This window comes from Vibrio bivalvicida (assembly GCF_001399455.2).
Taxonomy (GTDB): domain Bacteria; phylum Pseudomonadota; class Gammaproteobacteria; order Enterobacterales; family Vibrionaceae; genus Vibrio; species Vibrio bivalvicida.
This window is the reverse complement of sequence record NZ_LLEI02000010.1, coordinates 57672-115342: the sequence shown is the minus strand read 5'-3', so window position 1 is coordinate 115342 and position 57671 is coordinate 57672. Positions and strand designations below refer to the sequence as shown.

General features: G+C 42.5%; 62 protein-coding genes and 2 pseudogenes (2 of these 64 cut by a window edge). 31 read left to right on the top strand and 33 right to left on the bottom strand.

Features of this window, described 5'->3' with window-relative positions:
• The 10 genes and pseudogenes from APB76_RS01255 to APB76_RS01210 all read right to left on the bottom strand — a co-directional run.
• Positions 1 to 320, bottom strand: the 5' portion of a protein-coding gene (locus tag APB76_RS01255) for an acetyltransferase (protein ID WP_054962635.1). 286 nt of this gene lie to the left of the window's left edge; 320 of the gene's 606 nt are visible here — the first part of the coding sequence; it begins with the start codon at positions 318 to 320; its stop codon lies beyond the left edge, outside the window.
• Positions 310 to 1386, bottom strand: coding sequence for an N-acetylneuraminate synthase (gene neuB / locus APB76_RS01250; protein ID WP_054962636.1), 1077 nt, complete (start codon positions 1384 to 1386; stop codon positions 310 to 312). Before neuB ends, APB76_RS01255 begins: the two co-directional genes overlap by 11 nt.
• A 7-nt stretch (positions 1387 to 1393) precedes the next feature.
• Entirely contained in the window at positions 1394 to 2587 is a 1194-nt protein-coding gene (gene neuC, locus APB76_RS01245) for a UDP-N-acetylglucosamine 2-epimerase (RefSeq protein WP_054962637.1), read from the bottom strand.
• 17 nt (positions 2588 to 2604) lie between these two features.
• On the bottom strand, positions 2605 to 3756 hold the full coding sequence (locus APB76_RS01240; RefSeq protein ID WP_054962638.1) for a LegC family aminotransferase: 1152 nt from the start codon (positions 3754 to 3756) through the stop codon (positions 2605 to 2607).
• A 12-nt stretch (positions 3757 to 3768) separates the two neighbouring features.
• A complete protein-coding gene (locus tag APB76_RS01235; RefSeq protein WP_054962639.1) occupies positions 3769 to 4959 on the bottom strand; it encodes a UDP-N-acetylglucosamine 4,6-dehydratase in 1191 nt (396 codons plus the stop codon).
• Positions 4960 to 4998: 39 nt separating this feature from the next.
• Positions 4999 to 5754, bottom strand: a complete 756-nt coding sequence (locus APB76_RS01230; RefSeq protein WP_054962640.1) for a hypothetical protein — start codon at positions 5752 to 5754, stop codon at positions 4999 to 5001.
• Positions 5755 to 5926: 172 nt separating this feature from the next.
• Positions 5927 to 7002 (bottom strand): IS3 family transposase gene (locus APB76_RS01225; protein ID WP_237767871.1). Its coding sequence is split into 2 segments (ribosomal slippage): positions 5927 to 6753 and positions 6753 to 7002, totalling 1077 coding nucleotides; the frame shifts between segments, so codons are not numbered across the junction.
• An 84-nt stretch (positions 7003 to 7086) separates the two neighbouring features.
• Positions 7087 to 7236 (bottom strand): annotated as a pseudogene (locus tag APB76_RS22875) (transposase); the annotation flags it as partial.
• A gap of 170 nt (positions 7237 to 7406) precedes the next feature.
• On the bottom strand, positions 7407 to 8447 hold the full coding sequence (locus APB76_RS01215) for a hypothetical protein (protein ID WP_054962642.1): 1041 nt from the start codon (positions 8445 to 8447) through the stop codon (positions 7407 to 7409).
• Positions 8416 to 9894 (bottom strand): MBOAT family O-acyltransferase, encoded by a 1479-nt coding sequence (locus APB76_RS01210; protein ID WP_054962643.1) that lies wholly within the window; start codon positions 9892 to 9894, stop codon positions 8416 to 8418. The genes APB76_RS01215 and APB76_RS01210 overlap by 32 nt, the downstream gene beginning before the upstream one ends.
• A 385-nt stretch (positions 9895 to 10279) precedes the next feature.
• On the opposite strand from APB76_RS01210, the gene APB76_RS01205 reads away from it, so the two are divergent.
• The 13 genes and pseudogenes from APB76_RS01205 to APB76_RS23520 form a co-directional block, all read left to right on the top strand.
• Positions 10280 to 10945: a hypothetical protein gene (locus APB76_RS01205; protein ID WP_054962644.1), complete on the top strand. Its 666-nt coding sequence runs from the start codon at positions 10280 to 10282 to the stop codon at positions 10943 to 10945.
• Entirely contained in the window at positions 10942 to 11409 is a 468-nt protein-coding gene (locus APB76_RS01200; RefSeq protein WP_054962645.1) for a YncE family protein, read from the top strand. The genes APB76_RS01205 and APB76_RS01200 overlap by 4 nt, the downstream gene beginning before the upstream one ends.
• A gap of 68 nt (positions 11410 to 11477) precedes the next feature.
• Positions 11478 to 12419 (top strand): ADP-glyceromanno-heptose 6-epimerase, encoded by a 942-nt coding sequence (rfaD, locus tag APB76_RS01195; protein WP_054962646.1) that lies wholly within the window; start codon positions 11478 to 11480, stop codon positions 12417 to 12419.
• Between the two features lie 91 nt (positions 12420 to 12510).
• Positions 12511 to 14277, top strand: coding sequence for a polysaccharide deacetylase family protein (locus tag APB76_RS01190; protein WP_054962647.1), 1767 nt, complete (start codon positions 12511 to 12513; stop codon positions 14275 to 14277).
• Positions 14278 to 14441: 164 nt separating this feature from the next.
• Positions 14442 to 15527 carry an O-antigen ligase family protein gene (locus APB76_RS01185; RefSeq protein ID WP_237767870.1) on the top strand — a complete coding sequence of 362 codons (1086 nt, stop codon included), beginning with the start codon at positions 14442 to 14444 and terminating at the stop codon, positions 15525 to 15527.
• A complete protein-coding gene (gene waaF, locus APB76_RS01180) occupies positions 15520 to 16560 on the top strand; it encodes a lipopolysaccharide heptosyltransferase II (protein WP_269085103.1) in 1041 nt (346 codons plus the stop codon). Before APB76_RS01185 ends, waaF begins: the two co-directional genes overlap by 8 nt.
• Positions 16561 to 16564: 4 nt before the next feature.
• Positions 16565 to 17602 (top strand): glycosyltransferase family 9 protein, encoded by a 1038-nt coding sequence (locus APB76_RS01175; protein WP_054962649.1) that lies wholly within the window; start codon positions 16565 to 16567, stop codon positions 17600 to 17602.
• Between the two features lie 10 nt (positions 17603 to 17612).
• Entirely contained in the window at positions 17613 to 18404 is a 792-nt protein-coding gene (locus tag APB76_RS01170) for a glycosyltransferase family 32 protein (RefSeq protein WP_054962650.1), read from the top strand.
• A gap of 21 nt (positions 18405 to 18425) precedes the next feature.
• A complete protein-coding gene (gene waaA, locus APB76_RS01165) occupies positions 18426 to 19700 on the top strand; it encodes a lipid IV(A) 3-deoxy-D-manno-octulosonic acid transferase (RefSeq protein ID WP_054962651.1) in 1275 nt (424 codons plus the stop codon).
• Between the two features lie 14 nt (positions 19701 to 19714).
• Complete coding sequence (locus APB76_RS01160) at positions 19715 to 20587, top strand: phosphotransferase family protein (RefSeq protein ID WP_054962652.1); 873 nt, start codon at positions 19715 to 19717, stop codon at positions 20585 to 20587.
• Positions 20588 to 20590: 3 nt separating this feature from the next.
• On the top strand, positions 20591 to 21637 hold the full coding sequence (locus APB76_RS01155; protein ID WP_054962653.1) for a glycosyltransferase family protein: 1047 nt from the start codon (positions 20591 to 20593) through the stop codon (positions 21635 to 21637).
• 54 nt (positions 21638 to 21691) lie between these two features.
• On the top strand, positions 21692 to 22615 hold the full coding sequence (locus tag APB76_RS01150) for a WavE lipopolysaccharide synthesis family protein (protein WP_054962654.1): 924 nt from the start codon (positions 21692 to 21694) through the stop codon (positions 22613 to 22615).
• A gap of 374 nt (positions 22616 to 22989) precedes the next feature.
• Positions 22990 to 23193: pseudogene (locus tag APB76_RS23520) on the top strand (CatB-related O-acetyltransferase); the annotation flags it as partial.
• A 179-nt stretch (positions 23194 to 23372) separates the two neighbouring features.
• Here APB76_RS23520 and APB76_RS01140 read toward each other — a convergent pair.
• The gene (locus tag APB76_RS01140; RefSeq protein WP_054962655.1) at positions 23373 to 24101 is read right to left on the bottom strand and encodes a glycosyltransferase family 25 protein; all 729 of its coding nucleotides are present in this window, start codon (positions 24099 to 24101) and stop codon (positions 23373 to 23375) included.
• An 8-nt stretch (positions 24102 to 24109) separates the two neighbouring features.
• Complete coding sequence (locus tag APB76_RS01135; protein ID WP_054962656.1) at positions 24110 to 24799, bottom strand: 3-deoxy-D-manno-octulosonic acid kinase; 690 nt, start codon at positions 24797 to 24799, stop codon at positions 24110 to 24112.
• A 93-nt stretch (positions 24800 to 24892) separates the two neighbouring features.
• On the opposite strand from APB76_RS01135, the gene APB76_RS01130 reads away from it, so the two are divergent.
• A complete protein-coding gene (locus tag APB76_RS01130; RefSeq protein ID WP_054962657.1) occupies positions 24893 to 25972 on the top strand; it encodes a glycosyltransferase family 9 protein in 1080 nt (359 codons plus the stop codon).
• A complete protein-coding gene (locus APB76_RS01125) occupies positions 25969 to 26754 on the top strand; it encodes a glycosyltransferase family 2 protein (RefSeq protein WP_054962658.1) in 786 nt (261 codons plus the stop codon). The genes APB76_RS01130 and APB76_RS01125 overlap by 4 nt, the downstream gene beginning before the upstream one ends.
• A 40-nt stretch (positions 26755 to 26794) precedes the next feature.
• Here APB76_RS01125 and APB76_RS01120 read toward each other — a convergent pair whose 3' ends face one another.
• On the bottom strand, positions 26795 to 27829 hold the full coding sequence (locus tag APB76_RS01120) for a glycosyltransferase family 9 protein (RefSeq protein WP_054962659.1): 1035 nt from the start codon (positions 27827 to 27829) through the stop codon (positions 26795 to 26797).
• A 106-nt stretch (positions 27830 to 27935) separates the two neighbouring features.
• Here APB76_RS01120 and coaD point away from each other — a divergent pair, with 106 nt between their 5' ends.
• The gene (gene coaD / locus APB76_RS01115; RefSeq protein WP_049844167.1) at positions 27936 to 28430 is read left to right on the top strand and encodes a pantetheine-phosphate adenylyltransferase; all 495 of its coding nucleotides are present in this window, start codon (positions 27936 to 27938) and stop codon (positions 28428 to 28430) included.
• 180 nt (positions 28431 to 28610) lie between these two features.
• Here coaD and mutM read toward each other — a convergent pair whose 3' ends face one another.
• From mutM to radC (APB76_RS01090), 5 genes are all read right to left on the bottom strand, one after another.
• Positions 28611 to 29417, bottom strand: a complete 807-nt coding sequence (mutM, locus tag APB76_RS01110; protein WP_049844166.1) for a bifunctional DNA-formamidopyrimidine glycosylase/DNA-(apurinic or apyrimidinic site) lyase — start codon at positions 29415 to 29417, stop codon at positions 28611 to 28613.
• A 37-nt stretch (positions 29418 to 29454) separates the two neighbouring features.
• On the bottom strand, positions 29455 to 29937 hold the full coding sequence (locus tag APB76_RS01105) for a hypothetical protein (protein WP_049844165.1): 483 nt from the start codon (positions 29935 to 29937) through the stop codon (positions 29455 to 29457).
• Positions 29938 to 30259: 322 nt separating this feature from the next.
• Positions 30260 to 30430 (bottom strand): 50S ribosomal protein L33, encoded by a 171-nt coding sequence (gene rpmG / locus APB76_RS01100; protein WP_004410866.1) that lies wholly within the window; start codon positions 30428 to 30430, stop codon positions 30260 to 30262.
• 13 nt (positions 30431 to 30443) lie between these two features.
• A complete protein-coding gene (gene rpmB / locus APB76_RS01095; protein ID WP_004743834.1) occupies positions 30444 to 30680 on the bottom strand; it encodes a 50S ribosomal protein L28 in 237 nt (78 codons plus the stop codon).
• Between the two features lie 276 nt (positions 30681 to 30956).
• Positions 30957 to 31625 carry a RadC family protein gene (radC, locus tag APB76_RS01090; RefSeq protein ID WP_074181681.1) on the bottom strand — a complete coding sequence of 223 codons (669 nt, stop codon included), beginning with the start codon at positions 31623 to 31625 and terminating at the stop codon, positions 30957 to 30959.
• Positions 31626 to 31864: 239 nt separating this feature from the next.
• Between radC (APB76_RS01090) and coaBC the strand changes: the two genes are divergently transcribed.
• From coaBC to lpxM, 4 genes are all read left to right on the top strand, one after another.
• A complete protein-coding gene (gene coaBC, locus APB76_RS01085; protein WP_054962660.1) occupies positions 31865 to 33070 on the top strand; it encodes a bifunctional phosphopantothenoylcysteine decarboxylase/phosphopantothenate--cysteine ligase CoaBC in 1206 nt (401 codons plus the stop codon).
• 121 nt (positions 33071 to 33191) lie between these two features.
• Positions 33192 to 33782: a nucleoid occlusion factor SlmA gene (gene slmA / locus APB76_RS01080; protein ID WP_004743839.1), complete on the top strand. Its 591-nt coding sequence runs from the start codon at positions 33192 to 33194 to the stop codon at positions 33780 to 33782.
• Positions 33783 to 33787: 5 nt separating this feature from the next.
• Positions 33788 to 34738 (top strand): Kdo(2)-lipid IV(A) acyltransferase, encoded by a 951-nt coding sequence (locus tag APB76_RS01075; RefSeq protein WP_054962661.1) that lies wholly within the window; start codon positions 33788 to 33790, stop codon positions 34736 to 34738.
• A 15-nt stretch (positions 34739 to 34753) separates the two neighbouring features.
• Positions 34754 to 35746 (top strand): lauroyl-Kdo(2)-lipid IV(A) myristoyltransferase, encoded by a 993-nt coding sequence (lpxM, locus tag APB76_RS01070; protein WP_054962662.1) that lies wholly within the window; start codon positions 34754 to 34756, stop codon positions 35744 to 35746.
• A 240-nt stretch (positions 35747 to 35986) separates the two neighbouring features.
• Here lpxM and pyrE read toward each other — a convergent pair whose 3' ends face one another.
• Together pyrE and rph are read right to left on the bottom strand one after the other, a co-directional pair.
• Positions 35987 to 36628: an orotate phosphoribosyltransferase gene (gene pyrE / locus APB76_RS01065; RefSeq protein WP_054962663.1), complete on the bottom strand. Its 642-nt coding sequence runs from the start codon at positions 36626 to 36628 to the stop codon at positions 35987 to 35989.
• Between the two features lie 122 nt (positions 36629 to 36750).
• Entirely contained in the window at positions 36751 to 37467 is a 717-nt protein-coding gene (gene rph, locus APB76_RS01060) for a ribonuclease PH (protein WP_004410877.1), read from the bottom strand.
• 142 nt (positions 37468 to 37609) lie between these two features.
• Here rph and APB76_RS01055 point away from each other — a divergent pair, with 142 nt between their 5' ends.
• Together APB76_RS01055 and APB76_RS01050 are read left to right on the top strand one after the other, a co-directional pair.
• Entirely contained in the window at positions 37610 to 38476 is an 867-nt protein-coding gene (locus APB76_RS01055; RefSeq protein ID WP_049844159.1) for a YicC/YloC family endoribonuclease, read from the top strand.
• A gap of 235 nt (positions 38477 to 38711) precedes the next feature.
• On the top strand, positions 38712 to 39932 hold the full coding sequence (locus APB76_RS01050) for a tyrosine-type recombinase/integrase (RefSeq protein ID WP_054962664.1): 1221 nt from the start codon (positions 38712 to 38714) through the stop codon (positions 39930 to 39932).
• 49 nt (positions 39933 to 39981) lie between these two features.
• Here APB76_RS01050 and APB76_RS01045 read toward each other — a convergent pair whose 3' ends face one another.
• The 4 genes from APB76_RS01045 to APB76_RS01030 are packed head-to-tail and all read right to left on the bottom strand — an operon-like array spanning position 39982 to position 44999.
• Positions 39982 to 40947, bottom strand: a complete 966-nt coding sequence (locus APB76_RS01045) for a hypothetical protein (RefSeq protein WP_054962665.1) — start codon at positions 40945 to 40947, stop codon at positions 39982 to 39984.
• Between the two features lie 5 nt (positions 40948 to 40952).
• Positions 40953 to 42086, bottom strand: coding sequence for a DUF3696 domain-containing protein (locus APB76_RS01040; RefSeq protein ID WP_054962666.1), 1134 nt, complete (start codon positions 42084 to 42086; stop codon positions 40953 to 40955).
• The gene (locus APB76_RS01035) at positions 42083 to 43702 is read right to left on the bottom strand and encodes a DUF262 domain-containing protein (protein ID WP_054962667.1); all 1620 of its coding nucleotides are present in this window, start codon (positions 43700 to 43702) and stop codon (positions 42083 to 42085) included. Before APB76_RS01035 ends, APB76_RS01040 begins: the two co-directional genes overlap by 4 nt.
• A gap of 13 nt (positions 43703 to 43715) precedes the next feature.
• Positions 43716 to 44999 (bottom strand): DNA cytosine methyltransferase, encoded by a 1284-nt coding sequence (locus APB76_RS01030; RefSeq protein ID WP_054962668.1) that lies wholly within the window; start codon positions 44997 to 44999, stop codon positions 43716 to 43718.
• 239 nt (positions 45000 to 45238) lie between these two features.
• Here APB76_RS01030 and radC (APB76_RS01025) point away from each other — a divergent pair, with 239 nt between their 5' ends.
• From radC (APB76_RS01025) to APB76_RS01000, 7 genes are all read left to right on the top strand, one after another.
• On the top strand, positions 45239 to 45712 hold the full coding sequence (gene radC, locus APB76_RS01025; protein WP_054962669.1) for a RadC family protein: 474 nt from the start codon (positions 45239 to 45241) through the stop codon (positions 45710 to 45712).
• Complete coding sequence (locus tag APB76_RS01020) at positions 45709 to 46146, top strand: DUF2787 domain-containing protein (protein WP_054962670.1); 438 nt, start codon at positions 45709 to 45711, stop codon at positions 46144 to 46146. The genes radC (APB76_RS01025) and APB76_RS01020 overlap by 4 nt, the downstream gene beginning before the upstream one ends.
• Before the next feature lie 49 nt (positions 46147 to 46195).
• The gene (locus tag APB76_RS01015) at positions 46196 to 46639 is read left to right on the top strand and encodes a DUF2787 domain-containing protein (RefSeq protein WP_054962671.1); all 444 of its coding nucleotides are present in this window, start codon (positions 46196 to 46198) and stop codon (positions 46637 to 46639) included.
• 3 nt (positions 46640 to 46642) lie between these two features.
• The gene (locus tag APB76_RS22870) at positions 46643 to 46819 is read left to right on the top strand and encodes a hypothetical protein (protein WP_157633169.1); all 177 of its coding nucleotides are present in this window, start codon (positions 46643 to 46645) and stop codon (positions 46817 to 46819) included.
• Positions 46820 to 46958: 139 nt separating this feature from the next.
• A complete protein-coding gene (locus APB76_RS01010; protein ID WP_054962672.1) occupies positions 46959 to 47699 on the top strand; it encodes a WYL domain-containing protein in 741 nt (246 codons plus the stop codon).
• Between the two features lie 23 nt (positions 47700 to 47722).
• On the top strand, positions 47723 to 48082 hold the full coding sequence (locus APB76_RS01005) for a hypothetical protein (protein WP_054962673.1): 360 nt from the start codon (positions 47723 to 47725) through the stop codon (positions 48080 to 48082).
• A 38-nt stretch (positions 48083 to 48120) separates the two neighbouring features.
• Entirely contained in the window at positions 48121 to 48357 is a 237-nt protein-coding gene (locus tag APB76_RS01000; RefSeq protein WP_054962674.1) for a hypothetical protein, read from the top strand.
• Positions 48358 to 48601: 244 nt separating this feature from the next.
• Here APB76_RS01000 and APB76_RS00995 read toward each other — a convergent pair whose 3' ends face one another.
• Both APB76_RS00995 and APB76_RS00990 read right to left on the bottom strand, forming a co-directional pair.
• Complete coding sequence (locus tag APB76_RS00995; RefSeq protein ID WP_236612147.1) at positions 48602 to 49021, bottom strand: hypothetical protein; 420 nt, start codon at positions 49019 to 49021, stop codon at positions 48602 to 48604.
• Positions 49022 to 51343, bottom strand: a complete 2322-nt coding sequence (locus APB76_RS00990) for an S-type pyocin domain-containing protein (protein WP_054962704.1) — start codon at positions 51341 to 51343, stop codon at positions 49022 to 49024.
• Positions 51344 to 51623: 280 nt separating this feature from the next.
• On the opposite strand from APB76_RS00990, the gene APB76_RS00985 reads away from it, so the two are divergent.
• On the top strand, positions 51624 to 52403 hold the full coding sequence (locus APB76_RS00985) for an NYN domain-containing protein (RefSeq protein ID WP_054962705.1): 780 nt from the start codon (positions 51624 to 51626) through the stop codon (positions 52401 to 52403).
• Between the two features lie 248 nt (positions 52404 to 52651).
• Here the strand turns inward: APB76_RS00985 and APB76_RS23230 are convergent, their stop codons facing one another.
• The 7 genes from APB76_RS23230 to APB76_RS00955 form a co-directional block, all read right to left on the bottom strand.
• Complete coding sequence (locus APB76_RS23230; RefSeq protein ID WP_237767869.1) at positions 52652 to 52813, bottom strand: hypothetical protein; 162 nt, start codon at positions 52811 to 52813, stop codon at positions 52652 to 52654.
• 5 nt (positions 52814 to 52818) lie between these two features.
• The gene (locus tag APB76_RS00980) at positions 52819 to 53751 is read right to left on the bottom strand and encodes a hypothetical protein (RefSeq protein WP_237767868.1); all 933 of its coding nucleotides are present in this window, start codon (positions 53749 to 53751) and stop codon (positions 52819 to 52821) included.
• 125 nt (positions 53752 to 53876) lie between these two features.
• Positions 53877 to 54314 carry an RNase H family protein gene (locus tag APB76_RS00975; protein WP_054962675.1) on the bottom strand — a complete coding sequence of 146 codons (438 nt, stop codon included), beginning with the start codon at positions 54312 to 54314 and terminating at the stop codon, positions 53877 to 53879.
• A 68-nt stretch (positions 54315 to 54382) separates the two neighbouring features.
• Positions 54383 to 54580 carry an AlpA family transcriptional regulator gene (locus APB76_RS00970; protein ID WP_054962706.1) on the bottom strand — a complete coding sequence of 66 codons (198 nt, stop codon included), beginning with the start codon at positions 54578 to 54580 and terminating at the stop codon, positions 54383 to 54385.
• A 70-nt stretch (positions 54581 to 54650) separates the two neighbouring features.
• On the bottom strand, positions 54651 to 55250 hold the full coding sequence (locus APB76_RS00965) for an inovirus Gp2 family protein (RefSeq protein WP_054962676.1): 600 nt from the start codon (positions 55248 to 55250) through the stop codon (positions 54651 to 54653).
• A gap of 53 nt (positions 55251 to 55303) precedes the next feature.
• Entirely contained in the window at positions 55304 to 55987 is a 684-nt protein-coding gene (locus APB76_RS00960) for an inovirus Gp2 family protein (protein WP_054962677.1), read from the bottom strand.
• A gap of 60 nt (positions 55988 to 56047) precedes the next feature.
• Positions 56048 to 56692 carry an inovirus Gp2 family protein gene (locus APB76_RS00955; protein WP_157633168.1) on the bottom strand — a complete coding sequence of 215 codons (645 nt, stop codon included), beginning with the start codon at positions 56690 to 56692 and terminating at the stop codon, positions 56048 to 56050.
• 397 nt (positions 56693 to 57089) lie between these two features.
• On the opposite strand from APB76_RS00955, the gene APB76_RS00950 reads away from it, so the two are divergent.
• Positions 57090 to 57671 carry the 5' portion of a hypothetical protein gene (locus APB76_RS00950; RefSeq protein ID WP_054962678.1) on the top strand. The gene runs 306 nt beyond the window's last position, so the window shows 582 of its 888 coding nt (coding positions 1–582); it begins with the start codon at positions 57090 to 57092; its stop codon lies off the right edge, out of view.

Sequence of the window (57671 nt, the reverse complement as noted above, 5' to 3'; positions counted from 1 at the left end):
GAAACAATTGCAGTTGACGCAATCACAGTTTCAAAACTGTATCCAAGATCCAAATAAAAACTTGTAAGATTTTGCCTCAACCTGCAGTTTGGCATCATTCCGATACCATTAACTAGCAATACACTTTCACGTGAAAAAGAGAGTATATCATCATCATTTTTTAAATGTGTAATACCGGAGAAAACTTTACGCTCGGCTAGATTCTCTGGGCTAATTATTGCTTGAATTTCTCGCCCTTGGCTGAGCAAAATATCAGCTAAAACAGATGCATGACCCCCCCCACCAATCAGGATTATGGGAAGCTTACGTTTAACCCTCAAGTATCATATCCCCAACTTTATATTGCTTTTTGACCTTAGTCCCAATGAGATCCCAATAAAGATATGGAGACAAACCGCTACCTGGGCGCTTAATTGTAAGGTTGGATTCTGTCAGCTCTTCACCTTCTTCGATGTCCGTTGCTGCCACTAAGCTCTTTCGGGCTACTGATTTGTTCTTCACTTCAGAAACTGTTGGTGCTTTTACGCTAGACCCTAATGCAATCTCAACCTGACGGATGGCTTTAACCATTGCCTCTAGCTCGTGTGGCTCTAAAGAAGCTTTGTGGTCTGGACCTTCCATGTTTTTATCTAACGTGAAATGCTTCTCTATTAAAACAGCACCACGAGCAACAGCCGCAATTGGAATCGTTATTCCTTCACTGTGATCCGAATAGCCTGCCGCCAAATCAAATGCTCGCCCTAGCGTATCCATTGCTCTTAGGTTGATTTCTTCCATTGGAGCAGGATATTCCGTCGTACAATGAAGAATTGTTACTTTTTCTTTTAGCGCTTTTTGACCAACGTCTGATGCGTAAGCTTCTTGGAAACCTAGCATAGAAGGTTCTGCTTTTTCATCTGCTGTATAGCCGAAAGCGATCACTCCAAGAGCCGTCTCAATTTCAGAAAGTGTTGCCATACCTGTTGATACAATAAGATCACAACCAGTACGAGCATGAGCCAATACAAGAGGAGCGTTCGTTAACTCACCGGAAGGCAACTTCAAGCGCGTTAAACCCAGATCATTGACTAAGAAATCTAAACTTTCTAAATCGAAAGCTGTTGATAGAAACTCAATACCAAGGGACTCACAGTATTTGACGAGATCATGGTGAGTCTCGTATGACAGCTCTAAACGGCTTAACATCGCTAACTGAGACTCTTGCTTTTGAGTATTTGCTACTTGATATTCGGCTTGCTTAGCCTCTTCAGTAACTAGGTTTTTTGCTTTAAAAGTTTGAAACTTTACTATATCCGCTCCAGCTTTGTGAGCAGCATCGACCAAAGCAAACGCTAATTCTTCTTGGCCGTTATGGTTTACACCCGCTTCGGCAATAATCAAAGTCATTATTGTCTCACTCTACTTTCTTGTTTAAGTCAGGTTCAATGTTTACATCATAAAACGACTTACAAGGATCAAAATCCAGCCCTTTAATCATCTCTATGACTTGCTTGCTACTATCACCTTGCCCGTAGGGGTTAGCAATACTCGCATCTTCAGCTTTATACTTTCGGCTCACAGCGAAGCCAATCGCTTTACTGATGGATTCTTTCGTAGCAGTGGCATTTAGGACACTTTTTGCAGCCAAACGTCCCTTTTGTCTGGACCCTATATTCACTGTAGGAACATCAAAGGCTGGTACTTCAATAATACCACTAGACGAATTACCAATAACTGCAGCAGCATGTTTCACCGAGCTCAGATAACGAACTTGCCCTAGTGATGGGATTGCCAATACGCGTTTGGGTTGACTTGCCGCATAATCTTCTAGCATTGGGATAATGCGTCGACCACCGTCATCTGCGTTTGGATAAGTCAATATGACTTGATGATCAGGGTATTCATCTAATGAGTTTAAAAGCGATTGAAAGCTTTCCTCTGGAGATTCACATCCCAATGTAACAGGATGATAGGTAACAACAAAATAAGGTTCCGTGAGTTCAAAACTTAGTGATTCGCTCAACTCAGAAACGGTCATAAAAGACTCTCGGTTTAGGTGGTCTAAACCAATTGCACCAATATTTCTTACACGTGCTGGCGATTCACCAAGTTGAATCACTCGGTTTCGATATTCGTCTGTTGATGTCCCATGTAGGTAGCTCAACTTGGTAATCGCATGACGAATCGCATCGTCATAGGCACCTTCCGTGATCTCACCACCATGAAGGTGAACAATCGGAATACGAAGTATCATGGCCGTTTGTGCTGCGGCCAGCGCCTCAAAGCGATCACCAAGGATGACAAGAACATCTGGCGCTAGTCGCGACAATGCGTCGGCAAAACCTAAAACCCCCAACCCCATACTTTTCGCTGTTCCTACTGCGGAATCAGATGACAACAAAATCTCTATTTTCTCATCGATATTGAAGCCATCTTGTTCAATTTGTTTGTAAGTATCGCCAAACTCCGGTGACAGGTGCATACCAGAAACAAGCAATTGAAGTGTGAGGTCAGGATCGTTTTGTATGTCCTTTAAAAGCCAAAAGAGCAGACCATACTCTGCTCTTGTACCAGTAAAGACCGCAACTTTTTTATGTGTCTGCGTCATGTGTGTATTAAACCTAATTAGCCTTTGATTTCCACTGGGGTACTTGGGAGATTGATTAGGTGTGCCTCAACAAACTCTGAATAAGTGAGGTCACCACGTATTGCATTCTCAAACATAGGTAACCTGTGCATTAGCTGCCAAATCGGTCGAGTCATCACACCTGAATTATTTGTGCCTGTGAGTACCTCTTCGCGGCTCTCTTTGTCCGGACAAATGATTGCATTTAGCCAGTAGTTTGACTGCGCATATTCTGGCTCAGTGACAAATTTAAAATCTGTTCCGTTAAAGAAATCCTTGTAGCCTTTTGCAAGTAGCCTTTTCTTTTTCAGGTATTTATCAATGACTTCCATCTGAGCACAGCCAAGAGCTGCATTCAGGTTTGGCATACGATAGTTGAAGCCAGGTTCATCATGGAAGAACTCATAGGGATGAGGTACTTTTGCAGTCGTCGTGACATGCTTAGTACGCGCACCAAATTCTTGAGTCTTACATAGCACCATGCCACCACCACCAGTGGTTATGATCTTATTACCATTGAAGCTAACAGCACCAAAATCACCTATAGTACCGGTGTGCTTGCCCTTGTAGAATGAACCAAGACTCTCTGCTGCATCTTCAACCAAAGTGATGTTCCATTTCAAGCAAACGGTAATCAGTTCATCAAGTTCTACAGGGTGACCGAACGTGTGCATTGGTACAACGGCTTTGATTCTGCTGCCTGTTTTTTTATGGATACACCCCGCGTCTGTAACTTCAGCATTCTCTTCTAAAAATTCATCCACAGCCTTAGGGCACAACCCTAAGCTCACTGGAGAGACATCCAAAAAAATAGGTTCAGCCCCCATATGATAAAGAGCATTGCAGGTGGCAACGAACGTCAATGCTTGCGTAATGACCAGATCGCCTCTTTGAACATCAGCCATGTACAATGCTGCATGCAATGCTGCTGTGCCATTCACTGTCGCTACTGCTTTGGCGGTACCAGTATAAGCTTCGATTTTTCTTTCAAAATCATCAACAAACTTGCCGACGCTAGAAACAAATGTACTTTCAATCGTTTCCATTACGTACGCTTTTTCGTTGCCATCAAACGTTGGTGCATGTAAGGGAATAAATTCGTCTGTTTTGTAAGTATCTCTCACAAATTCAACAATAGATGTCGCTTTCATTGAATACTCCACTTACATCTTGCTATCGAGGTATCTACCCGTTTCTTTGTGTCCAAAATCAGGGATCATGGTAAAGAACAGTTCCACAATCTGCTCTTTAGTCCAAGCTCGCTCACCTTTCATCTCAGAAATACTGTTTTCAAATAAAGTTAGAAGTTCTTGCTCATAAAGAGGATCATTTTTGATGATGCCCAGATTTTCGAATCGAGACATATCCAGCTCTTCTTTATCTGTAAAAAACTCTTCGAAGTCTTTTTCACCAGTTGTGTCACTTGCAGTAAACAAACATGGCCACTTACCCTGCTCTGGAAGTGTATGCGCAAGTTGGCGTGCTTCTTCTTCTGTTTCACATAGGTGGGGCTCAAAACCAAGTTGCTCTAGGTATTTCACCGCAATATCAGCAAACGAAATAAGGTGCAGAGCTTCACTCAGTTTCGGGAAGAAAATGTCACGGTTTTCGCCAAAGATACAAGACATTAAACATAGTTCTCCCGACTCTTGAGGAGTAACAAAGTAACGCTTGATGTCGTTTGGGGCCACTATAGGTTGGCGCTTTTGGATACGTTGGTTAAATCCGTGAAGCAAAGAGCCATCAGAGAATGCCACATTTGCAAATCGAGCAGTTGAGATTGCCATTTGCTCGCTTTTACGCATCAGGAACATTTCCATAATACGTTTGGACGCTCCCATCATATTGACTGGATTTGCAGCTTTATCCGTTGAAACACAAAAGTACTTTTTCGCGCCAGCATCAATAGACTGTTGGATCGTTTTGTCTGTATTAAAGACATTCACATCGATCATGCGCATCAATGTGTAAGGATCTTTTTCGCTTCTAACATGCTTAAGCGCAGATAAGTTCAGTACATAATCGAACTTACCATCGGCTTTAATGAACGCGTCGTACTCTAGAGAACCAATGTCCAAAGCAAATGTTTGGAAGTCACCATCAATGTAACCAAACGAACTACGGATATCCCTAACAAGCTCTACCATGTTGTTTTCACTAATATCAACAACATGCAGCTTCTTGGGATTACGTTTAAAAATCTCTTTGGTCACGGCTTGGCCAATCGAGCCTGCGCCACCAAGAACTAAGAAGCTTGATTTAGATACTATCTCAGTAAGAGAGTCTTCACTTTTTTTGATATCTTCTAAGAAAAGGGGAACTTTGCGACCTATTAAGCCAAGAACATCTGCCATAATATACGTATTCCTTATAAGAGTTTCATTTTCATCGTCTTAGTTACGGCGAAATAATGAATATAGCAATATGATTGCTATAGAAAAAAACATTCCGAAAACACCGCCCGCAATTGACAAAGCCTGCGAGTTATCCTTTGTATTTTGAGACTCAACCACGGATTTAACCTCGAACAAGGCTAGGTGCTCCAAAGTGGCTAGTTTGATTTTCCTCATAACAAGTAACTTATAAGCAGCTTGTCTCTCCATGGGAGTCTCTGCTTTATCGACAACATCTTGTACGACATTAAGTTGCGTACCAACACGCTTTACCTCATAAAGTTTTAGTTGCTCATGTAACGTGTTTAGGTACCTTTTCATTAGCCTATCAGCTTCACCCTGACTTTTTACCGTTCTCAGACTGATGTTGACTTGAGTACTAGAGTCAATGTCAACTCTAAATTTTGAAAAATCTATATCTTGAAATCCAACAGCAGTTTTCATTGCTTGTTGAAAAGCTGGTAAGTTGATAATGTGAGCTAAAGTTGGATTTTCAGAAGTTATCCACACCCCTTTATCAAACCCTGCGTCTTCATAAAAGCCATACGGGTCAGAAGTTGCAACAATAGTTGCTTGACTTTCGTAACTCATCTCTTTTTTATCCAAGCCATACAAGCCGCATGCAAACGCGATGGATGTGGCCGATAGGATTACCCACCATTTCTTCTTCCATATCAAGCTCAAAACTGACTTTACATCTACAAATTCATTATCATCGTTGTGATGTAGCTTATTCGTATGTTTAGAATTACACATTTTTAAAATTGTCCATAGTGCCTAGACTCAAAATAATAAAGGTGGGGCGAAATTGTATATTAGTTGAGTTTCTTTGGCTACAAGATGCTTTTGACATACACTAAGCCTAGAGTAGTGGTCAACTGACCTTTCCCCGAGATTAATACCACCGCCTCGATGACGTTTCCCATGTTTACGCCGCTTGATTGGCATAATCAATTGGCGACATATAATTTAGAGAGCTATGTGGTCGAATATGGTTGTAGTGCTCTCTCCATAGTTTTGTTTCGTACCTTGCTTCATCCAGAATGCGGAACCAATGCTGATTGAGGCACTCATTTCTGAACTTGCCGTTTAAACTTTCCACGAACGCGTTTTGAGTCGGCTTACCTGGTTGTATAAAGTCCAAGATTACCGAGGTTGTCTTAGACCAATAGAACATGGCTTTACTGGTGAATTCCGTTCCGTTGTCGCAAACAATGTGGTTAGGCTTGTCACGCACTTCAATCAGTTGAGTCAAAAAGCGAGCGACTTGCTGTCCACTGATTGATACAGATACAAGTTGCCCGACGACTTCTCGTGAATAGTCATCAATGACATTGAGAATGCGAAAGCGTCTTCCACTGCTCAGTTGGTCGGAGACAAAGTCCATCGACCAACGTTGGTTCAATCTGCTTGGAACATCCATGACCAATCGAGGGCGCTGTAGCTTTTTCCGTTTCTTCGTCCTGACTTGCAGCCCTTCTTCTGTGTAAAGGCGATACGTATGCTTCTTGTTCACAACCAAGCCCTCAGCCTTTAGTAAGCTATGGAGCATCAAGTAACCGTAGCGAGAGTATTGCGCCGCGAGTTCTTTCAAGCGCCCACGTACGTCTATGTCTGACGCGGCTTTAGGATGGTATCGAAACGCCGTTCGACTCAAACATGCAAGCTTACAGGCCGCTCTTTCGCTTAACTGGTGAGTATCAATTAGGTGGCGGACAATGAGCTTTCGAGAAGATGGCGTTAGAACTTTTTTGAGACGACGTCCTTCATCGCTTCAACTTCAAGTAACTTCTCGGCGAGCAGTTTCTTGAGCTTGTTGTTCTCAGACTCAAGCTCACTTAAGCGTTTCGCTTCGTTGACTTCCAAGCCTGCATACTTGCTACGCCAATTGTAAAACGTGCCCGATGATATCCCCATGTCACGACAAATGTCGTCTACCTTAGCACCAGCTTCGTGCTGCTTTATCGCTTTAATGATCTGTTCTTCCGTGTATCGTTTTTTCATTTAGAGATCTCCATTATTTCTAGTGTATTAGAAATCTCATCGAAGTCATGGTGCTAATTCAGGGGGAAAGGGTAGTCTCTCTTATTTAAGCTGCCTTACCCACTTGTCCATAGCAGATTTGCTCACATTTATAGCTCTAGCTGCTTAGACCACGGAGTAACCTTGGTCAACAACTAGCTGGGCTGCTTCAAGTTTGAACTCTGGACTGTAAGTTCTTCTCGTACACTTTGTTATAGTTCTACCTGTTGTGTACGAGGTACATCGTAACACCACTAGTCCGGTGGCCAAATTCACTATGTCACTATACTTGTGAAATTTACTGGCTTTGTTACACTCGGATTAAGAAAGCTAGAGAAAAAACAACTTTCTTATAGCAATAATTGTACACTTGAACTCCAATTTTTCTAATTAGTCATGCCAAATTCTTCAATCCACGTAGATAATTGTTTGGTTAATTTTTCAGATCCCGATTGATTGAGATGTAACTGATCTGAAAAATACTTCTCTTCCCAAAAAAAATCATATTCAGGAAAGTGTACATACTCATTGTTTTTTGCCTGATTCATAATCAAGTTTTTGTAGTAAGCGTGGATATCAGAAAAGCTCGGATCTAACATAAATTCTTGAGGCCAAGGAAAGTCATAAACTATGACATTTATTTTATTTTGTGCGGCAATTTCAAAAAAACGCGACATATACACGAAATATAAACTATATCCTCTCTCTAAGCCTTTAGAATATCCCCCAATTACTACTTCATCTTTAGTGATAGTTTCAGTGCCTCGAGATAAGTAACCAAAATTACTTGCTCTAAATAAACGTTCATTATTTTCACTAATGCTAGATACTTGTCTGGCAAGCTCCTTGGGATTTGATAACTCTGTTACAAGATTAGGAGCTCGATCTCTGTACCTCAAAAAGCTGAGCCTTGTGCCAAAGTACCATTCTAGAGCTTCTCTAAATGTAACCAACTGGCTAGAATATGCATCTATTACTTGCCATAATTTAGGCTTGTAGTAGGTTAGATAGATGGACTTCATCCATTCTTCCCCCCCTAGCAAATAGAAACTGAAGTTAACTACAATTGCACTAGGGCGTTTATCTACATTATCCAGATAATCTCGGACAATAAAGTACGTAAATGGTGCCTGCATCCCAGGCCGACCTAAGTTATATACGTCAGCTACCTTTTCATCGCTCGATAGCAAATTTGACAACATTGCGCTATCAACACCCTGTTGTGTTCTACTATCTCCTATCGCAAGAAAATCGTAATCTCTATAGACTTGTTCATTGTCAGATATAGAGCGGCCAATATTGCTATTACTATCAAAATGAGTCATCAATTTATCTGTAATCATACTCATAGCAATAACTACAATTACAAATATTGCTAAGGTAATTAGAGCTTTTTTAGAACTGAAAATATATGAATTGCTTTCCATCACTCGCTCCAAAGGTTAATAAAGAGAAAAATAAAACCGCATATACAGAGCCTTTAGCCCAAGATTTCCAAGACAATTCAAACAAGTGATCTGATTTAGAATATTGAAAAATTTGAACCATCAAAAGCGGTGTTATGTAAAATAGTAGTTTAATAATATAACCAATGGAGTCCCCAATATATAACTCAAACACTCTATCAATAAGCGTCAACCAATCATGATTATCTAAAACTAGTTCTGTAGTGTAGCGCTCTAAACCAGAAATAAAGGAGTAGAGATAAGTGTAAACTTCACCAACGCTGTTTACTCTAAACAATAACCATCCAAAACATACTATATGGAAAGTCACGATCACCCTTAAAGTCGCAGACCTCTGTCTCCACCAAGAAGTTAGCCAGGAGTCCTTGAGAATATACTCAGATGCCATGATTACACCATTATAAGCCCCCCAAAAAATGAAGTTCCAACCGGCCCCATGCCAAAGACCGCTTAACAACATGGCAATTATCAAGTTTTTGCTTGTGAATAATTTACTACCACGACTTCCTCCAAGTGGAAAGTATATATAGTCTCTAATCCAATTTGACAATGTTATGTGCCACCGAGTCCAAAATTCGCGTAAACTTTTTGAAAAATAAGGAAGATTGAAGTTAATAGATAGCTCAAAGCCCATCATTTTTGCAAGACCTCTAGCCATATCTGAATAGCCAGAAAAGTCACAATAGATTTGAAATGAAAAGGCATATAAAGCAATCAAAAGGCTTAAAGAGTCATATGAAGAAGGGTTTGCAAAAACGGGGTCTGCTATATTAGCTAGATTATCTGCAATGAATAATTTTTTAAACACTCCCCAGCCAAAAAGCCTAATTCCCACGAAAAAACAGGAAGCAGTAACCACTCGAGATTTATGAAACTGAATCAATAGATTGCCAGCTCGCTCAATCGGACCTGCAACAAGTTGTGGAAAGAAAGCAACGTAAGCAGAAAAATTAATGAAGTTTTTTTCTGCAGTTATCTTTCGATTGTACACATCGATTGTATAGCTAAGCGTTTGAAATGTATAAAATGAAATTCCGGCAGGTAAAATAACTTCTAGAGTAAAAGGTGATAAAGACCAACCTATTGATGTGGTCAAATTGACAAATGACTCTGCAAAAAAGTTAAAATACTTAAATGTTGCAAGGATACCTATATTCGTCACTATGCTAACTAATAAGAAAAACTTACTCTTACCTTTCTTATTATTACATTCTTCTATTTTATTAGAAACAAAAAAATCCACCAATGTGGATACTATCAACAAACCTAGAAATCTATAATCCCAAAGGCCATAAAAGAAATAACTAGCAGCTATTATTAGTTTATTCTGACGAACCCTCCCCATCATAAGATACACTAAAAAAAACAATGTAAAAAAAAGCAAAAACTCCAATTCAAAAAATAACATTATTAGCTACCAAAAAATACACGTCAACATTGAAACCAATCAAAAAAACAAGTCACGAGAAAATAACCAAAGCCCCATAATACCAAGCTTTTATGGAAGATCATATGCTCTAACATTTTATTACCTTTACCATGAGTTGTGAAGCTTAATTTACCTAAAGTCGTAATTAAACGACTAACTCCGACTTTATCTCATCGACTTACGTCTATAAGCTTTTTATAGCTGCTCAAAGCTAATCTACACCTTATGGCACCTAGCTTTATAGCTAGCCATAAAGCTAGGTGCCCAGATACTTTCCTGTCGAACAATCAAGTTAAGCAATTATAGCTTGCACCAAGTAATAACTATTGATTATCATCGAGAAAAGCATTTATTAAGGTCAGGCATGTTTATCAACTTATTGCTTTCTAGCCTCGTATTATCAGCAGATCTACATTCACCTCAAACACATTCTGATGTCGAAACTACAGCGGCTATGATTCTTGAAAATATCCAATACACCAACCAAGAAGCAAAGGAAGCTTTGAAACAAAACCTGAACTTCCACGATACCGTAACGCAAATTTATAGTACGCAGCCTCATCTAGTTTCGGAAGCAATTCACAAAATATACAACAATAAGCACTCATTATTTGACAACGTAAGTTCAGATCAGATCATCTACACATACGATGATCATGGTATAGATTTCTATACAAAAGCAGAATATCATGTAGCAGCACCTACGTGTAAGGGCGAAGCACCGGACTTTGAAATCCTTACCGCAGTAAATTTTGGACTCAGAGGATATAAATTTGATCCTATCCAGTGTGTATCAGAAGAGGTCGGACAGTACAATACTGCCTACTACTCTGTTTCATATGATAGATTTTCGGGTCGAATTGCATTTTCTATTCCTGGGCAAAATAAAATTGAGATATATGACCATAAGTTCAATTTAGAGAAAGTAATTAATGGATTTCAAGCAACCACGTGGAGTTTCACGATCAAGACCTATGGTTTGTTGCTACTAAAAATAACGAATGGGATCGTGCTTCGCTTTATCAGTTGACCATAGAAGATAACTCTATTGAACAATTCCTAGATGAAGAAATTGCCGATAGTCGAGGACTAACATTCTCAGATAAGTTTATAGCTGTAAGTGATGGTTTTAACGGAAGGGTTATTTTACTTGATATCAATACCAAGGAAAAAGCTACAGTTTTGAATGGATTACAATACCCCAATGGCATTAGTTTCACCAAGGACCATCATTTATATATTGTTGAAGAGCACAAAAATGTCATACGAAAATTTGACATTGCTGACTGGTCAGAAGTTTGGCGTTCGCCTAAATTTCAACTTCAATCACCTTCTAGTGCCTATGAGATCGAAAGCGGCATGTATCAAGGCAAGCTACTGATAGCAGAAGCGGATGGAAATCGCATTTTTATCGTTGAGCCAAAAAAATGGAAAGTACTATACGAAATAAACAACTTAAGGTCTGTACTGAAGGCGATTCCTGTTTATAACTAGCTCACGCTTTAAAGCGAGATCGTATATGATAATATGCATGTCTCAACATCTACACTTGGTAAATTACTATGATCATCGTAACTGGCGGTGCTGGCATGATTGGCAGCAATATCGTTAAAGCACTTAACGACAAAGGCATTAATGACATTCTTGTCGTTGACAACCTTAAAAATGGTAGAAAGTTTCAAAACTTAGTTGACCTAGATATCGCTGACTACATGGATCGTGATGACTTCCTCACTCAGATCATGGCTGGTGATGACTTCGGGCCAATCGACGCAGTTTTCCATGAAGGCGCATGCTCAGCCACCACAGAATGGGATGGTAAGTATGTCATGCTCAACAACTATGAGTATTCAAAAGAGCTACTTCATTATTGTCTAGAGCGTGACATTCCATTTCTCTATGCTTCTTCCGCAGCCACTTATGGTGAAACTGATACCTTTATCGAAGAAAAAGAGTATGAAGGCGCATTAAATGTGTACGGTTACTCAAAACAGCAGTTTGATAACTATGTACGTCGAATTTGGCAAGATGCTGAAGAGCACGGAGAAACACTTTCTCAAATAACAGGATTCCGTTACTTCAATGTTTATGGTCCTCGTGAGCAACATAAGGGCTCTATGGCATCTGTAGCCTTCCACCTAAACAACCAGATGAACGCAGGTGAGAATCCAAAATTGTTTGAAGGTAGTGAAACCTTCCAGCGTGATTTCGTCTATGTTGGTGATGTGGCAGCTGTTAACCTTTGGTTTATGGATAATGGTAAATCTGGCATCTTCAATCTAGGTACCGGTAACGCAGAGTCATTTGAAGAAGTGGCTAAAGCGGTGATTACGTTCCATGGCAAAGGTGAAGTAGAAACTATTCCATTCCCTGAGCACCTAAAAGGCGCATACCAAGTGTTTACTCAAGCAGACCTAACAAAACTACGTTCTGCGGGTTGTGACCATCAGTTCAAAACCGTTGCTGAAGGTGTTGCTGAATACATGAAAATCATCAATTCTTAGATCTCTTAGGGGTGACATAGATGTCAACTAAGCGATATGCTCACCCGCTCATCGATAACCTGCTTTTCTTTCGAATCAATAGAGTTAAATAATGAATATCTTAATGGCACTCTCGCAGTTAGAGGTCACAGGTGCAGAAGTTTATGCCACAACGGTTGGCAACGAACTAACTGCTAGAGGGCATAACGTTCATTATGTGTCTGACACTTTAACAAAACCTTTCAAAGGCGAATATTTCAAGCTACGTTTCAACAAACGCAGTATCCCTCGCCGTTTTTGGCATGTCGCTTATCTAGTCTATTTGATTAAGAAACATAAGATTCAGCTTGTCCATGCTCATTCTCGTGCTTCCAGTTGGAGTTGCCATGTTGCATGCAAAATCACCGGTACACCAATGGTCACTACCGTACATGGTAGACAACCTGTTCATGCATCACGAAAGAAATTTCATGCTATGGGAGATAAGGCCCTTCCTGTATGTGAGGCGATTAGAGATCAATTAGTTTCCGAATTAGGTGTTTCAGAAAAGCAGCTAGAGGTAAGCAGAAACGGTATAGAAACAGACAAGTTCATCCGGCTAGAAGCTCCGGAGAACGAAAAACCTATTATCTCCATTATTGGCCGTTTAACAGGCCCTAAAGGAGACCTTTGTTATCGGTTGCTCGATGAGTGTCTAGACACCGACTCCTACGATGTGAAAGTTATCTCAGGATCTCAAATAGAATCTCGTTTTGATAAATTTAGACAGCGAGTAGATTTTTGTGGCTACACCAATGATATAGCCTCTGTTTTAGCTACTTCCGATCTCGTGATAGGTGCAGGTCGAGTAGCAATGGAATCTCTACTGTGTGGAAGACCCACTCTTGCGATAGGTGAAGCAGAAGCGATTGGTTTAGTTGATAACAGCAATATTAAAGAAGCAATGGCAAGCAACTTTGGTGATATTGGTCCAAAAGATCTAGATATAGATTTTTCATCAATTGAACAGCAAGTGAAACTCGGTCTACAAAACAAGTATTGTTACAAAGAAGTCGTTGATACGATAAAAGAAAACTATAGCCTAGCGAAGATAGTAGACCAAATAGAAAGCACCTACCAAACAGTTTACGTCGAGAAGCTGCGTAAAGAGATGCCAATCATTATGTACCACCGCTTTATTAAGGATGACAGCGAAAAAGGTGTACATGGCACATATTTACATGTTGATATGCTAGAAAAGCATTTCAAGTTAATCAAAAAGATGGGATTTGAAACTGTTACTTTTGAGGATTTAGCGGACAAAGGCCTAATTAGTCGGCTAGAATATGACAAACGCTATATCGTTATCACTGTTGATGATGGATATAAAGATAACTATGACCTACTTCTCCCTCTGCTACAAAAGTATAACTTCAAAGCCGTTGTGTATGCGGTTACAGGTGAAACCTTTAATCGCTGGGATGTCGAGGTTGCTCATAATCCTGAAAAGTCGGTAACACTAATGAATGCCAATGAGCTTAAAGCCTTATCCGATTCCGGGCATGTCGAGGTTGGAGGGCATACTGTCAGCCACCCCCATTTAAGCATTTTATCCCCAGAAGAACAAAAAGTTGAGATTAAGAAAAATAAGGAAGATCTGGAAGATTTGTTAGGTAAGCACCTAACTTCTTTTGCATACCCATACGGCTCACTAGATGCTGATTCAAAAAAAATCACAGAAAAGCTTGGCTATCAGTTTGCTGTAGCAACCAACAGTGGTCCGTTAGCCACACATCTAGATCCATTCCAGATTCGTAGAATTGCGATTTTTCCAAGAACTAATGTATTCGGTTTATGGAGAAAAATCCGCGGCAAATACTTGTTCAATAAAATCAAGTGAATATATTGATGACTCTAAATTATAATTGTTTATACAGGCACACTATCTGTTGGAGCCTTTTTTTTGTACCCGCGCTCCTATTATCCACTCCCAACTTTAGTGTCATTGCTATTGTTATATCAATCTTCGCGTCAATAGGATACCTGTTGCTAAATAAACGAGCTATGAAGCTCAATAACTTTGACAAAGCAGTTGTACTTACCCTTTCATGTTACTTTTTAGGTGCCATTCCAGTAGCATTAGCAGATGGCACAACTACTCGTTATTTTCAAGGTGGAGCTAGACTACTACTATGCATCCCTATTTACCTGTCTTGTAGATATTATTTATCTAGAGCTACCTTCTCACTAAGGGAGTATTTAGAATACGGTGTCATTATTGGCTCCCTACTAGCACTACTTCTTGCACTATATCAGCATTTTATCCTCAAAATGGCTAGAGTCGATGGTTTTCTATTCAGTATTAACTTTGGTTTTTTGGCATGTAGCTTAGGCTTTTTAGCTCTTACTTTAAGCTTCTCATCTAATAGAAGAATCTGGTTATCACTAGCATTTGGAATGTGCTTAGTTTCGATAGCTTTAACTCTTACCCGCGGAGCAATGTTTGCGGTACCTTTATTGTTAGTTGTTTGCGCCATTGTCTACATAAAGAAAGTCAGTATTAAACTAGTTACATTGGGAGCAATCGCGTTCATTGTTAGCAGCTTCTTAGTTTATAATTACATCGATGTCGTTAAAAACAGAATCGACACTACAATTCAAGAGTTCTCGTACATAGCCTCAGGAAATATTGAACTCTCGGTATCCGCTGGAGAACGCCTACAATACTGGTTTGGAGCGACAGAAGCCTTTAAAGAGAGCCCTTTTTATGGATTGACCTATGCGGAGAGAGAACAAGTAAATCACCATCTATTTCTCTCTGGAGAAATGGGGGAAAGAGCGTCAAAGGTTTCACGAGGGCACGCTCACAGCCAATACTTTGAAATGCTCGCTAGCAATGGACTTTTGGGCATCTTTAGTCTTTTTGCTGTTTTTATAGCTCCATTTTATATTTTTTATCGTCACTATTTAAAAACCGGGACCGATTTTTCTGCCGTTGCGGCAGTCTTTGTATTAGGCTTTGCTATTTTTGGCCTAACTGAAGTGCCGCTAACCGCTAACTTACTAGGTTCTTTTTACGGATTCATGCTAGCCATATTCTTTGCTATTGTAGCTTCTGAAAAAGGTAAAAATCTTGATAGAAGTGAATAGACCTACGAAAGCTCTCGTCATTGGTCCATCATGGGTTGGCGATATGGTAATGTCGCAAAGCCTTTATTCGACTTTGAGACAGTTGTACCCAAGTGCAGAGATAGATGTCCTTGCCCCAGCATGGTGTAAACCTATCTTGGAGCGCATGCCAGAAGTCAATCGAGCCATCGAGATGCCAATGGGTCACGGTGAGTTCAACCTAAAAGGCCGCTGGCAATTAGCTCGAACGCTGGCTAAAAAGGGATATAGCCACGCTTATATTCTGCCTAACTCAGCTAAATCTGCTTTGATTCCATTTTTCGCAGGTATCAGTTCAAGAATAGGCTGGAAGGGAGAAATGCGTTATGGTCTACTCAATGACTTACGACCAGATAAACGAGTTTTCCAATACATGGTCGAGAGATATGTTGCTTTAGCACACTCTAAAGGTGAGATGCTTAGCAACGTCAGACTAGCAAACTGCCCTAGACCTAACCTAACTATCGACTTATTAAACCAAAAAAATGCGAGATCTCGCTTAGATCTAGAGAGCACTCGACCTATTATAGGACTGTGTCCCGGAGCAGAATTCGGCCCAGCTAAGCGTTGGCCCGACCCTTACTATGCACAAGTCGCTCAGTTTGCAATTGAAAATGGCTATCAGGTTTGGCTATTTGGCTCAGCCAAAGACAGAGATGTCTGTGAGCTCATTCGCTCAAAATTGTCGAATGAGCAAGCTCAATTATGTTTCAACTTAGCAGGTGAAACGTCTCTGATTGAGGCTGTCGATCTATTGGCGGCGTGCCACACGGTCGTCAGTAATGACTCAGGATTAATGCACGTCTCTGCAGCCGTCGGTTGTAATATCGTAGCAATTTATGGTTCAAGTTCACCAAAATACACACCCCCACTCACCGATAAGCTAAGAATGGTGCACACTGATATAGATTGTCGGCCATGCTTTAAGAGAGAATGCCCTCTAGGTCACCTAGACTGCCTAAACAAACTAACACCAAACATTGTTATTAATGCCTTAAAAGAGTTTATCGGATAACACTATGAATCACTTATGGTTTGAGCGCGGTGCTTACGCCTCTTCAACTGCGCGTCATTACCTTGCAAATGAGTTTGCCCCCGAGAAAGTAAAGAAAATTGCGATTTTTCGTCATGCCGCACTAGGTGACCAAGTGATTGCTCGTCCAATGCTAGTAGAAGCTAGGAAGTTTTTTCCTAACGCTAAAATAACACTAGTAGGCGTATCGAACTACCAATATGGTGCCCCTTATGATTTAGCGGATGAAACTATTTTTATGTCTGGGCGTCATAAGAAAAAAGAACTGACATTGAAAGAGCAAATTGCTGAGTTCAAGCAACTTGAAGAGCAGGATATTATCTTCGATGTTGCTGGCACAAGTCGTTCATACTGGATGACTCTGTTTAGCAAAGCAAAGCTCAAGTTTGGATTCCCATACAAGCCTTACCTTTGTGGCTCTCTCTATAATATCGCAGTGTTTCGCTCTGACTATCAACCAGAGCTAGAAGTGATGCTAGACATGTTAAAAATGCTTGGCCATAACCCTCAGCGGCCACTCGATTTCGCGTACCCTAATCACTACAAACTGTACAAAGAAGAAAAAGGGAATAAGCCAAAAATTCTTTATTTCAATGGCGCTTCAACTAAAAGTAAAATTCTCTCAGAACAACAGATGAAGTCACTCATTGAAGAAGCCATTGAGATATTGCCTAGTTATCAGCACGTCTATCTAGAAGGAAAAAATGATTTTGAGAAAGGTGATTTCCTCAAGCATTTAATCGGTAAGGATAACTTTGAAATTCAAGAGTGCCTTCCTTTAGAGGAGTTAGTAGAATACTCTGCGCGAGCAAGGTTGGTGGTTGCCCCAGACACAGGGATCAGAAATATAGCAATTGCAACCCATACACCAACAGTCGGCATTTTTTATTCGACTGTTCCATTTCGCTATACTCCACTAGAAGATGACCATCGGATTGTCATGAATGTAAATGGCGATATCCCAAGTAACAGCCAAATTCTTTCAGTGGTTCAGCAAGCACTGTCAACACAGAACAACGCCTAAAAGGTCAAACATGAACACATTTCCAATCTTAATTTCCAACAGAGCCGTAAAACTGGTTGGTAACCTCTTCAAGGTATTGTCGTATCCGTTTCACTTTGTTTTTCCAAAACTTCGCTTTACGATCCCTGAATACTCTGCAGCTAAGGTTCATACAAATCGCGAAAGCAATGTAACCAAAATTATCTGGCAGACAAACTTTTCCAACAAGTCGACCTTACCTGTCTATCTTAATTATCTCTTCAATCGCTTGATGTCGCTCGATTATGATTATCGATACGTCAGCACAGAAGCTCGAGGAGAGTACCTAAAAAACAACGCATCTCCTGACGTGTACGAAAGCTATATGAAGCTTAACGATGGCGCGGCTCAGGCTGATGTGTGGCGCCTCGCTGTCTTGCACAAAGAGGGGGGGATCTATATGGATATCGACGCAACTTTAGTGTGGCCTCTAAAACGAATTTTGGCTGGTATCGAGTCTGCGTTGTTTATCAAGATAAAGAACAATACCGAATACACGAACTACTTTTTAGCAACTGAACCAAACAATCCTATATTCAAAGAAGCACTAGACATTATCGTTGACAATGTTATGAATTACGCTCAAGGCGAACGTGTCAAAGGTGTTTTTGATACGACAGGTCCTATGGTGTTGAACAGAGTTCTCGAAAACAAAGAGGCTCAATCTCGTGACCGAAACTATGTGTGTATCCAAGGCTCATTCACTAACGAATACTTTCAATATATGGATAAACCACGTGGTAAATGGACTCATTTAGATCCAGATGACTTAATCAAGAAATAACGACTAAGCAGGTTATTCGCATTGATCTTCAGACTCGTCTATACAGTGCTACTCGCTCTTGTATCGCCACTGTTTATCTATAGCCTCTATAAGACCAAGTCGGGTAAGCCTAGAATAGGCTCTCGATGGAAAGAGCATTGGGGTGTCACCCCGGCTCTTCCTTACAGGGAGAGCCCAGTTTGGATTCATGCAGTGTCTATGGGGGAAACAATAGCTGCTACGCCTCTAATTTATAAGCTAAAAGAGCAATACCCTGAGATAAACATCGTTCTTACAACTACGACAGCAACAGGGGCAGAGCAAGCTAAAAAGCTGGGAAAACTCGTAACACATAGGTACATGCCTTTTGATTTTCCTTTTGCTATTAATCAATTCCTTAAAGTGACGAAGCCTTGTCAGCTAATCATTATGGAAACTGAAATCTGGCCAAATACATTGCATCTCTCAAATCACGCAGGCATTCCTATAACAATAGTGAATGCACGCCTCTCCAATAAGTCGTGCAACGGTTATAAGAAGGTTCCGACTCTAGCCAAGCAACTTAACCGAAGTCTTAACAGGATAATTTGTCAGTACCCTAACGATGCAATCAATTTTAAAAAGTTAGGTGTGAATACTGAGAAACTATCCGTCTCAGGTTCAATTAAGTTCGACATAAAGGTTAAACAAGAAACAAAAGCCAAAGGTCAGAAACTTAGAAAAACACTTGGCTCTTCTCGTCCAGTTTGGATTGCAGCAAGTACGCATGAAGGTGAAGATAAGGTAGTTCTCTCTGCACACGCCTCTCTTCTCAAGCATAAACCTGACGCAATTCTTATTCTGGTGCCTAGACATCCAGAACGGTTCTCTAAAGTAAAATCTCTTTCTGAAGCGAGTTTTCCTACTGTTTCAAGAAGTAGTGGAGAGAAAGTCACTACTTCAACTCAAGTCTACCTTGGCGATACTATGGGAGAAATGCTTGAACAAATTGAAGCATCAGACATTTGTTTTATGGGCGGAAGCCTTGTTGGTGATAAAGTGGGTGGGCACAACTTATTGGAACCAGCAGCATTGGCAAAAGCAACTTTAACTGGCCCTAGCTTTTATAACTTTCAAGATATTGCGCAAGCCTTGATCGCACACGATGCATGTTCGGTTGTAAAAAGTAGCGAAGAGCTCTTTGAAAGCTTGCTGTCTCTGTTTAACAATGACTCACTTAGAACTAATAAAGGTCAGGCAGCATTGGAGTTTGTGCAAAACAACTCAGGCGCTATAGAAACTACCATTCGCCTTATCGGGAATCTGGATAATAAATAAGGTTGTAGCTAGATATGCGAGAAATAAACAGTAAAATTCAAGCTGCCTCTCACTCCGGTGCAGTACTTGAAGTAATTCAAGAATCAAGTTCCTATCTTGTGCGAAAAAAAATTTATTCCTCGCTAGATAGAAACTACGAAGCCATTATAAAGCAACGCAACTTTAAATCCTTAGTGACGCCATCTTATACGATCTCTGCAATTCCTGTGCTTGAAATAAGCAAGACGGACAAAGAGCTATCTGTTTCTATGCCATTCATTGAAGGTCTAGGGGGTGAGCAAGTTGCCTATAAAGGCTCTAAAACAGTCGCGAAAAACTTAAAAACGGCACTAGACTTTTACTTAATCAATTCCGTATCCCAAAGTGAAGATGGCGTTTACCCGGTTGAAGCGGTTCGACAAAAGATATTATCAATTAAAGAAAATCTTTCGGGAAAAGAAACTACATTACCTAATGCACAAGTTCACATAGAAACATTGCTCAACTATTGCACTAACGACTTGGAACTACCCTTAGGCATATGCCATGGAGACTTAACCCTATCCAACCTCAAAGTTACTGAAGATAATCAACTAACTTTATTCGACTTTCTTAGCTGTGACATTAATAGTCCTTTACAGGACGCAGCTAAGCTTATCCAAGACTTCGACTTTGGTTGGAGCTTCAGAAAAGAAAAAGCAAGTGTCAGAATTAAAGGTGAGATTTTTTGCGAGCATGCTAAACCATCTTTCTTAGCTACATTAGAAAGGCTATTTGAGTATGAGATGAGAATTATTGAAGCTCTCACCATACTTAGAATCGCACCATATATCCAAGACCACGATGATGTTACTATTACTTGGTTTAATTGGGCAATGACCAAGACTATGCAAAAAATAACAGGATAACTTATGTTTACATTAATTTTACCCGTCGCGGGGCGCTCTTCTCGATTTCCAAACATGAGACCTAAATGGCTTCTGACTATGCCAGATGGAAAACTAATGCTTGAGAAATCGATTGAAGCTATTGACCTAGAGAAGTTTGATCGCGTAGTTATCGTCTGTTTACAAGAACATTTGGAAAAGTACACGTCTCAAGAAGTTGTCTCGGAAAGCTTTATTCGCGCAACAGGGGTAGATCCAGATTTTGTTGTTTTACAAGAGCCAACCTCATCACAATCAGAGACTATCTATCAGGCGATCAAACAAGGTCAAATAGAAGGCTCATTCTTTATCAAAGACTGCGACAATAAGTTTTCATGTTCTCCAGAACCAATCAATGCGGTCACTACCATTGACCTCAACGATATTGAGCTTGTAGATGCCAAAAACAAGAGTTATGTAGAAGTTGACTCTTTAGGGGTTATCTCGAACATTGTAGAAAAAGAAGTTATCAGTAACTTTTTTTGTTGTGGTGGCTATAGTTTCCGCTCCGCCCAAGAGTTCTGCTCCACTTTTGAAAACATTTCATCTGACAAGGAAGTGTACATTTCACACGTAATATACAAGATGCTAATGTTAAATGAAGAGTTCGTCCGTCGCTCAGCATCTGAGTACGTTGATTGGGGCACGCTGCGCGAGTACCGCCACTTCTGCAAAAAACATATGACAGTCTTCTGCGACGTAGACGGTGTCCTGCTTAAGAATGGCAGTAAGTTTGCGAAGAATGGCTGGAAAACTCCTGGGCTAGAAGCAAACCTAACTAAAATTGCGGAACTACAGAAAGATGGTGGCCTATTTTTAGTATTAACGTCATCAAGGCCTGAAAGTGAAATTGAGTACACAACTCAAGAGCTAGCAAAATTTGGAGTACGAGTTGACCGATGCTTATTTGGTTTACCACATACTCGTCGTTACCTAATCAACGACCACTCAGCAACAAATCCATACCCATCCGCAGTTGCTATTAATCTAGAACGAGATAGCGATACATTAAGCCACCTCTTTGATGATTAATTAGTTTATGCCCAGTCGACTATTATGCCTAGGCTCATTCGATAACAGACGCCCATGACTATTGCAGACCAAGACATTACATTCGTTGTTCAAGGTCCTATCCAAGCGACCTCAGGGCGCGATCAAATTAAAGGGATAACCGAACAATGTTTGGATTCCATTAGGTACCACTTCCCTGAGTCTAAAATCGTTCTATCGACATGGAAAGAGCAGCCTCATCAAGGCTTAGATTATGACCTAGTGCTTGAGCTTGACGACCCAGGACCTAACTTCATTTATCATGGTGATGAACGAATTCAACTGAACAATAATCGCCAGTTGTATAGCTCATACATGGGATTAGCTACAGCTGAAACTAAGTTCGCCGTGAAGATGAGGACCGATAATCTAGTGACAAGCAGAGGCTTTGTTGAACTGTATGAGAAATATTCAGGAACAACGAGAGAAAGCAAACATGCCTTGCTAAACTCACGTGTAGTTACTAGTAGTACGTTCTTTATTTCATCTCATGCGGGAAGAGAGGTCCATTTTCATAAAAGCGATCTGTTTGATTTTGGTGAAACTGCGGATTTGCTAAAAATTTGGAACGAGAACTTTGTACCTGAATTGCGCTTTAATAAAGTGTCTGGCTACAAATCTCGCTATCCTGCAACAGAGCAATTTTTATGCTTGAGTTGGATTTCTCACTTGTTAGGCATTGACTACATGCTCAATACTAAAGCAGGAGATCACGCTGGTCTTGGGAAAGAATATTGGAAGAAATTTATTGCCAATAACCTCATTGTCGATTTACCCGAAAACATTGGCCTAGATGTTACTGAGCGCTTTTATAATCGAGGTAACTTAGCTCTGGAAATTGATCTTGCAGACTGGAAAGAGTTTTCTGGTATCGAAAACAGAGCTTGGGATAATAAGCGCCTCAAACGAGCTTTAAAAAAGTATGAGTCTCAGGTGCTACGCTTTTTTAGATATGAGTAATAGTCATGCATAATCGGAAATTTTTCCTATCGCTACAGCAACGAAAACAAATCAAAGCCCTCAACATTACTTTATCTTCCCGTCATTACTGGGGAAAAGTATCCGCTTGCGAACACCCTACAGTCATTGAAGAATCATGTACCTACCCAAAGTCTAAATACGTTTGGTGTATGGGAAGCTTCTCCTATTCCCACTCAGTCCTTCCAAACTATGCAACAGTGGGGAGATATACCTCAATCGCAAAAGGCTTGGAAATAATGGGGTTTCAACACCCTATAGAAAGAATTACAACTAGTCCAATCACATATTGTAATCTTTTTGGGGTGAACTCTGGGAAAGTCCAAACCTACTCTTCGCCTGAAGAAGACAAACTCATAATAGGCAATGATGTTTGGATTGGGCAAAACGTAACGCTTAAGCCAGGAATAACAATCTCTGATGGTGCTGTCATTGCGGCCAACGCAGTTGTTACCAAGGATGTTCCCCCTTACGCGATTGTTGGGGGTATACCGGCCAAGATAATACGCTACCGCTTTGATAAAGAGCTAGTAAAAAAGCTCTTAGAGACTAAATGGTGGGAATACTCTTACTTGGATTTTGATGACCTCTCTTTCAAAGATAATGCCGACGACTTTCTTAGTTCACTAATAACCCAAATAGAGGCCGGAGAACTCACTCAGTTCAAGGCCAGAAAAATTACCCTTTAGACTCCTCTTAGTTATGAAGCATCGCGGATACTTCATGACTAAGTAAGATATCACTTTCTTAATTGCTTCAACATTCTTCGATTCCAGTAAGACATTAGCAAAAACCGATAGAATCTGTGTAGCTCTCTCGTCACCTTGAAGATAAGAGGGACTTTCTGTAACTTAGACAACCCTTGGATAGTACTTTCCATATCATTTGGCGCATAAATCGCGTAAGGGATAACGCCCACACTTGGCACACCATGCAAGTAGGTTTCAGAAATAAAATTGTCTACTGCACATATCCAACGCTCACTAGCTTGTAAGAACTTTCTAGCCGCAACTGGTGTCAACATATACCCCGTAGCGCCTTTTGAGTTATCCAACCACAGTACTTTCTGTACGATTTCATCAAACCCTAAGTTTAGGCTTTCCGTATACTGTGGCTCAAGGCGCACATAATCAAAACTTTTCGCCATTTTACCTAAATGGGAAATGATATCACCAAAGTATCTCGTTGTCTTGAAGTCATCTTCTAAGATGACAATCGGCTCATCAAGTGCGATACACTGTTGCCAAAGTGAATAGTGACTTGCGTATACACCCCTTTCACCTAGAGTTAAAGGTCTGCTTCTAAAGAGCTTTCTATGGTTATCATCGATTCTCTTCTCTAAGCTTTCAGGTAGACCTTCACGGCCATTTATGGCATCAAAAAACTGAAATGAGACACCATTAAGCTCTTGTTTAACTCGCTCCCTTCTTTCAACGGAACCAATCAAACTGATAACAAAAATCTTCATATGCTTACCTAAATACCTAAATTTTTCCAATCACCCTGAGACCACTTTATCTGTCTCTTACCCACTTCTTTCTCAAAAGAGCGCTTTAGTCTTGCTAAATTGCTCTGCTTCCACTCATTACCAGATTGTTGGTGGCATTTATCGAAGTCGATAATCCAAACTTTTCCGTCATCATCAAGCAAGATGTTGTGGATATTGAGATCAGTGTGGTTCACTTGCGCATCATGCATCTTACGGATTTCTTGACCAATTTTCTGATATATTCCTGCAGAAAGCGGCTTTTCTATCAGAATCGATACCAAATCTCTGGCATTAGGTATCTTTTCACTCAATAAATCGGCCGTATAACTCAAGCCATTTTTGATAGCACGGGCGGCAATAGGGGTAGGGACGTTGACACCCCCTTGGATTAGCGTATTCAAGAGCTGAAACTCTTGGTAGCTACGTGTTTGCTCCCAGCCTGAAAAACGGTAGCTGTCTTTAACCAATTTGCCAAATAGACCACCACGACGATAGTGTCTCAGCGCCGCAGGCATTGACTCGGTTTGTACAAACCAAGTTGTACCACGGCCTTGAGCACTACCAATGACTTTACCATTTTGCTGCCAATAGCTTGGTTCAAAAACTTGTTTAGGGTCTTCTTTGAGTAGCTCTTCGTCATACCATATGGTCTGATTATCAAACTGCAAAGTCTTCATAAATGGTGATCTCTCATTTTATTTGCGCCGCCATTTTACATTTATTAAGCCTCTCTGCATAATCTTGGCTAATACTCGATAATTGAAATCACTATGCCACTTTTTTCCTCTGCTCCTAAATCTCTCTGCGTACTACGTTTGTCTGCGATTGGTGATGTCTGTAATACCGTTGCTGCTGTGCAAGCGATACAGCGCCAGTGGTCTGAGACTGAAATTGTCTGGGTCACAGGCAAACTGGAAGCGAAGCTAATTGAAGATTTAGACAACGTCAAAGTGGTCGTGTTTGATAAAAAAGAAGGCTGGGCAGGCTATAAATCGCTGTGGCGCGAGCTAAAGGATTACCGGTTCGATGCTCTCCTGCATATGCAATACGCATTTAGAGCCAGCATTGCGACCTTAGGTATTAAGGCAAAATACAAACTTGGCTTTGATTCGACGCGCAGCCAAGACTTTCAAAACTTGTTTACCAATGTCAAAGTCCCCTCCCCGCCAACCATGCACGTTCTCGATGGGTTACTTGTCTTTGGTGAAACACTCGGTGTACAAGATATGTCACCGAAATGGCGGATTGACTACTCTGCGGATGATTTAACCTGGGCAACAGCTCAACTTAATGCTACCAAACCAAACCTAGTGATTGTTCCGGCAGCGAGCAAAACCTATAAAAACTGGACAGCAGAAGGCTATGCCAAGCTGATTAAGCACGCCCATCTATCAGACTGGAATATTATTTTAGCTGGTAGTCCTGCTCAGGTTGAGCTAGACCTTGCCGAGCAAGTCGAAAAGCTGATTGATGTTAATGTGAACAATCAGGTTGGTAAAAGCTCTCTAAAAGAGATGTTAGCTCTATTGGATAAAGCCAATCTTGTTGTTGCACCAGATACAGGCCCAGCCCATATGGCTAATGCGGTTAACACCCCTGTTATTGGTCTTTATGCCCACCACAATCCAGAGCGAACAGGGCCTTATCAGTATCGCCAATATGTTGTGTCTGCCTATGAAGAAGCTATTCATGCAGAGACAGGCAAAGCTTCAAAAGAGTTGAGCTGGCGGGCACGAGTGAAAGACAAAAACGCCATGCAGCGTATTGAGGCTCAGCAAGTTATCGCTATGTTTGATAAAGTAGTCGCAGATCTAAACCTACCGTCATCCACTCCAGAGGAATCCTTGTGAGTAAACCAACTATTGCCGTTGCACTGATCGTAAAAAACGAAGCGCAGCATCTTAAAGCTTGTTTGGAAACCGTCCATGACTGGGTTGATGAAATTGTCGTCCTCGATTCTGGAAGTACGGACAAAACAGAACAAGTGGCGCGAACTTTTACCAACAAGTTTTTCGTCAATCAAGAGTGGCCAGGATTTGGGCCTCAACGCCGTATCGCACAATCTTATGTCGAATCAGATTATATTCTATGGCTCGATGCTGATGAGCGTGTCACACCCGAACTAAAACAGAGCATTTTAGCTGCGGTTGCTAACAACGAACCTTCGACCATCTATCAAACAGCGCGCTTAAGTTGGGTATTTGGTCGTTATATTCGTCATTGTGGCTGGTATCCAGATCGCGTTCTGCGCTTATATCCAACGAAGCTGACTCAGTACAATGATGCCTTGGTACATGAGAAAGTCGAAGTAACTGGGGAGATGAAGGTTGAAAACCTTACTGGTGACCTGATTCACTTTACCTACAATGATATGAACCATTATTTGGTTAAGTCCGCAGGCTATGCGAAAGCGTGGGCAGAGCAGCGAGAGAAAAAGGGTAAAAAGAGCAGCATCTCACAAGGTATTCTTCATGCATTGGGATGCTTTTTGAAAATGTATGTCGTTAAGGCCGGCTTCTTAGATGGTAAACAGGGCTTTCTGTTATCTCTACTCTCTGCGCATTCAACCTTTGTCAAATATGCTGATTTATGGATTCGAACAGAAACTGATAAAATGCCGGAGAAGTTTTAGAGACTCTGATGCAAAGACGACCCAGTCAGGTCGTCTTTTTCTATGCTAATTTATCCGTAGCCCAAGGCTGTAACTCTTCCAACACCTTACTTATGTCGATACGCGCCATATCTTCCTGACCCGCTTTATCATCGGCTTGCGGTGGGCAAAAAGCGATATGCTTCCCTTCCGCATTGATCGGTTGCCAACGTAGTGGCGTGGCAGAACGTTTACTTGGGAAGAAGCCAACAGTAGGGACATCAATCGCAGCTGCTATGTGCAGCGGACCGGTAGAGCCAGCAATAAACATATCTGCACATGCAATCGAGCAAGAGAAGTCAACTAAGCCATCATTCTTATCGTAAAGCACAGCACTTCGGCCACGCTCTGCCATCAGTTTTTGTAACTCAGCCGCTTTTTGTTCTTCACCTGGCCCAGCGGTTAAAACCACTTCAAATTCACCCGCTAAATCGCTGACAAGCTGTGTGTACTGCTCTAAAGAAAGATTATTTGCAGAGCCACCACTGCCAGCATGAACATATACCCAAGGCTGGTTTATATCTAATTCGAGTTGTTGCGCTAGCTTGTTTTTTTGCTGCTCTAACTGCTGCGAGCTAAATGATAAATAAGGTGCTGAAGGTTCAATGATAGGCTGGCCAATGTCACTTAAAAAGGCGCGAACAAGATCCAGGTTATATTCAAACTCTGGCTTAGCCGATTGAGAACGCTTTTGCTTAATGCGTTTGTTATAAAAGATCTGCGCGAGCTTAGTTGCAGGGGCTAAGCGATAAGGGATCTTGCCTTTCCAAACCAGCTTGGCATTGTAAGTGGTTGAGAACAGATTCATAGAAGCATCAAACTGCTCGAGACGAATCTGCTCAATCAGCTCATTTTGCGCCTGTTTAGTCCCCTTCTTTGTCGGGTCAACAAGCACATGGTCAATCCAAGGGCAGAGCTTAGCTAAAGCAACCGTATAGTTCGGCACCAGCGCAGTGATCTGGCAATCTGGCAGCGATGCTTTAAGCATGGCAAAGCTCGGCCATGCCAACATAAAGTCGCCGATTTTGTCGTTTCTCACTACCAGTATTTTTTTCATCACTTAATCCACGTCTATCTTTTGTGCCAATGATAACGGCTTCAGTGGGTAATTGTGAGCCTTTTTGTTAACATTGAATGAGATGGAATGATTAGAGAAGCGCACAGTGAGCCAAAAACGCCTATCCCGAGTAATCTATCCGGGAACATTTGATCCTATAACCAACGGTCACCTAGACCTGATCGAACGTGCCGCAGATATGTTTGATGAGGTGATCATCGCCGTTGCTGCTAGTCCAAGTAAAAACACCATGTTTACCTTGGATGAGCGTGTTCAGTTCGCTCAACAGGTGACTAAGCATTTAGACAACGTCAGCTCTAAAGGCTTTTCTGGTCTTATGGTTGATTTTGCCAAACAAGAGCAAGCCAACGTATTGATTCGTGGTCTGCGTACGACAGTCGACTTCGAGTACGAATTTGGTCTAACAAACATGTATCGCCGCCTTATGCCAGGTTTAGAGAGTGTATTCTTAACCCCAGCCGAAGAGCATGCTTTTATCTCTTCAACCATTGTTCGCGAGGTAGCCATTCACGGTGGTGACGTAACCAACTTTGTACCTAAAATAGTCGCGGAAGCGTTAAAAACCAAAGCACATGTTTAATGGGAAGCTGGAGAGCTAGGTTATTACGTTCTATCTCTCCTTAAAAACTAATCCTATCTTCCTTGTTGAAGCAAAGGTTCTACCACCTCACGGCTAGCAACCACCTCTCGGAGGACGAAGTCCGTTCCAGATTCTCGTAGGGCGCAGCCCGTTCACGAAGGACGCAGTCCGCTCTGCTCTCTATTTCTGACACTGATTGCAAAAAAACGTATTGCGCTGTCCGATCTTCTGCTCTTCGATGAGTTCACCACAAGTTGGGCATGGCTCACCTGCTTTGCCATAAACTTGCAGCTCTTGAGCAAAGTAACCTGGCTTTCCATCTGCTTGAGCGAAGTCTTTTAAGGTCGTTCCACCCTGTTTGATTGCAGTATCTAGTACTTGCTTAATCTCTTTAACCAACAGCTCCCACTCTTTCGCGGTAAGTTTTCCGGCAGGTCGCGTGGGATGGATACCGGAACTAAACAAAGATTCATTGGCGTAAATGTTTCCGACACCAACCACAACTTTGTTATCCATAATAAATTGCTTCACCGCAACACGTTTATTCGCGGCCTTTTCAGCAATGTAATCGGCATTGAATTCCGATGTTAGTGGCTCAGGCCCCATACTACCTAGTGCGGCGTGAGTACCATCTTCTGTCCATAGCCAAGCGCCAAAACGCCTTGGGTCGTTGTAGCGCAGCACCTTACCGTTAGTCAATTTCAGATCAACGTGATCGTGTTTAGCAGGTGAGATCTCAGCATCTAGCACTCTTAATGAACCAGACATCCCAAGGTGGACAATCGCACTACCGGCATCTGTTTCAATTAATAAATACTTGGCTCGACGAGAAATCCCCCGAATAACCTGCCCTTCCATTTTTTTCAGCTCTGCTGGAATATCCCAACGCAGCTTAGGGGTGCGAAATGTCAGTTTGGCCACCGTTTGACCAATTAAGTGAGGCGAGATCCCCATTCGGCTTACTTCAACTTCAGGTAATTCAGGCATCAGTTGTTCCTATCGCGTACAGCACAAAGTAGTGATATTACTGAGGCATAAGATAGCGAGGTTCGACCGAAATGGCTATCCACTTATCTTGCCAGTTTTTCAGCAACCAAAACTGTGGGGTTTGGTAATAGGTGATCCTTTGCGGCTCTTCCTGATCTAAATACCATGCTTCAATTGAACTTGGGCTACTAAGCTGAGGCTTTAAGCTATCGAAGTTATTTTGAGTCACTTCGGTTCCCACCAGATCAATCCAACGCTGAGCAAGTTCCTGTTCAGGAATAGCGGTATTCACTGTACTGCGCCAGCGACCTTGGTTTTTCTCCAGTGACCAATCAGAGAAATGTAATGCTTGTAGCTCTGCCTGAGGGTTCAACAGATATGGATAAGGGCTTTCAACCACCGTAGGCTCAAGTAGATAGGTTTTGATCAAAGTAGGAAGGTTAAGCAAAGCGATAAACGCAATAATGCCTAACATAAGGATATTGTTCCAACGTTTACGACGTGAAGGGGAAACTCGCATAGTGTCTGACTTCTCTGCCTTTAACTGACTCAAAAGTAGCAGAAAAGAGATAGATAGGCGAGAGATACGGGGTGCGGGGTGCGGGGTGCGGGGTGCGGGGTGCGGGATTATTTTGTCCTATTAGAAAACAAGTGCCGCTAGCAATTTTCGATAAGCCAACTACACATTTCTCTCGCAGGGCGAAGCCCGATCTCGGAGCACAGCGTTCTATAGGACGAAGGGCGTAGCCCGCTCCTTCACTCCAAAAAATAAAAAACCCAACCATATTGCTATGATTGGGTTTCAATTCACGCTTCCCGAAGGAAGTTCAAAGAAGAATCAATTACTTGATTTTAGCTTCTTTGTACATAACGTGCTGGCGAACTACTGGATCAAACTTTTTGATCTCAAATTTGCCTGGCATGTTACGTTTGTTCTTATCAGTCGTGTAGAAGTGACCAGTACCTGCAGAAGATACTAGACGGATTTTCTCACGTACGCCTTTCTTTGCCATTGTCTATTTCCTCTTAAACGTTTACGCCGTTTGCACGGATATCAACAAGAACAGCATCAATGCCTTTCTTATCGATGATACGCATACCTTTAGCAGATAGACGTAGTTTAACAAAACGTTTTTCGCTCTCTACCCAGAAACGATGAGTTTGTAGGTTCGGCAGAAAACGACGCTTAGTAGCATTGCGTGCGTGTGAACGGTTGTTACCCGTTACTGGACGCTTACCAGTTACTTGGCATACTCGTGACATGAATGTCTTCTCCAAAATCGTTTCAGCTCGATATCAACCTTGGTGGCCGAACCTCTCAGTTTCTAAATTAGAAGTTTGAGGTCTTATACCGCTATGGAAACCCATACAAGGCTATCAAAGGTCGCGCATTATACTAACTTGATTAGCATTGCTCAAGACCCGAACAGATCCTTTTTACAGGTTTTCGTGATCTTTTTTAGGCAGAGCTGATTTATGTGCTAAAAAATGTCGGGGGATTGTAGCAGAATTCAGCGAACTCACAACTAAAAATGTGATTTAAATCCAACCGCGCTCCGCAAAGGAAACAATCTCTCCATCGCCAACCACGAAGTGGTCTAGTACGCGAATGTCCACCAGCGCTAACGCATCACTGATTCGACGGGTTATTCGTCGATCGCTCTGGCTAGGCTCTGCAACGCCTGACGGGTGATTATGTGCCAAAATCAAGGCAGCAGAATTGTGCTCTAAAGCGCGCTTTACCACCTCGCGTGGATAAACTGATGCAGCATCTATCGTGCCTTGGAACAGAGACTCTCCACAGATCACTCGATGTTGATTGTCTAAAAAGAGCACAAAGAATTCTTCTCTCTGCTTATCTCTGAGTAGTCCAGATAGATAGAGCTTCGTTTGTTCAGGACTCGTCAAGGCATCACCACGCTTTAGCGTCTCTGCTAAGTAACGTTGGGTCATTTCTAGTACCGCTTGCAGTTGAACATATTTAGCGACACCGAGCCCTTTGTGACGACAAAATTGGTCTAAGTCCGCAGAAAAAAGCGCTCTGAGTGAGCCAAATTCCTTAATCAAATGGTCTGATAAAGCCAGAACATTCATCCCTTGGGTACCCGTTCTTAAAAATATTGCCAGTAGCTCGGCATCCGTTAACGATTGCGGGCCATGTGATAGAAGCTTTTCTCGTGGCATAGATTCTTTAGGTAAAGCGTTCATCTATATCCCATTCGTGCTGAACTCATCAAAAGTTAGAGTAAATAAAGAAGGCACCATAGATAAAACCGAGCAAGAGACAGTGCGATTAACTAAGCGCAGAGCTTGAAACACTGTAGCGATAGAGGTGTTGCAAACTTTGCACCAAATCAACTTTCAAATTTAATAACTCAGATAGCGACCCTAGGCACGTAAATATCAGCCGTGGTATCTTACGGGCAGAAATTTTAAGGAAGATCATCATGCAAACACTCGCAGGTAAAAAGATCCTATTAGGTATTAGTGGTGGTATCGCTGCTTACAAATGTGCCGAGCTGACTCGCCGCCTTATTGAACGTGGCGCGCAGGTTCAAGTGGTTATGACCAAAGCAGCTAAAGAATTTATTACCCCACTGACCATGCAGGCCGTCTCTGGCAGACCTGTCTCTGATAGCCTGCTCGATCCTGCTGCCGAAGCCTCTATGGGGCATATCGAGCTTGCCAAGTGGGCTGATCTTGTCTTACTTGCACCAGCAACCGCTGATTTAATTGCCCGCATGAGCGCAGGTATGGGTAATGATTTACTCACGACCTTGGTGCTTGCCACCGACTCACCAATTGCCGTCTCACCAGCAATGAATCAGCAGATGTATCGCAATATCGCAACCCAAGAGAACATCGCAACCCTTGCGCGTCGTGGTATGCATGTTTGGGGCCCTGCGGCAGGCGAACAAGCGTGCGGAGATGTGGGCCCTGGGCGCATGTTAGAGCCAATGCAGCTCGTCGAACGATGTGAACAGTTTTTTGCTGATAAGCCACTTAAAGGCAAATCAGTAGTGATTACGGCAGGTCCAACCCGTGAAGCGATCGATCCTGTGCGCTACATCTCTAACCACAGTTCTGGAAAAATGGGCTTTGCATTGGCGCAAGCTGCAGTAGCACAGGGAGCAAAAGTAACGCTCGTTTCTGGCCCAGTATCCCTTGCGACACCAACAGGTGTAGAGCGTATTGATGTCGACAGTGCGCAAAGCATGTATAACGCTGCGATCGAGCAAGCGAAAACTCATGACATCTTTATCGGCTGCGCCGCAGTTGCTGACTATCGCCCTGAATCCATCGCCGAGCAAAAAATCAAAAAGACCGATGATAGCGATCAAATGACCATCACTATGGTGAAGAATCCCGACATTATCGCTTCTGTCGCTGCTCTCAGTGAGTCTCGACCATTTACCGTTGGGTTTGCTGCCGAAACTAAAGACGTAGAACACTACGCATGTACAAAGCTCAGCAAGAAGAATCTTGATATGATTTGTGCTAACGATGTCTCTGTCGAAGGGCAAGGCTTCAATAGCAACGACAATGCAATCACCGTATACTGGAAAGATGGTAAGCAATCACTTACCCTTGCGTCGAAGCAACAAATTGCCTCGCAAATCATCATGACAATCGCGGACAAACTAGAAGCGTAAAGCTCATATTTATTCTCAACAAGAACAAACCTTCGCGATAAATGGAATCGTCATAAGTTGTTGGCTTTGAGCTGTTTTGCTCAAAGCTTTATTCAGAATGGTAACAATAAGGAAAAGGTTCATGGCCGGAACAAGAAAAACCAACCGCCGAGATGAAATTTTGCAAGCATTGGCTGAAATGCTGGAGTCCAACGAAGGCGCTTCACGCATTACTACCGCAAAACTCGCTAAGCAAGTTGGCGTTTCAGAAGCCGCTCTGTACAGACACTTTCCAAGTAAAGCGCGCATGTTCGAAGGCTTAATCGAGTTTATCGAAGAATCTTTAATGTCGCGTATCAACCGTATTCTGGATGAAGAGAAAGACACTCTGACTCGAATTCGACTCGTACTGCAATTGATTCTGGCCTTTGCTGAGCGCAATCCAGGTCTGAGCCGTATTTTGTCTGGTCACGCACTAATGTTTGAAAATGAACGCTTGCGTGACCGTATCAATCAGCTATTTGAGCGTATTGAAACCTCTATCCGTCAGATCCTACGTGAGCGTATGCTGCGTGAAGGAAAAGCATTTCCTGTTGATGAGAAGGTATTAGCTGCCCAACTGCTTGGTCAGGTAGAAGGAAGCTTAAACCGATTCGTTCGCTCAGACTTTAAATACCAACCGACTGCAAACTTTGAAGAGTACTGGGCACTTTTGAGTGCACAAATAAAGTAATCGCTATGAGTAAAGATAAGTACAATCAACCGCCACCTTTTACCCTTTCCTTACTGTCCCCAAAACACTGGGGAGTTTGGCTCGGCTTTGGACTGCTTGCCTTGATTGTCAACATTCTGCCTTACACTCTGTTATTACGTATAGGGCATAGTATAGGCCGCGTCGGCATGCGACTTGGTAAATCCCGCGTGCATGTAGCTAGAAGAAACTTCGAATTGGCCTTTCCTGAGATGCCTCAATCAGAAGTAGAAAAACTTGTCGAAGAAAACTTCAAAAATACCGGTATGGCATTAATTGAAACCGGAATCACTTGGTTTTGGCCAACCTGGCGATTTAAACGCATCCTCGTTGCCAAAGATATTGAAGAGCTAAAAACCCTTGATAAACAAGGCAAAGGTGTTCTACTTTGCTGCGTACACGCACTCAACCTTGAGATAACGGCACGTGCCTTTGGTGTATTAGGTTTACAAGGTTATGGCGCTTACCGTCCACATAGTAACGCTGCCTATGAGTTTATCCAGTACCGTGGTCGTTCTCGCAACGGCAACAAACTTATCTACCGTACTGATCTGAAACAGATGATTCGCGTACTGCGCCAAGGACACCGTCTGTTTTATCTGCCCGACCAAGATTACGGTCATAACAAATCTGTGTTTGTGCCTTTCTTTGCTGTTGAACAAGCCTGTACCACAACAGGAACTAGTATTCTTGCCTACACCAGTAAATGTGCCATTGTCCCAGGTTCAGGTTTTAGAAACGGCAAAGGGAAATATGAAATTATCGCCGACAGAAATATTGAACCTGACTACCCGAAAAAAGATGAAACCGCTGCAGCGGCGTATATGAATAAGTTTGTCGAGGAGCTTATTCTGCGTGCTCCTGAACAATGGATGTGGCTACACAAACGCTTTAAGTCACTACCAGACGAAACACTAACTAACTCACGTTATCAATAACATAGGCCCTGCTGAATGAGCACCAATGATAAAAACAGCATAGACAAGCATCTACATAACCCAACCTTTGAGTGGTCTTTTCTCCACCCTAAGCACTGGGGCACTTGGATAGGCCTCTTGTTTGCCGCGCTGTTTGCTTTTATCCCGTTTCGACTGCGCGATACCCTAGCTCGCAAGCTATCGGTGTTCGCTGTACGTAAAAATGGTCGCGTAGTACGTCGTGCGCGCGTAAATCTAAGATACTGTTTCCCTGAGAAATCTGAGCAAGAACGCCAACAAATCCTTGAAGAGACGTTCGTAAAAGCGGCGCAGTATCTACTCGGTTACTCTGAATTCTTAGTACGCTCGACCAAGCATAACCAAAATCGCGGAGTCATGATCGGAGAGGAAAATATCTTACCGCTATTAGATGCGGGCGAGAACGTGATTATCCTAGCACCACACGCTTGGGCTGTAGATTACCCTGCCGTTATGCTAGCTGCCAAAGGCTACAAGGTGACTACTATTATGAAGCCGCAGCGCAATCCAATTGGTGATTGGCTAATGCAGGTTCAGCGCATGCAGTATGGTGGTCGTATCTTTGCCCGCGAAGCGGGGGTGAAACCTTTCGTGCGCTCAATTAAAGATGGCTACTTAGGATACTGGCTGCCAGATGAAGACTTTGGCCCAGCCAACTCAGTATTTGTGCCTTTCTTTGGTACAGAGAAGGCTACATTAAAAGGCTTCGGTAAAATGGCTCGCTTGTCAAAAGCGAGAGTAGTCCCTGTACTTCCTGCCTATAACGATAAAACCGGCAAGTATGAAGTTCATATCCTGCCTGCGCTTGAAAACTTCCCAACAGGCGATGAAGAGGCCGATGCTCGCGCAATGAACCAAGCGATTGAAGACTTGGTTCGCCCACATCCGGAGCAATATATGTGGAACCTTTCGCTGCTAAAAACCCAACGCGATGGTCGTGAGATTTACGATAACTCACACCATGGTGATAAGGATGATATTGATAGCTAGAGATATGGAACAAAGAAGGGTTGACGTGAAAGCGTCAACCCTTTTCGTTTCAATAGGTCAATCCCGTCATCCTCAAGAACGAGGAACGAGTGAGTTGGGGATCTCTTGAAGCGAATCGAACTCTTAATGAGATTCCCTACTCGCACCTTCGTCACTCTATGGAATGACAGTTAACCTCTCGAAGGGCGAAGCCCGTTCCCGATTCTCGTAGCAAAGCGTTCTAAAGGACGAAATCCGCTCTTAAATCCCATACTCAGCACGGTAAGCCTTCACTGCTTCTAGATGTTCAGCGTCAGCACCTTTCTCTTCTAGGAAAGTCACTAGGTCAGTCAGGCTAACAATTGAAATAATTGCACAGCCAAAGTCACGCTCAACTTCTTGGATTGCAGACAGATCACCTTTACCTTTCTCTTGGCGGTCAATCGCAACCAAAACGCCCGCTAGATCAGCACCATTTGCTTGGATGATTTCCATTGACTCACGGATTGCCGTACCTGCAGTGATTACATCGTCCACCAACATGATGCGGCCTTCCAGTGCGCTACCTACTAGGTTGCCACCTTCGCCGTGATCTTTGGCTTCTTTACGGTTGAAACAGTAAGGCGTATCCACATCGTGGTGATCCGCTAGAGCTACCGCTGTTGTCGTCGCAATTGGAATACCTTTGTACGCAGGGCCAAATAGCACATCGAACTCAATGGCAGAATCTGCTAGCGCTGCTGCGTAGAAACGACCTAGACGCGCTAAGTCACGACCAGTATTGAAAAGACCAGCGTTAAAGAAGTACGGGCTCTTACGGCCAGACTTTAAAGTAAACTCGCCAAATTTTAAGACTTCTTTCTCTAGTGCAAACTCAATAAATTCACGCTGGTATGCTTTCATTACTTTCTCTCTAAATAAAAGGTCTAGTTTTCTAGACGGTTTATAAACAGGTCAAAACTTAGCCTTCACTAAATCTTGATAAAAAAATAGCTTCCTTTTTAGGGGAAGCTATTTAACAAAAATCAATTTTCTAACGCCGCCTTCTGCGCGGCTACGATCTCGGTAATACCTTTGGTCGCCGACTCGAGCAACTTCATCAGCTCAGCGTGGGTGAATGGTTCACCCTCTGCCGTGCCTTGAACTTCAATCATGCGACCGTCTTCGGTCATCACTACGTTCATATCGGTATCTGCTGCAGAGTCTTCTGTGTATTCAAGGTCACAAAGAATATCTTCACCTAGAATGCCCACAGAAACGGCTGCTACGTGGCCTTTCATTGGGTTAGCTTTAAGTTTGCCCTTCTCTACTAAGTGTTGGAATGCATCAGCCATCGCAACGCTAGCACCAGAGATAGACGCAGTACGCGTACCGCCATCCGCTTGGATTACATCACAGTCTACTGTCACCATGATTTCGCCCATTGCTTCTAGGTCAACTACTGCGCGTAAGCTACGAGCAATCAGACGTTGGATTTCCATCGTACGACCACCTTGCTTACCACTTGCCGCTTCACGACGCATACGTGAATGCGTTGAACGTGGCAGCATGCCATATTCTGCCGTTACCCAGCCCTTACCCTGACCTTTAAGCCAGCGTGGAACGTTCTCTTCAACGGTCGCATTACAAAGTACTTTTGTATTGCCGAATTCAACCAATACAGAACCTTCTGCATAAGCTGTGTAGTTACGAGTAATTTTGATTGGGCGAACTTGGTCCGCCTTGCGATCGTTTGGACGCATGGGCATCTACCTTATATGAAGGGGGAGACGTTTTTGGTTGGAGCAGGATTATAGCGAAGTTTGCTCTACAAAGCTATCCATCCGAGATTTGTGCTACTATTGCCTCGCGTTATTTTCAAAGATGATTAAACAGGAAAATTCGATGATCTACAGTATGACAGCCTACGCACGTAAAGAAGTGAAAGGCGATTGGGGCACAGCAGTATGGGAAATTCGTAGTGTTAACCAACGCTACCTTGAAACCTACTTCCGCCTACCAGAACAGTTCCGTGGCCTAGAGCCAGTACTGCGTGAGCGTTTTCGTAAACGCCTAGCACGCGGCAAAGTTGAATGCGCGCTGCGCTTTGAAGCTAACCCAGCCGCAAAAGGCGAGTTAAGCATCAACGAAAACCTAGCACAACAAGTCATCAACGCTGCTAACCAAGTAATGCAGATGACTGGCGAAGAAAGCCGCCTAAACCCATTCCAAGTAATGAACTGGCCGGGTGTAATGGAAACCTCTGAGCAAGATATGGATGCGGTAAACAAGGATCTGCTCGGTGCATTTGATGAAGCAGTAAGCGAGTTTATTGAAGCGCGTGGCCGTGAAGGTGAAAACATGAAAGCGCTTATCGTCCAGCGCTTAGATGCGATCACCGAAGAAGTGGTTAAGGTGCGTGCTCGTATGCCTGAAATTTTAGAATGGCAACGTGAGCGTCTGTTCGCGAAATTTGAAGATGCGAAAGTTGAGCTAGACTCATCGCGCGTAGAACAAGAGCTAATCTTACTAGCGCAAAAATCTGACGTGGCAGAAGAGCTAGACCGCCTAGACTCGCACGTAAAAGAAGCAACCAACATCCTGAAGAAAGGTGGCGCTTGTGGCCGCCGCTTAGACTTTATGATGCAAGAGTTTAACCGTGAGTCGAACACGCTAGCCTCTAAGTCAATCAGCACAGATATCACAGCATCTGGTGTTGAGCTTAAAGTTCTGATTGAACAGATGCGTGAGCAGATCCAAAATATAGAATAGATTCTCCCATACTCCACCAACTTCCACAAAGCCCTTATTTATAAGGGCTTGTTTATTTTTACCATCCATACACATCCATAAAATTCATCAAAAGCCACGAACAAACGGGGAGTGTAGTGGGTAGAGTTTTGCTATTTACTCCCCGCCGTAGTATAAACATCACAACATACTCCCCACTTCTGGAGGGTGATATAATGATAACTTCGATTAGAGCTATAAATTCAAGGAGATAGAGATGGGTAATCTCACTGTCAACCAAGTTAAGGCGATAGTAAAAGACCAAAAAACAGGTCGTCATGCGGATGGTGATGGTTTCTATCTAATGATTCCTAGAGTAGGTCGACCATACTGGATGCTAAGGTACACCCTTTTTAAGAAAAGAAGGGAGGTGACTATTGGCAAGGTACATGAGCTGTCCCTTGCAGATGCAAGGTTGAAAGCCGCTGAGCTTCGAAAACAAATAAGCGAAGGGATTAATCCAATTGCAGAAAGAAAACGGAGTAAGCAAGCCGATATACAAATAATCGATAACCTCTTCGAAGACTGGTACAAGGAGCTATCCAAAAGGCTCAAGCACCCCAATATACCTAAGCGTATCTATCAGAAAGAGATTTCTCCGCAAATTGGTCAGTACACATTGAAGCGTGTCACCCCTTTAGATATCCGTAACATCATCCAAATAGTCGCTGACAGTGGCCGTCCAACCACAGCTAACGACACACTAATGTATTGTAAGCAGCTTTTTAAACACGGTATGAAGATTGGTGTTATTGAGTCTAACCCTGCACTAGCATTTTCTAACTATGATGCCGGTGGTATTGAAGAGAGCCGAGATCGGGTCTTAGCGCTTGAAGAGATTAAACATGTTTTTTCCGTCTTCAACCAAAACATTTATAGCTTCAATAGAGACAATTACCTAGCTTGTGCTCTGCTTCTTTGTCTTGGCGTTCGCAAATCAGAGCTAACAGAAGCAAGATGGGCAGAGTTCGATCTTGATAATGCTTTATGGCACCTGCCAGCGGAGCGAAGCAAATCTGGAACAGGTTTCACGATTCCGCTTCCGGAGCTGTGCATTGAATGGTTTAAAGAACTACATCAGCGAGCTTGTCGCTCAGAGTACGTCTTCCCAAACAGAAGAGAAAGCAAAGTACCGCACATGGGCAAAGACACACTGAACAGGGCTATTTCAAAGCTATTTGGCCGAGAGCCCGGTCGTAAGGTACAACCACCAAATAAAATGGGCGATATCAAACACTTTGCGGTTCACGATCTACGCCGCACATGCCGTAGCCTACTCGCTTCAGTAAAAGTTCCTAGCCATATCGCGGAGCGCTGTCTAAATCACAAGTTGAAAGGTGTTGAAGGTATCTATGATCGATATGATTATTTGGAAGAGCGTAAAGAAGCGCTGGAGAAAGTAATTGTTCTGGTAAAGGACTATATCAGGATAGATTAGCGTAAAAAACAAAAGAGGATGCTATTAGCATCCTCTAGCAGTAGCACGTTTACTTTTTCGTTAATTTAGGGCCTATATAACACACAGCCATAGTTTTTTGGGTCGATTTAAGGGGAAATTCAAAATGTATCCTAAAATATCGTGATGATATCTTTGCATGCCAAGGACAGAATAAACTCTTATTTATGTCTCTGGGATCCTTAAACGTCATCTCACCTTTAAACTTTGCTTTGTTTTGAGCTGATTCATCAGTAATTTTAGCACCATCACCCAAAAAATATTTACTGATTATCTTATTAGTATTTTCCGTATATTCTCCGGATTCGTCTCGGCTTTTAACAACATTGTTTAGTATGTTCATATAAAATAATACATGCTGGCAAATAACATGACTAAACGGATGAGGAACAAGATAGTCATTCAACTCATTACTTAATGATAAAAAGGGAAATGATTGACTAGCTAAATCCAACATATCTCTCCATGAAGTTGGCTTTGGGGTTTGCTCCTCGGTACTTTTTACTAAGTCCTCCAGTATCCAATAATTATCAATCTGGTGCTTAATTATATTCAGATTCTCATCTATTTGATTGATGGCTAATGGGCTAGTAGAAAAATCGAATTTTGGTGTTTCTAAACTGTATAGGGCTGAATATTTTCCAGAAATTTTCTGCCTAGCAGCTTCACCGATGGCATATTCAGTAACAACAATATCAGAAAGTTCAAAATCATCATTCTCGATCTGTTCTCTTATGCCATCAATAAAAGGCCCTTTCTTATCTAACCACTCTAAAACCTGAAGAGTTAAATCTCTATCATCTTCAGCTTTCACAGCGTCCCTAACAGTTAGGTCACCGGCAACTTTCAAATTTGGTAAATACTTTGAGCAATACAGTCCATCCCTAATGCTTTTATTAGTCTGTCGTAATTTCAGTAGTTCTCTCAAGTGTTCAATAAACAACCTATGATTATCATACTGACCAGTAAATGAAACTTCATTAATAAACCATGCCATAGCTATTACCAGCCAGAAAGTTCTGATAAGTCTTTTTCTGCTTGATCAAAAAAGCCCTCTGGCCATTCACTAACTCTACCGTTTCTATCTATCGAAGGTGATACAATATTTTCACTTTTAGAGTTGAAAAAATGAATTCCAACTTTTTTATGCTCAACAAGTGAACGTGATACAGCCAATCGTAGCCCATTGATCACGTGGTCGCTGTGAGTTTCAACAATAACTTGTACTCCTGAATTACTGATAACAGCTAAAAACTCCCCCATCTTTGATTGCCCTTTAGGGTGTAGGTGAGCTTCTGGACTATCAATGACTAGTATATCTCCTGATCTTGCAAGCAATGCCGACACTACAATAGGAAATGCATAAGATAAGCCGTAACCTATATTTGAAGGACTTCTCCACTCACTGGTGTCATTGTGTCGAAATAAAAGTCGAACAAAATTACTATTATCAATTAGTAAAGTATCAGCTTCTGCACCTTGAAAAATGTCGCCAAACCAAGCATTAAATTGACGTCGAAAACTATCAGCAGCTTCGCGTGGGTGTCTCTTATTGGGGCTAACTATGTCATCTTTTGCTATATCAAATAACCAAGGAGCAAACTCACCCTTTTCTCCCACATTGAATTCACTGTTATCGAGAGATGTTGGGTAGAGAGAATCAAGATCTTGCCTTCCAGTACCCAGATAGACAATATTCCTTATGGCTGTAAATAAAGGCGACTTTACTTCAATCATTTTGGAGAAAAGGGCTGAACTACTACAACAACTATAACTATCTTCACCACTAATCACTGATAAGTTGCCAATATCAATCGTTCTGTCAGTATTTCGTTTTCCCAAGTCTAAAGATAGAGATATTTTCTCTTCTTCATTTTCTAGATCGATTTTTATTAGTTTCTCATTTGAATTTTCATACAGAACATCACCCGGACTCCCTAGACGCACAAGCGATCCATTCAAACTAATTTTTTCATCTTGTCTCGTGTTTTTTAAATTTTGGGATAGGAGGAGGATAGATTGAATTGTAGAAGTTTTACCTGATGCATTAAAGCCAGTCAAAGCCGTAAGGTTTGATAAAGGAAGAACCAGTCTTTTAAAACATTTAAAATTCGTTAAGTCTAATTTGTTTATCATTTGAGCTCATCCAAACAAGCCATTACTTTTGAAAATCTTGTATGTACTTTTCTAGTACTATTAGTACCAATTGATATCGAATCAAGAAATTCATCATCGATCAACAGTTTTTCAAGCTTTGATTTAAGTAAATCTATGTCAACTAAATTCAAGTCAATAGTGGATAAAGCAAAGCTAAAAACATCGAACAAAGCAATATTTATAACTGAGCGTGAACTAAATGAAGTAGCTCCAAATAAAGACTTCCTGAAAGAGTGAACAGAGAATAGCCTATAATTATTCTCCAATGCTGAAGTAAACTTTTTTTCTAACTCAATACGCTCAGATTCACCTGACTGGTTAAGAGTTTTTAATGCTCTGGCAAGGAATTCATCCATATCTCCTCGATAAGACCTATATTCAAAAAGGGAGAAAGCTAAAAATCGGTTTATGACTTCTCGATCTCTCATTGTTTTAGGATCGAAACTACCTCCAGTAACTTTTTTGAATACTTGCAATTCCGACAGTTTTTTGACGAACCTAGTTCCCTCACCATTATATAAGCAATTTCTCATTTGCTGTCGTGTTAGTGGACTTCCTCCATTAACACGATCAAATATATCCAGTTTCGCTCTTTCTGGTGCTTTTTCATCAAGAATATATAAGATAAGTTGTGTATCTTCTATTCTTTCTTGTAGTTTTATGGGTAATTCACTAAACCTTTTTCCGTGTATACCTAATCCACGCAATGGAAACTCATCATTAAGAAAGCGGAAAAATGTAGTAAGTCTCTGCAAACCATCAACAACAACTATTCTACCATCTTCATCCTCTGCAACATAAAATACAGGTAGAGGAATCCTCATCAGGCAGGATTCTATTAGTTTAGACTGCATTGAAGGTGTCCAAACAAATGCCCTCTGAAAATCAGGATCTAACTTGAAGCGATCATTAGTTATTCTCTCTACTACATTTTTTACTGTTCTCTGTTCTGTACGAATCAAAACCGTATTTAAAGGGTACTCTTCCCCCCAACCAAAACTATGAACCATTTCATCGCTTTCGGTTTCATATCCTTCAGGTTCGCCTTCTTCAGAGTCTATTAGATCCAATATTTCGCTAGCATTCTTAGCCAAATCAAGCCGAAACCTAGGGTATAAAGAATTAATAGCGTTAATCAAAGAGCTCGTATCTTGTTTTTCTTCACCTTTCACAAATTGAATAGCATTATTTCTTGAGCTTTGAAGGCCAATTACCGGATATTGACTAAACTCCCGATAAAGCTTTGGGGTTGCTTCAAGAAAATCTGTAGATGTCAGACTACGAGGAAAGATGCTGACTAAATCAATATGAATCGTTGCTTCTGACTGAAAGCTAGCTCTACCATCAATTGACCTTATTTTACCAAGAGCTCTAATGCCTTTCTGCCAGCTTGTAGGAATACCTTTGCTATTATCTGAGCCTAAATATACAAAGCAGTACACATTTCCGATTGCAAGCTTATCTATAATGGCTTGCTCTACCTGATGACATTGAAAGATAAGCGAGCTATTTTCTGCTAATACACCTTTGTAAGAATCAAGCCTTTTAATGTCATCGACACTATCCTTACCTAACCTTATAACAACAAAATCCATACTAACCTCTACTCTAAGCGGCTTCTTTGCCTTGTGCCATGATAACAAGTGCGTCATACAATGGCCCAAATAGGCTTCTATTTTGACTTCTTACTCGACGAAGAATTCCTTCTGCGGCATTAGAACTAATAAAGTACTTTTCATTCAATTCCGTCGATTTATCAATAACATCTATTAGCTTTGAAGGTATTACTCTTTCAGGATAATCTGTAGCTTTGAAGTCTATACACTTATCATCAAATGCAATTCCTCCAGACATCCATTTTAATTTATGTTCTTTGTCTGTTGGATCTAGCACTAAATTTAAGTGATTTTGCTCTCTATGCTTTTGCAATATAGAAGCGTGACTTTTGAGCAAACAGCTAACCATATCTTGGCTAGTGACAGGTTCCTTTCTTTCTATTATTTCTTTCTTCAAACGTCGAGCAATCCACTCAACAACTGGAACAGACACTGCATTGCCCAATGCATGATATCGTTCTGTGTCTGAGTCACTTGCTTTTTCATTGTTCAACAAAGTCCAATCTTTAGGAAAGCCTTGAATTCCTTCGCACTCTGATGGAGTAAGCCGCCTAACAGCATCAGGGTAAGAAACATATGTTCGACTCCAATCTGTACCGGTATGTCTACCTGAAGTAGCAGCCAAACAGTATGCTACTTGAGCAACCTTAGCTTTACTTTTTTTACACTCACTAACATCTAAAAATGCTCGCCTAAGATTATTTGGCTTGACGCCCAATTCAGTTTCAAACAATGTTGAAAATGCTTTAAGGGGGTTGCCTTTAAAAGCACAAATAAAAACTCTTGGTCTAGATTGAGGTGCGCCAAAGAAACGGCTATTAACTACACGCCAAGCAACGGCATATCCAATGCTAGTAAGCTTTTCTAAGATAATCCTAAAATCTTGACCATTATGGGAACTCAGTAATCCAACAACGTTTTCAATTATCACAGCATCAGGGGTATGTGATGCTATCAGATCAAAAAATGGATAGAACAAACCTGAGTTACTTCCACGTAAACCTTGCCTACCTTTAGAGCCCCGCGCAACAGAGAGGTCTTGACAAGGGAACCCTCCACACCATACCGCAGCTTTGGGGATATCCATAGCATCAAGGTTAGAAATGTCCCCATGCAATGGTACATTTTTCCAGTGCTTTTGGAGCACCTCTTGACAAAATGTATTCAACTCACACTGAAAACTAGGCTCAAAACCTTGATTCTCGAAGGCTAAGTCAAATCCGCCAATGCCAGCAAAAAATGAATTGAAATTTAATGTTGTTAGCTTTCTTACCATTCGAGAGTAACCAGAAGTTTTAGAATTTAAATCGATCAGTAAGTATACGTGGATTAGAATACAATATAAACATCCACAAGCTCATTTACAGTTATGAGAGAGGGCCGCTTGGTTGAAGCTCGCAAAAGCATCAACCTGTGACTCAAATAAGAACCTTAATACAGCTATCTCAACCCAAAAATCTTCAGGTATATGTCATCAATGTGAATACTCATCATTGATTCCGACAGGAGCCTGAAATGAATCCCAAAACGTCCGATTACCAAAAGCAGCAACGCTATCAGGAAAATGAAATCCTAGAGCATGCCGCTGAGATACTGGCTACGCGCTACGTGCGTGGTGATGCACTAACTAACCCTGATGCCACCAAAGAGTACGTTCGCTGCAAGCTAGGCAGCTATGAGCGTGAAGTATTTGCCTTATTGTTACTAGATAACCAAAACCGACTGATTGAGTTTAAAGAGCTGTTTCATGGAACGGTGGACGCAGCCAGCGTCTACCCGCGTGAAGTTGTGAAGATAGTACTGGAGTGCAATGCCGCTGCGGTGATATTTGCCCATAACCATCCATCCGGTGACTCTACGCCTTCCCAAGCAGACAGACGCATAACCGAAAGACTTAAAGACGCGCTCGCGCTGGTGGATGTCCGTGTCCTTGACCATATTGTGACAGGCGATACCTGCACCTCGTTTGCTGAAAGGGGGTGGTTATGATTGAACAACATTACGGAGAGCTGTGCATTGATGACTCTTTACATGCGTCATTGGAGGCACTTCTGAATAAATACACTCTCCCAGAGAACGCCGAGCGACTCGTATTGAACTGCCGCCAAATAAGTTACTACCGACATCGACAAGGTTTGCATCCCATTGAGGTGCAGCTTAAACGAGAGTCAGGCACTAGCCCTTGGCTGGTGGTGTTCTTTGCTAGCTTCTCTTATCCCGATGACAACAGCACATCCATTGAACCTGAGTTGTACTTTCATCTAGCTAATCACTGGTGCTATCAACCCGATGTGGGGAGCACGGATTTATCCCACCCTGAAGTCCAAGAGCTACTCTCGGTATGGATGAAAGCCTTTGCTCGACACCTTTCTAGAAACGTCTTTGATGACGTGCAACTGACGATGGTCGGCACGTTCCAATAATTCTCACTCTGTATTTCTTATTTGAATCCTGAAACAAGGAGGACTCACTATGTCCAAATTAATCTTCACAGCATCATCACTACCTGTGTCCAAGAAACTGCATAAGCTGCTAAGTGAGCAACTCACCGCTCATTTGCTGAGTAATGAAGCACTGACCACCAGCCGTTATCTGGTGTTTAACTTTCGTGATAAAAGTTACAGCGCGGAAGAAGGCGGCTTCCATCCGGTTGAGATTGCGATTTGCCACACCTCAACAGGAGAATGGAGCATTGAGTACATCACCGACTTTGCCTATATGGGGAACCATTACCCTGAACTAGAGCGAAACTTAGATTTTGATTTTCGGGTTGGGCAGTTCTTTGTTGCTTATCGTGGCTGGCTACCAATGCAAGGTAGCCGTGATGCTAAAGAGCTGTATCGGCTATGGGAGAATAACTTTCTTGCCTATGTCGATACGGACGCTTACAACGAGATAGCCGTCACCCCGCAATAGCTCATGACTTCCCTTCTCCTTAACACCATTAAGCTTGTCACCGCTCTTATCACTTTGTTTACCCTCTCTCCTTTCTTTGGCGCTATTGGAGCCCTATCTACTTTAGGGTTTCTGGTGGTGCTGCTGATTGGGTTACTGGCAGCGATTGCCGAGCTCAGTGATAAGCATAAGTCTCGTTAATGTTAATCGGCTCACGCTTTGGTGATGCCGATTGATGCTGTTTTCACCGTTGGACATTATGTGTCTGACTCACCTCTACTCTCCCGACATTAAATGTCCACCTCCGGTCTTGGAGCTTTGATGTATTGAGAGCGTAGTCATGAGCAATAAAACCAGCATTGAAGGGTTATCCGCTTTGCTGCACACGCTGATGCTTATTCCTCAACATCGATGGATTACCGTTAGGGAGTTGCAGCAGCAGTTAGCCCAACTCGATATCCACCGCACCACGCGCAGCATTAAACGCTACCTCGATGAAGTCATTGTGGAGGTGTTTAACGTGGAGTGTGATTCGATGAGCATGCCCCATGTTTATCGGAAAACCTCTGAGCAATTATGGAAGCTCAATAAGCAGGAGATGCTCTATTGGCAACTGACTAATAAGTACTTACTGCCGCTTGTCCCTGATGCACTGAATTATGGGCAAGGTCGCTCCTCGGAGAGAGACAAACCCTTACCCCACAAGGGTTCAGCGTATTCAAAAGAGCAAGCATGGTTAGCCAAAGTCCATGTAGCATTGCCCAATATTTGTGAATGGAGTGACGAGCAACGACAAGTGTTGAATGCGGTACATACGGCATTACTCAACAACCGTATGCTCAAGATATCGAGTCAAGTTTTGCAGCAAGAGAAAGCGCTCATCGAACCACTGGGACTCTCGGTTCAATGTGACGCGCTCTTGCTGCTTTTTCGATTATCCGGTCATCCGACGATACGCACCTTAGCCTTGCCTCTGATTGATGAGGCCAGTGTATCGACGTTTTCTTTTACCTATCCCACTGATTTCAACTTTGAGCGGTTCATGCGTGAACACGCTGAAATCCGTGCATCCCAAATTTAACTCACCCATACGGAGAGATACCTATGAATACCCTCATTCGAACCATGATGATGAGCGTGCTGATCCTCGGAGTCGCCGCTTGCAGCGAACAAGAAACAGTGCAAACCGTCACCGCTGATATTGAAGTGTCGATATCCACCAACCCACATTGGGGAACACTGACCTTTGATATTCAATCTATCGCTGACAGCACAGTAATAAGCAATGTCATTGTCAATCGAGGCAACTGCAGCCTACCCGCTGGTACAGCCTCAGAGCTCTCTAGAAACGTTTCATTGAAATTCGGTGAAACCTACACCGGATACAGCAACAACTGCACCGTAGACAGCGTGAAAGAAATCGAAGTCACCTCAAGTGCAGGCACCTTTGTTTACACCTTCTAACTCTCAACAAACCCAACTTTACCCAATAAGGAAACACTATGAGTAACACTACAACGAATATTCTCGTTCTACTCGCAACCCTAATTACGCCTTTTGTTTTCGCTCAGGGAGGGGGAGCATTAGGAGGTAACCCATCCATAGAAACAGGTGCAGTCAACGTCAGCGTTGGAAAATGTACTCAATACAAAATGGATGCAAAAGCAGCACAAGAAGCAGGTAAGGACGTATCGACTATAACCGTTCCTGCTGGCTGTGAAGCAATCAAAGAAAAGTGATACCACGAGCAACGGTAAAAACGACAATGGGGAGCAATTACGCTCCCCATTCTTTTTTTGTCTCAATGCATCAGTTTGAAAGTATATGTTATCTGTTAAAAAGCGACTTTACTCTTCAATACTTGCTTCTGATGAATCTTCTATCTCCAGCATTGTTGATAAGATCAATGTACCCCCTATTGAGCCAGTACAAAACCGGCAACTCACTGTTCAAAGTAACCCTCTTCGCCTTCTAGCCTCCAGTCTACTTTCTTTGATAATGCACCCTCTCCACATCATCAGTTCCGACTCTATACACTACCTGTGTAGAGAACCCTCGCTCATCAATATACTCATCCATCGCCCCAACTTTTCCAAGAACAGGAATGCTTTTCTCAGGACGTTCATTTGATGGAAGACCAAGGGCATTCCTAACCTGAATACGTTTAGTTAATAAATTAAGCGATCCCTCATAAAAAGCGGGCTTAGTCACTACAATAGTGGTTAGCTCAGAAGTTTGACGATCAAACCTGAGCTCTACGCCAGAAGAGTCAACACATATATAGAAGGCATCACTTTTAGAGTTCAACACTTCAGGCACATTGCCTCCAATCAGAGATAAGAAGGCTGACTGCTTTAGTAAAGCATCGTACTTCTTCCCCAGAAAATCCCTGTAAGTCATCATTTAGTACCAACCATTTTTTGTGTTAATTTCATGCAGTTGAACTCTAGCATTCTCTAGCTCTTGCTCAGTATAACCTTCGTTTTTCAAACACCCTTTGATAGCATCAAAATTCGAGTTTACTGCCGCCTCTAAATCACCAGCATCAACTTGCTGCTTATTGGCTTGATTTCTACCGCCATATGTTTCACTACATTTTCGATGCACTTCCTGAGGTATAGCAATAGCAGCAGCACTATTAATTAACTCACGCTCTTGATCTTTAGTAAGAGTTTGACCTAATGCACTTTCTAGTGCTCTTCTTAACGCAGCTTGAGATGGAATATGATCTATATCCATTCCATCCTTTTTGCTTCTTGGCGCTAAGTCTCCGTAAGTGCCCACTTCCAATGGTTTTACCTTAGTAATTCCGGCACTACGCTTATTAAATACTAAGTACAAGGGCGACAGTCCCGCATCAGCAGGAAAAGTCACTATATACTCAGCAAGATCTTCCTCTGGATAGAGAACCGTGCCTATCTCTTGTTCGTGTTCTTCAATCGGGCGTACCCAGATATTGTGAACATCAAGCTGATCATTTTCGGGTAAGACTGTATCGGGTGTCAGCACATCCGTTGAACCATCGGGCGTCCACGTTATAGTAATACCGCTGTCTAACTCCGCAACAAAGTTTTGTCCTTGTTGCACAGCCTGACGCTTAGCCACTAGATCACCATATGGACTGCCTTCACCCGTTTTGATACCAACCACTTGTTGTTTGCCATTTTCGTCCGTGTACATATTGAAACGTACGCGCATCGTAGTGGTGTCATTAGTAGAGATATCAGAATTACCTTCTAAGGTTCCATCACCAAGCGGAGAAGGCCATAAGGCCGCAACTAGAAAACCACCCATTCGAGCAAAGCCCGCTAGCGCCTCTCCTGAAATCGACCATGTCCCAATCGTATTGGCCGTATTGGTACTCAGAATCCCAAGGTTCGTCACCGCAGATTTCGCGGGAATAGCAAGTAGTGCTGCTTTACCATAATCAGTGGCTCTTGAAGCTGTTGTGATTGTGGCTAAGTTCGTGACAGGAAGTTCTTTCCCAAATAAACGGTCACTATTGATCGTTTTGAACTGGGTTTCTGCAATGAATATATCTGAATAATCGTAATGGGTGTTCGCTATACAGCTATAGGTACAAGGTGGCAGCGGCGGCAATGCGGTTTCTTTGTCTGACTTTATCGTCTCCGCAGAGTTTGCTACTGGCCGTTTAACGATAGATTGTTTTGGTGCTGCAAGAAGCTCACTGATATTAAGCTTGATACCATGCTGAGCCAACCAGTCGTCATTGAGGTTATCGAGCTCTTCTCGGGTGATTTGCTGTTCAAGGTAAACAAGGCTCTGGTTTTCAACGTCTTGGCCTGCGAGTTTCCAGTACACTAAGATAGCATTTTGAAGGCGATTGTAACCCTGCTCATCATTCAATCGTTCATGAGTGGAGCATGTGGCATAGAACGCCCACTTGCCCTCACCCAGCAGCTTGTATTCTTGAACCAAACGGCCATTATGAAAGTGGTAATAGTAACCTTCTGTTGGCAGTCCTAATCGCTCTCCTAGCTGCACCGATGGGACGACTGGGATAAACGCTTCTTCCACAACACCGGAGCCTATTGGTTTCACTTGCACACCGTCAGGTACGTTGATGCCCATTGAACTATCCGCCACTTTCGCAAACAATTTTTTCGACTCATCAAAGGCCGTATGAGCGATGTACTTAGTACCGTGTTCCGTGGGCTCCGTCTGCCAGCGACCAATCATGGCTTCTTGTTTGGTCTTGCCCAGTTGAAACGCACAGCCCACGCTTTTTTTGAACGTGTCCTCAGAGCACGCAATTTCAAAGCAATATTCATAATTGAGCTGGGGTGGAGCATCAGAAATATCAGGCTTAATTGGCTCAGGGACATAGGTCTCTTCGATGCTTGGAGCGTATGCCGCACGGCTTTGACTTGACGCTGCTCTACTTACCGCTCCACGAGATATCTTCACTCTAGAGAGAAAGGCATTTTTTGCCTCTGGCGATAAGGCCTCTTGCCCTTCAGTAGACAAGCTCCACGATTTACTCATTCCATTTCTAAACATCACTGGCTTAGATGGAGTGTCCGTCAACAAGGCCAATTCACCACTTTTGAGTTTGTCCATAAAGCGAGAGAAACTCATCCCATGAGGGATTGCAGAGCTAAGTGCCCTTTCCGTTAACCTTTCTATATCCCCTTCGACTTGACCGAACTCATGCGTCATCAGCTCCGTTAGCCGTACCACTCTGTAACTCACTGTTAATTCCACCGCCACTTTTTAATGAGGCATATTCTACTCAATCCATAAAGGAAGCAGGACTGATAACCTCTATTTGTTCTCAGCAATGCGCTAGAGTGTGACCGTTGTTCCTTCAGTCTCTTATGTTAGTAACTCACTCATCAATAGGTTTTATCTCTTTCGTGCATCAACACTCAAATAGATAACTCTGTAGCGGTACTCGTTGCTTCCCAACCTTACACGCAGCATCATTGAACTACACCTAGGTGTTCTCACCTTTAATTCGCCGCTTGCTCATAAGGAGATGGATTTGATTGATATAGATTCTGAAAAGAAAATTGCCGTTTTAATCGACGCAGAGAACGCACAATATGCAGTTCTAGATTTTGTGCTCAAAGAGCTCTCCAAACACGGGCATATTCTGGTAAAAAAAGCGTATGGTGACTGGAGTTCAGAATGTTTAAAGAACTGGAAACAACCACTCAATGAGTTGGCAATCAATCCTATTCAGCAGTTTTCGTACACTCAGGGCAAAAACTCCTCTGATGCTGCCATGATCATTGATGCCATGGATTTGCTCTACTCAAATAAGTATGACGCTTTTGCTCTCATCAGTAGCGACAGTGATTTCACCAAGCTGGCTTCACGCCTCAAAGAGTCTCAAATTTATGTCTTTGGTGTCGGTGAGAAGAAAACACCACTCGCCTTTCGTAATGCGTGTGATGACTTTATTTACACTGAAGTCCTTAAAGAGCGATACGCGCCAAAAGAAGAAGTCACTGCCGTCATCTCAGAGAAACCCAAGAAAGCAGAGCCTCGTGAGACTCGTAATAAACTACGAGGTGATACGAAGCTGTTGAATATCCTACGAGGCGCTGCCAGTGAATACCAAGACGAGGACGGTTGGTCTTTTCTGGGCCAATGTGGTGGCCTAATCAAAAGACAATACCCAGACTTCAGTTCAAAAAACTACGGCTTCAACACTCTGAGTCAGCTCATTGAGGCGACTGAACTGTTTGAAATAGACAGAAGGCATACTCAAGCAGGGGCGGTACACATCTACATTAGAGATCACCGAAAAAGCACTTAGTCACTCCCAGTAACTTTCGCTCTTTCCCCCCTCCCAATAACTCTCCGTATTCATGCATGATGGTTGTCGACGAATATTCGTCAGCAACCTCAACGAAAAGGAGCAACCCATGGGAAATAAACAACAATCAGGAAACAACGCCCCGCTATGGCCGACTAAAAATGGCACCTCGAATCCATCAGGTGGAGGTCGCACCAATAACCCACCAAGCAAAAAGTAAAAGCGGACCTAGGCTGCTTTAGTGCAGCCTAGTATGCATGGTGTTGGTAGTAACGCTGGTAACGATTTGTCGTATAGATATCAGGTAGCGCACAGCAACCCTCCTTATCAAGCGCTCTCATAAACAGTGCGTATATCAGCAAATCCGTACCTTGACGACCTGCATCCATATTGTCGAAAAACGTACTCAAGGCTTTTACAGAGGGGAGGTTTTTCCTCTACGCCACTCTTTAAAACGATCTTGTTGAACATCGCGCTTTAGCACACCATTTCGCTCATGCTCACTAAAAGGTAAGGCAACATACTCCGATAACTGAGCGTAAGTCTGATTAGTCTGCTCTTTTAATAGGCCAAAAAACTTGCCAAGGAATGTGCTCTCTTCTCTCTTAAAAACCTGACCGAACACCCCGTATTGTCGGGCATAAGAACTAGGAGTGTACTCTTCATAGTGTTTCTCCCAATCTTCAAGAAACATCGCATCAATGACCGACATTAAGGACAACCAGAAATCATGCTTGAAACACAACATGGCCTGCTCAGTTTCTTGTGAGGCTGGTTCACTTGGCGATTTGAGCCAGTTTTTCACAAGCGCCTTTTCTTGTTCACTGAGCAACGTAAAATCGAGAACGGGTAGGTAATAACCTGAGATTAACTCACTTTGGTTGCACTCATTAATATCGGGAGCATCCTGAATAAAAGCCAACTGTTTTTGATAAGCGGCGCAACGTCCATCGATATAGCTGACCAAGAGACCGACATTTAACTCACTAGAAGCCGAAGACAGCCCTTGTTGAATGCCTTTAAGAGTGTGAGACCACCAAAAAGATAAGTCTGCTTTATGAATACCACCATCGGAGAGAGAAACATTGAAGGTCAATCCTTTTCGAACAAACACTTTCGCTAATTGCCAAGCAAACTGACGTATCGATGCCCATCGTATTCCACCCTTGCTAATGTTATCCAGCGTACGGTCTGTCGGCAGCGTACTCTTTACCACTGACGCATTTAACCACTTTATTTTTTCTCTGGGCGAGACAGGAAGCCCCAGAAATTCTGAGACTTCATCAGGTGAAGGAAAAAACGGGTTACCCAGTTTGATGATGGGTATTTTAAACTTTTCATTGGGCATTAGGAGTCATTAGGTCATCAGGAAATACCCGCACGTTAAGAGAAACCATCGACACCATCAATCCTAAAGACAAATGAGAATAGCAGCTTGTGGAGTACATCCCACAAGCTGCGCTTCATTGGCTGTTATAGCGTAGCGGCTTCAACCGCTAACAAATCCGCTCTCTCATTCCCTTCGATACCAGAGTGAGCTTTGACCTTAAATACCTCGACATACTTCCTAGAACTCAGCTCATCCACTTGTTGCCACAATTGGCGGTTTTTGACGGGTTTCTTATCCGCACGGCGCCAACCTCGGTCTTTCCAATCGTCCATCCAGATGTTGAAGCCTTTCACGCAGTAATCACTATCTGAGTAAATCACGTCCCCATCTTCGGCGTACTCCAACGCCTCAACCAAGGCCAGTAGCTCAAGCTCAGCACTATTGGTTTTGCGGTCAATGGTAATGCTCTCTTCATGCACTATCTCATTGTCTTCATCCATCACTACCAGCCCGATACCACCTCGTGTACAGACGTGTTGATTGTTTGGGGCTGCGCCGTCTACGTAAATTGAATAACTCATTTTTTATCTCTCTCTAATTGAAAAAGGGCGCATGACTTTGCCTAGCCAGCGCCCTGTTGATGTTTGTGTTACTGAAAAGATTCTTGGTTGTCTCGCAGTGCTAGACGCGATTCCATCCATTCTTCGATTTCACTTTCTAGCCATCCCACTGCTCTTCCTCCCAATGGAATGGTTTTTGGAAAAATGTCTTCATCCATGAACTTGTAAATAGTGGAACGGCCTAGCCCAGTTAGTGACATCACGTCTTCGATTCGTAGAAATCTCATTGTCATCGGGAATCGTCTCCTGTGTATATACCCATGACATAAGCCGCCAATGTAAAAAAATGCAGTCGGTCTAATCTGCACTAGAGCCAAAGAAGTAACGCTGCTCATTCCATGCCTCAGCAAGACTGCTCATGCGATGAAAGACACAACGCTTGATGTTCTTGTCCTGCTCCCTACAGCGTGTCCCCAAGCCATAGTTGCCTCGGTCATTGAGAAACACCAATGAGCGCGCTTTGCCGCTGTAGTGCTTTTCTATCGCTTCTTGCCAAGCATCTTTAAGGTGCTCGACCAATTCGTTGCGTTTTTCCCAGCAAATGGCGGGGCCAAAATGCTGGCTGTAGTCAGTAAACAGCATCACGCGATAGTTGTGGGACGGCACCTTGTCCTCTCGCTTACGCCATACATAGAACACAGACTCCGTATCGAGCTTTTCTTTAAGCAGCTTAAAGTAATCGTTAATAATGCTGAGGTCGGTATCTTGATGGTCTTCTGGTAGAAACAAATCCAGACGTGTTGCCAAGGCCGCGTCAAACGCCTCCGTTGCTTGTTCAAAGACTTCCGTCATTCTGGTTAAGGCCGATTCGTATAACCCCTTGTCACTGAAAAACACGGGATAGTCGTTAAACGTTTTTGAATGGGTAATGTTGGGAAGGTAAGTATTGTTAGACATGAGCAATTCCTCTGAGTCTGTGAATGACATAGGTATTACTCGCGCTGTATTTTTTAAGGTGAGTCATGACTGCAACCAAAATTCATGCTGCGGTTATCGGCGTGTTTGGTGTTAGGCTTCGCTAGACGACTTATCCGATAGAAGAGTTCATTTAACTGCAATGGGAACGCTTCATCCCCTTTTAGAAGTTCGTACACGTCATCAGATGGAGAATACGCCAGTCCTGAACATCTTCTACCGTAGTCGGTTTCGACTGCTCTATCCCACGCTTTTCTGACTCTGGACAGGTAGCGACTCCTCCCTTCTCCTCTTTTGCCTAAACAAAGATAAAGTCTCTTATCAAAGAACAAGACAATATGGTACTGGCTGGTGGACTCACACGCCTTGAACCAAACATGGCGTATGACCGTTTGATGATATTGGTGAGGCCTACGCCTGTACTTCATTAGGCACAACTCATTGGTTTCCAACTCCAAGGTACGAAAGAAACGACTGAATACCTCAAAATGGTTTCCATCAAAGTCACTTGGTAGACGTACATTAAAATGAGCGACACAAAGTTTAGGATATTGGCCGAGCGCTTCAGTCAGCACTCGGTCGATGTCCTCCAGGTATTCAAGGATAAGACCATTCTTGTGGTAGTAGAGTGGTTTTCCATTAAACGTTCTGTCATGGGTGATGGTGAGGTGGTTAGACGCTTCTAAGCGGTTGTGAGTAGCGTTGAGCTGATTTGGCATGATGAGTTCCTGCAGTTTGTTGTAAATCCCACAGGAACTGTGACTGCCGTTATTTTTAAGCTATTTACGGCTATGGTCGAAGTTGTTCATACGTTTGCCGAAGTGCTTCGTTCTTCTCTTCGCTAGGTAGCTTAGTCGATAAAAGACGGACTGAAACACAGCCTCAAACTCCTCAGAGTTACGTAGCAAGTGATACTGGCCTTGTTTGGAGAAATGGATGGCTGGTTTCTCTTTTCCTGAGTAGATGGCATCCACAGAGCGCTTCCATGCATTACGGATACGGTTAGCCAAGCTTTGCTGATATTCACCAAAATCCCCTAAAGAACGAAAAACGTTTCTGTCAAAAATAAGTGCAACATGGTAGTGGCTGCTTGTTGAAGTATCACACTCTTTCGCCCAGACATATCGAATGGTGGTTTCACGATAAGGTTTGCCATTTAACCGAGCACTACGTCTTCGATATGCCGCTACCTGAGACTTAAGAGATCGAAAGAAACGAGTCATCACTGCTGAATCATCCCCTCTAAAGTCGGTTGGTAAGTTGAGGTCTACTCGAACGATAAAAAGTCTCGCGTATTGCTCTAGAGCTTTCTCAAGGACTGAGTCTATCCCTTCTAGGTATTCAACGACCAAACCCTCTTTGTCGATGTATATCTTGTTTCCGTTGAAAGTAGGTTCGTGTGTGATGGTTAGGTTTTTAGACATGATGGTGACCTATGTTTTGCTTCTGACATAGGTACTGAGAGTGACGTTATTTTTCGGGTAGGGGATGGGTTCCCCTACCAAGATATCGAGTGATGAGGTAGTTGGTTGAGGTGTGGGATTAGGTGAGTAGATGGGTAGGTATATATATTATTAATTACCGATCCACCTCGATTTACTCACCCCCTATTTTTCAATAGTTATTGAGCCTTCACATCAGCTAAATCTATCCAGCAACCTTCATTTTTTATCAAAAATCATGGTTCATGCATTTTTACTTCTGGAATTTACTCACATAAAAAGTGACAATCCCAAAAATAATTTATTTATATAAATCAATCGGACTACACTCTATAAACATAGAAAGCCAACTAAAAACAGTTACCAATAGTAGATCATTATGACCCCAAATCAGATAACAGATACAACCTACCAGCTCTACAATTTCATCAACCCGTTTGATAGGCAAGGCAGTTACATTTTGTTTTCAGAAGGGCATTCAAAGACGCTAGTTATTGATATAAATCGTCACTCTCCCACACGTTATTTGGGAATAAAAAACTGGGAACAACTAGAGTCAATATTGCCGGGGTTCACCCCTTTTGATGATGTTTACCTGATGCCATTCAGCCCGTTAGGCGAATCAAGATTTCGAAATAACCCCATAGCTGATGAATTCGTTGAGTATCAAAACATCTACCGTTATTTCGAAGAAAAGAACATCAGGCAACAGCCAAAATCTACTCTCATTTGTTTGTGTATGTTGCTAGCAAAAAATTATGATGAGAAACTAGGTGGGATCCCAATAGGGATAAAAATGCTAGCCACTAGACTTGGAACGAACAGCCGTAAAATCACTGTTAGCATCAAATCACTAGAAGAAATGGGATTAATCGTTTTTCACCAAAGACGGGCAGATATCGACAAGGTGACTCTCCCTTGTTTTATTGAACCTACCAGCACATTTGTACTGAAATTTACG

Coding starts and splice junctions, on each gene's coding strand:
- APB76_RS01050 (WP_054962664.1), top strand. CDS start 38,712: ATGGGTAATCTCACTGTCAACCAAGTTAAGGCGATAGTAAAAGACCAA.
- APB76_RS00965 (WP_054962676.1), bottom strand. CDS start 55,250: ATGTCTAACAATACTTACCTTCCCAACATTACCCATTCAAAAACGTTT.
- APB76_RS01185 (WP_237767870.1), top strand. CDS start 14,442: ATGAAGCTCAATAACTTTGACAAAGCAGTTGTACTTACCCTTTCATGT.
- APB76_RS00955 (WP_157633168.1), bottom strand. CDS start 56,692: ATGTCTAAAAACCTAACCATCACACACGAACCTACTTTCAACGGAAAC.
- radC (WP_054962669.1), top strand. CDS start 45,239: ATGAATCCCAAAACGTCCGATTACCAAAAGCAGCAACGCTATCAGGAA.
- lpxM (WP_054962662.1), top strand. CDS start 34,754: ATGAGCACCAATGATAAAAACAGCATAGACAAGCATCTACATAACCCA.
- APB76_RS01055 (WP_049844159.1), top strand. CDS start 37,610: ATGATCTACAGTATGACAGCCTACGCACGTAAAGAAGTGAAAGGCGAT.
- APB76_RS01235 (WP_054962639.1), bottom strand. CDS start 4,959: ATGGCAGATGTTCTTGGCTTAATAGGTCGCAAAGTTCCCCTTTTCTTA.
- APB76_RS01015 (WP_054962671.1), top strand. CDS start 46,196: ATGTCCAAATTAATCTTCACAGCATCATCACTACCTGTGTCCAAGAAA.
- APB76_RS22870 (WP_157633169.1), top strand. CDS start 46,643: ATGACTTCCCTTCTCCTTAACACCATTAAGCTTGTCACCGCTCTTATC.
- slmA (WP_004743839.1), top strand. CDS start 33,192: ATGGCCGGAACAAGAAAAACCAACCGCCGAGATGAAATTTTGCAAGCA.
- APB76_RS01170 (WP_054962650.1), top strand. CDS start 17,613: ATGAACACATTTCCAATCTTAATTTCCAACAGAGCCGTAAAACTGGTT.
- mutM (WP_049844166.1), bottom strand. CDS start 29,417: ATGCCTGAATTACCTGAAGTTGAAGTAAGCCGAATGGGGATCTCGCCT.
- APB76_RS01045 (WP_054962665.1), bottom strand. CDS start 40,947: ATGGCATGGTTTATTAATGAAGTTTCATTTACTGGTCAGTATGATAAT.
- rpmG (WP_004410866.1), bottom strand. CDS start 30,430: ATGGCAAAGAAAGGCGTACGTGAGAAAATCCGTCTAGTATCTTCTGCA.
- APB76_RS01160 (WP_054962652.1), top strand. CDS start 19,715: ATGCGAGAAATAAACAGTAAAATTCAAGCTGCCTCTCACTCCGGTGCA.
- APB76_RS01030 (WP_054962668.1), bottom strand. CDS start 44,999: ATGGTAAGAAAGCTAACAACATTAAATTTCAATTCATTTTTTGCTGGC.
- APB76_RS00995 (WP_236612147.1), bottom strand. CDS start 49,021: ATGATGACTTACAGGGATTTTCTGGGGAAGAAGTACGATGCTTTACTA.
- neuC (WP_054962637.1), bottom strand. CDS start 2,587: ATGACGCAGACACATAAAAAAGTTGCGGTCTTTACTGGTACAAGAGCA.
- APB76_RS01205 (WP_054962644.1), top strand. CDS start 10,280: ATGTTTATCAACTTATTGCTTTCTAGCCTCGTATTATCAGCAGATCTA.
- APB76_RS01020 (WP_054962670.1), top strand. CDS start 45,709: ATGATTGAACAACATTACGGAGAGCTGTGCATTGATGACTCTTTACAT.
- coaBC (WP_054962660.1), top strand. CDS start 31,865: ATGCAAACACTCGCAGGTAAAAAGATCCTATTAGGTATTAGTGGTGGT.
- APB76_RS01000 (WP_054962674.1), top strand. CDS start 48,121: ATGAGTAACACTACAACGAATATTCTCGTTCTACTCGCAACCCTAATT.
- APB76_RS01075 (WP_054962661.1), top strand. CDS start 33,788: ATGAGTAAAGATAAGTACAATCAACCGCCACCTTTTACCCTTTCCTTA.
- APB76_RS01035 (WP_054962667.1), bottom strand. CDS start 43,702: ATGGATTTTGTTGTTATAAGGTTAGGTAAGGATAGTGTCGATGACATT.
- neuB (WP_054962636.1), bottom strand. CDS start 1,386: ATGACTTTGATTATTGCCGAAGCGGGTGTAAACCATAACGGCCAAGAA.
- APB76_RS01120 (WP_054962659.1), bottom strand. CDS start 27,829: ATGAAAAAAATACTGGTAGTGAGAAACGACAAAATCGGCGACTTTATG.
- APB76_RS01155 (WP_054962653.1), top strand. CDS start 20,591: ATGTTTACATTAATTTTACCCGTCGCGGGGCGCTCTTCTCGATTTCCA.
- rpmB (WP_004743834.1), bottom strand. CDS start 30,680: ATGTCACGAGTATGCCAAGTAACTGGTAAGCGTCCAGTAACGGGTAAC.
- APB76_RS00980 (WP_237767868.1), bottom strand. CDS start 53,751: ATGCCCAATGAAAAGTTTAAAATACCCATCATCAAACTGGGTAACCCG.
- APB76_RS01130 (WP_054962657.1), top strand. CDS start 24,893: ATGCCACTTTTTTCCTCTGCTCCTAAATCTCTCTGCGTACTACGTTTG.
- APB76_RS01215 (WP_054962642.1), bottom strand. CDS start 8,447: ATGGAAAGCAATTCATATATTTTCAGTTCTAAAAAAGCTCTAATTACC.
- APB76_RS01190 (WP_054962647.1), top strand. CDS start 12,511: ATGAATATCTTAATGGCACTCTCGCAGTTAGAGGTCACAGGTGCAGAA.
- radC (WP_074181681.1), bottom strand. CDS start 31,625: ATGAACGCTTTACCTAAAGAATCTATGCCACGAGAAAAGCTTCTATCA.
- APB76_RS00975 (WP_054962675.1), bottom strand. CDS start 54,314: ATGAGTTATTCAATTTACGTAGACGGCGCAGCCCCAAACAATCAACAC.
- APB76_RS01210 (WP_054962643.1), bottom strand. CDS start 9,894: ATGTTATTTTTTGAATTGGAGTTTTTGCTTTTTTTTACATTGTTTTTT.
- APB76_RS01230 (WP_054962640.1), bottom strand. CDS start 5,754: ATGTGTAATTCTAAACATACGAATAAGCTACATCACAACGATGATAAT.
- APB76_RS01140 (WP_054962655.1), bottom strand. CDS start 24,101: ATGAAGATTTTTGTTATCAGTTTGATTGGTTCCGTTGAAAGAAGGGAG.
- APB76_RS00970 (WP_054962706.1), bottom strand. CDS start 54,580: ATGAGATTTCTACGAATCGAAGACGTGATGTCACTAACTGGGCTAGGC.
- APB76_RS01150 (WP_054962654.1), top strand. CDS start 21,692: ATGACTATTGCAGACCAAGACATTACATTCGTTGTTCAAGGTCCTATC.
- APB76_RS01005 (WP_054962673.1), top strand. CDS start 47,723: ATGAATACCCTCATTCGAACCATGATGATGAGCGTGCTGATCCTCGGA.
- APB76_RS01175 (WP_054962649.1), top strand. CDS start 16,565: ATGAATCACTTATGGTTTGAGCGCGGTGCTTACGCCTCTTCAACTGCG.
- APB76_RS01040 (WP_054962666.1), bottom strand. CDS start 42,086: ATGATAAACAAATTAGACTTAACGAATTTTAAATGTTTTAAAAGACTG.
- APB76_RS00960 (WP_054962677.1), bottom strand. CDS start 55,987: ATGCCAAATCAGCTCAACGCTACTCACAACCGCTTAGAAGCGTCTAAC.
- rph (WP_004410877.1), bottom strand. CDS start 37,467: ATGCGTCCAAACGATCGCAAGGCGGACCAAGTTCGCCCAATCAAAATT.
- APB76_RS01135 (WP_054962656.1), bottom strand. CDS start 24,799: ATGAAGACTTTGCAGTTTGATAATCAGACCATATGGTATGACGAAGAG.
- pyrE (WP_054962663.1), bottom strand. CDS start 36,628: ATGAAAGCATACCAGCGTGAATTTATTGAGTTTGCACTAGAGAAAGAA.
- APB76_RS01010 (WP_054962672.1), top strand. CDS start 46,959: ATGAGCAATAAAACCAGCATTGAAGGGTTATCCGCTTTGCTGCACACG.
- APB76_RS01105 (WP_049844165.1), bottom strand. CDS start 29,937: ATGCGAGTTTCCCCTTCACGTCGTAAACGTTGGAACAATATCCTTATG.
- rfaD (WP_054962646.1), top strand. CDS start 11,478: ATGATCATCGTAACTGGCGGTGCTGGCATGATTGGCAGCAATATCGTT.
- APB76_RS01240 (WP_054962638.1), bottom strand. CDS start 3,756: ATGAAAGCGACATCTATTGTTGAATTTGTGAGAGATACTTACAAAACA.